This is a genomic window from Rhizobium sp. LjRoot30 (assembly GCF_964253915.1).
Classification (GTDB): domain Bacteria; phylum Pseudomonadota; class Alphaproteobacteria; order Rhizobiales; family Rhizobiaceae; genus Metarhizobium.
In genome coordinates this window covers 1-54,615 of the sequence record NZ_CAXUSG020000019.1, presented here as the reverse complement: position 1 = coordinate 54,615, position 54,615 = coordinate 1, and the positions used below count along the sequence as shown (strand labels likewise).

General features: G+C 57.9%; 61 protein-coding genes and 1 pseudogene (1 of these 62 only partly in view). 29 read left to right on the top strand and 33 right to left on the bottom strand.

Annotation, left to right across the window (positions count from 1 at the left end; genetic code table 11):
- The 4 genes and pseudogenes from ACSQ3I_RS25350 to ACSQ3I_RS25335 form a co-directional block, all read right to left on the bottom strand.
- Positions 1-142: the beginning of an acetate/propionate family kinase gene (locus ACSQ3I_RS25350; RefSeq protein ID WP_436003531.1), read on the bottom strand. The gene continues 1,088 nt to the left of window position 1, outside the view; the window shows 142 of its 1,230 coding nt (coding positions 1-142); its start codon is at positions 140-142; the stop codon falls past the left edge of the window.
- 118 nt (positions 143-260) lie between these two features.
- Positions 261-1,193: pseudogene (locus ACSQ3I_RS25345) on the bottom strand (bifunctional enoyl-CoA hydratase/phosphate acetyltransferase); the annotation flags it as partial.
- 84 nt (positions 1,194-1,277) lie between these two features.
- A complete protein-coding gene (locus ACSQ3I_RS25340) occupies positions 1,278-1,511 on the bottom strand; it encodes a DUF6894 family protein (protein WP_436003529.1) in 234 nt (77 codons plus the stop codon).
- Positions 1,512-1,561: 50 nt separating this feature from the next.
- Positions 1,562-2,515 (bottom strand): GGDEF domain-containing protein, encoded by a 954-nt coding sequence (locus tag ACSQ3I_RS25335; RefSeq protein ID WP_436003527.1) that lies wholly within the window; start codon positions 2,513-2,515, stop codon positions 1,562-1,564.
- 231 nt (positions 2,516-2,746) lie between these two features.
- Here ACSQ3I_RS25335 and ACSQ3I_RS25330 point away from each other — a divergent pair, with 231 nt between their 5' ends.
- Positions 2,747-2,983 carry a helix-turn-helix domain-containing protein gene (locus tag ACSQ3I_RS25330; protein ID WP_436003525.1) on the top strand — a complete coding sequence of 79 codons (237 nt, stop codon included), beginning with the start codon at positions 2,747-2,749 and terminating at the stop codon, positions 2,981-2,983.
- A 590-nt stretch (positions 2,984-3,573) separates the two neighbouring features.
- Entirely contained in the window at positions 3,574-3,957 is a 384-nt protein-coding gene (locus tag ACSQ3I_RS25325; RefSeq protein ID WP_436003523.1) for a VOC family protein, read from the top strand.
- A 379-nt stretch (positions 3,958-4,336) separates the two neighbouring features.
- Here ACSQ3I_RS25325 and ACSQ3I_RS25320 read toward each other — a convergent pair whose 3' ends face one another.
- The 8 genes from ACSQ3I_RS25320 to ACSQ3I_RS25285 all read right to left on the bottom strand — a co-directional run bounded on the left by ACSQ3I_RS25320 (position 4,337) and on the right by ACSQ3I_RS25285 (position 12,196).
- Positions 4,337-4,981, bottom strand: coding sequence for a helix-turn-helix domain-containing protein (locus tag ACSQ3I_RS25320; RefSeq protein ID WP_436003521.1), 645 nt, complete (start codon positions 4,979-4,981; stop codon positions 4,337-4,339).
- 86 nt (positions 4,982-5,067) lie between these two features.
- Positions 5,068-5,406 carry a transcriptional regulator gene (locus ACSQ3I_RS25315; protein ID WP_436003519.1) on the bottom strand — a complete coding sequence of 113 codons (339 nt, stop codon included), beginning with the start codon at positions 5,404-5,406 and terminating at the stop codon, positions 5,068-5,070.
- An 88-nt stretch (positions 5,407-5,494) separates the two neighbouring features.
- Positions 5,495-6,115 (bottom strand): response regulator FixJ, encoded by a 621-nt coding sequence (gene fixJ, locus ACSQ3I_RS25310; protein ID WP_436003517.1) that lies wholly within the window; start codon positions 6,113-6,115, stop codon positions 5,495-5,497.
- Positions 6,102-7,622 carry a PAS domain S-box protein gene (locus tag ACSQ3I_RS25305; RefSeq protein WP_436003515.1) on the bottom strand — a complete coding sequence of 507 codons (1,521 nt, stop codon included), beginning with the start codon at positions 7,620-7,622 and terminating at the stop codon, positions 6,102-6,104. Before ACSQ3I_RS25305 ends, fixJ begins: the two co-directional genes overlap by 14 nt.
- An 821-nt stretch (positions 7,623-8,443) precedes the next feature.
- The gene (locus ACSQ3I_RS25300) at positions 8,444-9,538 is read right to left on the bottom strand and encodes a GGDEF domain-containing protein (protein ID WP_436003513.1); all 1,095 of its coding nucleotides are present in this window, start codon (positions 9,536-9,538) and stop codon (positions 8,444-8,446) included.
- Between the two features lie 262 nt (positions 9,539-9,800).
- Positions 9,801-11,351, bottom strand: a complete 1,551-nt coding sequence (locus ACSQ3I_RS25295; RefSeq protein ID WP_436003511.1) for a methyl-accepting chemotaxis protein — start codon at positions 11,349-11,351, stop codon at positions 9,801-9,803.
- Between the two features lie 260 nt (positions 11,352-11,611).
- Positions 11,612-11,806 (bottom strand): hypothetical protein, encoded by a 195-nt coding sequence (locus tag ACSQ3I_RS25290; RefSeq protein WP_436003509.1) that lies wholly within the window; start codon positions 11,804-11,806, stop codon positions 11,612-11,614.
- A gap of 174 nt (positions 11,807-11,980) precedes the next feature.
- Positions 11,981-12,196, bottom strand: a complete 216-nt coding sequence (locus tag ACSQ3I_RS25285) for a helix-turn-helix domain-containing protein (protein WP_436003507.1) — start codon at positions 12,194-12,196, stop codon at positions 11,981-11,983.
- A gap of 373 nt (positions 12,197-12,569) precedes the next feature.
- Between ACSQ3I_RS25285 and ACSQ3I_RS25280 the strand changes: the two genes are divergently transcribed.
- Positions 12,570-13,304 (top strand): autoinducer binding domain-containing protein, encoded by a 735-nt coding sequence (locus ACSQ3I_RS25280; protein WP_436003505.1) that lies wholly within the window; start codon positions 12,570-12,572, stop codon positions 13,302-13,304.
- Positions 13,305-13,306: 2 nt separating this feature from the next.
- Here the strand turns inward: ACSQ3I_RS25280 and ACSQ3I_RS25275 are convergent, their stop codons facing one another.
- The 3 genes from ACSQ3I_RS25275 to ACSQ3I_RS25265 all read right to left on the bottom strand — a co-directional run bounded on the left by ACSQ3I_RS25275 (position 13,307) and on the right by ACSQ3I_RS25265 (position 14,575).
- The gene (locus tag ACSQ3I_RS25275) at positions 13,307-13,576 is read right to left on the bottom strand and encodes a hypothetical protein (protein WP_436003503.1); all 270 of its coding nucleotides are present in this window, start codon (positions 13,574-13,576) and stop codon (positions 13,307-13,309) included.
- Positions 13,560-13,775: a hypothetical protein gene (locus ACSQ3I_RS25270; RefSeq protein ID WP_436003501.1), complete on the bottom strand. Its 216-nt coding sequence runs from the start codon at positions 13,773-13,775 to the stop codon at positions 13,560-13,562. Before ACSQ3I_RS25270 ends, ACSQ3I_RS25275 begins: the two co-directional genes overlap by 17 nt.
- A gap of 206 nt (positions 13,776-13,981) precedes the next feature.
- Positions 13,982-14,575 carry a response regulator transcription factor gene (locus ACSQ3I_RS25265; protein ID WP_436003499.1) on the bottom strand — a complete coding sequence of 198 codons (594 nt, stop codon included), beginning with the start codon at positions 14,573-14,575 and terminating at the stop codon, positions 13,982-13,984.
- Positions 14,576-15,224: 649 nt separating this feature from the next.
- Between ACSQ3I_RS25265 and ACSQ3I_RS25260 the strand changes: the two genes are divergently transcribed.
- The 7 genes from ACSQ3I_RS25260 (at position 15,225) to ACSQ3I_RS25230 (ending at position 23,732) form a co-directional block, all read left to right on the top strand.
- Positions 15,225-15,740 carry a molybdopterin-dependent oxidoreductase gene (locus ACSQ3I_RS25260; protein ID WP_436003497.1) on the top strand — a complete coding sequence of 172 codons (516 nt, stop codon included), beginning with the start codon at positions 15,225-15,227 and terminating at the stop codon, positions 15,738-15,740.
- Positions 15,737-17,953, top strand: coding sequence for an ATP-binding protein (locus tag ACSQ3I_RS25255; RefSeq protein WP_436003495.1), 2,217 nt, complete (start codon positions 15,737-15,739; stop codon positions 17,951-17,953). The genes ACSQ3I_RS25260 and ACSQ3I_RS25255 overlap by 4 nt, the downstream gene beginning before the upstream one ends.
- 11 nt (positions 17,954-17,964) lie before the next feature.
- Positions 17,965-19,065: an HD-GYP domain-containing protein gene (locus tag ACSQ3I_RS25250; RefSeq protein ID WP_436003493.1), complete on the top strand. Its 1,101-nt coding sequence runs from the start codon at positions 17,965-17,967 to the stop codon at positions 19,063-19,065.
- Positions 19,066-19,067: 2 nt separating this feature from the next.
- Positions 19,068-19,364 (top strand): PilZ domain-containing protein, encoded by a 297-nt coding sequence (locus ACSQ3I_RS25245; RefSeq protein ID WP_436003491.1) that lies wholly within the window; start codon positions 19,068-19,070, stop codon positions 19,362-19,364.
- A 189-nt stretch (positions 19,365-19,553) separates the two neighbouring features.
- On the top strand, positions 19,554-21,128 hold the full coding sequence (locus ACSQ3I_RS25240) for a methyl-accepting chemotaxis protein (protein WP_436003489.1): 1,575 nt from the start codon (positions 19,554-19,556) through the stop codon (positions 21,126-21,128).
- A gap of 42 nt (positions 21,129-21,170) precedes the next feature.
- Positions 21,171-21,509, top strand: a complete 339-nt coding sequence (locus tag ACSQ3I_RS25235) for a hypothetical protein (protein ID WP_436003487.1) — start codon at positions 21,171-21,173, stop codon at positions 21,507-21,509.
- Between the two features lie 348 nt (positions 21,510-21,857).
- Complete coding sequence (locus tag ACSQ3I_RS25230) at positions 21,858-23,732, top strand: methyl-accepting chemotaxis protein (RefSeq protein WP_436003485.1); 1,875 nt, start codon at positions 21,858-21,860, stop codon at positions 23,730-23,732.
- A 46-nt stretch (positions 23,733-23,778) separates the two neighbouring features.
- Here ACSQ3I_RS25230 and ACSQ3I_RS25225 read toward each other — a convergent pair whose 3' ends face one another.
- Positions 23,779-24,081 carry a hypothetical protein gene (locus tag ACSQ3I_RS25225; protein WP_436003483.1) on the bottom strand — a complete coding sequence of 101 codons (303 nt, stop codon included), beginning with the start codon at positions 24,079-24,081 and terminating at the stop codon, positions 23,779-23,781.
- An 82-nt stretch (positions 24,082-24,163) separates the two neighbouring features.
- Between ACSQ3I_RS25225 and ACSQ3I_RS25220 the strand changes: the two genes are divergently transcribed.
- Entirely contained in the window at positions 24,164-25,138 is a 975-nt protein-coding gene (locus ACSQ3I_RS25220; protein ID WP_436003481.1) for a LysR family transcriptional regulator, read from the top strand.
- Here the strand turns inward: ACSQ3I_RS25220 and ACSQ3I_RS25215 are convergent.
- On the bottom strand, positions 25,135-26,331 hold the full coding sequence (locus tag ACSQ3I_RS25215; protein WP_436003479.1) for a diguanylate cyclase: 1,197 nt from the start codon (positions 26,329-26,331) through the stop codon (positions 25,135-25,137). The genes ACSQ3I_RS25220 and ACSQ3I_RS25215 overlap by 4 nt on opposite strands.
- 255 nt (positions 26,332-26,586) lie before the next feature.
- Between ACSQ3I_RS25215 and ACSQ3I_RS25210 the strand changes: the two genes are divergently transcribed.
- Together ACSQ3I_RS25210 and ACSQ3I_RS25205 are read left to right on the top strand one after the other, a co-directional pair.
- On the top strand, positions 26,587-26,961 hold the full coding sequence (locus ACSQ3I_RS25210; RefSeq protein WP_436003477.1) for a helix-turn-helix transcriptional regulator: 375 nt from the start codon (positions 26,587-26,589) through the stop codon (positions 26,959-26,961).
- On the top strand, positions 26,958-28,277 hold the full coding sequence (locus ACSQ3I_RS25205) for a type II toxin-antitoxin system HipA family toxin (protein ID WP_436003475.1): 1,320 nt from the start codon (positions 26,958-26,960) through the stop codon (positions 28,275-28,277). The genes ACSQ3I_RS25210 and ACSQ3I_RS25205 overlap by 4 nt, the downstream gene beginning before the upstream one ends.
- Before the next feature lie 471 nt (positions 28,278-28,748).
- Here ACSQ3I_RS25205 and ACSQ3I_RS25200 read toward each other — a convergent pair whose 3' ends face one another.
- The 3 genes from ACSQ3I_RS25200 to ACSQ3I_RS25190 all read right to left on the bottom strand — a co-directional run bounded on the left by ACSQ3I_RS25200 (position 28,749) and on the right by ACSQ3I_RS25190 (position 30,309).
- Positions 28,749-28,937 carry a hypothetical protein gene (locus ACSQ3I_RS25200; RefSeq protein ID WP_436003473.1) on the bottom strand — a complete coding sequence of 63 codons (189 nt, stop codon included), beginning with the start codon at positions 28,935-28,937 and terminating at the stop codon, positions 28,749-28,751.
- Positions 28,938-29,048: 111 nt separating this feature from the next.
- Complete coding sequence (locus ACSQ3I_RS25195) at positions 29,049-29,459, bottom strand: pseudoazurin (protein ID WP_436003557.1); 411 nt, start codon at positions 29,457-29,459, stop codon at positions 29,049-29,051.
- A gap of 154 nt (positions 29,460-29,613) precedes the next feature.
- Entirely contained in the window at positions 29,614-30,309 is a 696-nt protein-coding gene (locus ACSQ3I_RS25190) for a Crp/Fnr family transcriptional regulator (protein WP_436003471.1), read from the bottom strand.
- A gap of 308 nt (positions 30,310-30,617) precedes the next feature.
- Here ACSQ3I_RS25190 and ACSQ3I_RS25185 point away from each other — a divergent pair, with 308 nt between their 5' ends.
- Both ACSQ3I_RS25185 and ACSQ3I_RS25180 read left to right on the top strand, forming a co-directional pair.
- Positions 30,618-31,136, top strand: a complete 519-nt coding sequence (locus tag ACSQ3I_RS25185; protein WP_436003555.1) for a YcnI family copper-binding membrane protein — start codon at positions 30,618-30,620, stop codon at positions 31,134-31,136.
- A gap of 8 nt (positions 31,137-31,144) precedes the next feature.
- On the top strand, positions 31,145-32,791 hold the full coding sequence (locus ACSQ3I_RS25180; protein WP_436003469.1) for a copper resistance CopC/CopD family protein: 1,647 nt from the start codon (positions 31,145-31,147) through the stop codon (positions 32,789-32,791).
- 93 nt (positions 32,792-32,884) lie between these two features.
- Here the strand turns inward: ACSQ3I_RS25180 and ACSQ3I_RS25175 are convergent, their stop codons facing one another.
- Positions 32,885-33,574, bottom strand: coding sequence for an NnrU family protein (locus ACSQ3I_RS25175; protein ID WP_436003467.1), 690 nt, complete (start codon positions 33,572-33,574; stop codon positions 32,885-32,887).
- Positions 33,575-33,587: 13 nt separating this feature from the next.
- Complete coding sequence (locus ACSQ3I_RS25170; protein WP_436003465.1) at positions 33,588-33,743, bottom strand: hypothetical protein; 156 nt, start codon at positions 33,741-33,743, stop codon at positions 33,588-33,590.
- Between the two features lie 115 nt (positions 33,744-33,858).
- Between ACSQ3I_RS25170 and ACSQ3I_RS25165 the strand changes: the two genes are divergently transcribed.
- From ACSQ3I_RS25165 to ACSQ3I_RS25140, 6 genes are all read left to right on the top strand, one after another.
- The gene (locus ACSQ3I_RS25165) at positions 33,859-34,404 is read left to right on the top strand and encodes a cytochrome c oxidase subunit 3 (RefSeq protein WP_436003463.1); all 546 of its coding nucleotides are present in this window, start codon (positions 33,859-33,861) and stop codon (positions 34,402-34,404) included.
- Between the two features lie 3 nt (positions 34,405-34,407).
- Entirely contained in the window at positions 34,408-34,686 is a 279-nt protein-coding gene (locus ACSQ3I_RS25160) for a cytochrome C oxidase subunit IV family protein (protein ID WP_436003461.1), read from the top strand.
- Positions 34,687-34,985: 299 nt separating this feature from the next.
- Positions 34,986-35,438 (top strand): c-type cytochrome, encoded by a 453-nt coding sequence (locus tag ACSQ3I_RS25155; protein WP_436003459.1) that lies wholly within the window; start codon positions 34,986-34,988, stop codon positions 35,436-35,438.
- Positions 35,439-35,460: 22 nt separating this feature from the next.
- Positions 35,461-36,804 carry a cbb3-type cytochrome c oxidase subunit I gene (locus tag ACSQ3I_RS25150; protein ID WP_436003457.1) on the top strand — a complete coding sequence of 448 codons (1,344 nt, stop codon included), beginning with the start codon at positions 35,461-35,463 and terminating at the stop codon, positions 36,802-36,804.
- A 59-nt stretch (positions 36,805-36,863) separates the two neighbouring features.
- Positions 36,864-37,676, top strand: coding sequence for a CbbQ/NirQ/NorQ/GpvN family protein (locus tag ACSQ3I_RS25145; protein WP_436003455.1), 813 nt, complete (start codon positions 36,864-36,866; stop codon positions 37,674-37,676).
- 7 nt (positions 37,677-37,683) lie between these two features.
- A complete protein-coding gene (locus tag ACSQ3I_RS25140; protein WP_436003453.1) occupies positions 37,684-39,579 on the top strand; it encodes a nitric oxide reductase activation protein NorD in 1,896 nt (631 codons plus the stop codon).
- A 77-nt stretch (positions 39,580-39,656) separates the two neighbouring features.
- Here ACSQ3I_RS25140 and hemN read toward each other — a convergent pair whose 3' ends face one another.
- Positions 39,657-41,006: an oxygen-independent coproporphyrinogen III oxidase gene (gene hemN / locus ACSQ3I_RS25135; protein ID WP_436003451.1), complete on the bottom strand. Its 1,350-nt coding sequence runs from the start codon at positions 41,004-41,006 to the stop codon at positions 39,657-39,659.
- A gap of 237 nt (positions 41,007-41,243) precedes the next feature.
- Here hemN and ACSQ3I_RS25130 point away from each other — a divergent pair, with 237 nt between their 5' ends.
- The 4 genes from ACSQ3I_RS25130 to ACSQ3I_RS25115 are packed head-to-tail and all read left to right on the top strand — an operon-like array spanning position 41,244 to position 43,678.
- The gene (locus ACSQ3I_RS25130; protein WP_436003449.1) at positions 41,244-41,516 is read left to right on the top strand and encodes a DUF2249 domain-containing protein; all 273 of its coding nucleotides are present in this window, start codon (positions 41,244-41,246) and stop codon (positions 41,514-41,516) included.
- 13 nt (positions 41,517-41,529) lie between these two features.
- Positions 41,530-42,882: a hypothetical protein gene (locus ACSQ3I_RS25125; RefSeq protein WP_436003448.1), complete on the top strand. Its 1,353-nt coding sequence runs from the start codon at positions 41,530-41,532 to the stop codon at positions 42,880-42,882.
- Positions 42,883-42,885: 3 nt separating this feature from the next.
- Positions 42,886-43,401, top strand: coding sequence for a DUF2249 domain-containing protein (locus ACSQ3I_RS25120; protein WP_436003446.1), 516 nt, complete (start codon positions 42,886-42,888; stop codon positions 43,399-43,401).
- On the top strand, positions 43,391-43,678 hold the full coding sequence (locus tag ACSQ3I_RS25115) for a metal-sulfur cluster assembly factor (protein ID WP_436003444.1): 288 nt from the start codon (positions 43,391-43,393) through the stop codon (positions 43,676-43,678). Before ACSQ3I_RS25120 ends, ACSQ3I_RS25115 begins: the two co-directional genes overlap by 11 nt.
- Before the next feature lie 25 nt (positions 43,679-43,703).
- Here the strand turns inward: ACSQ3I_RS25115 and ACSQ3I_RS25110 are convergent, their stop codons facing one another.
- The 8 genes from ACSQ3I_RS25110 to ACSQ3I_RS25075 form a co-directional block, all read right to left on the bottom strand.
- Complete coding sequence (locus ACSQ3I_RS25110; protein ID WP_436003442.1) at positions 43,704-43,916, bottom strand: hypothetical protein; 213 nt, start codon at positions 43,914-43,916, stop codon at positions 43,704-43,706.
- Positions 43,917-44,085: 169 nt separating this feature from the next.
- Positions 44,086-44,787 carry a NapC/NirT family cytochrome c gene (locus ACSQ3I_RS25105; protein WP_436003440.1) on the bottom strand — a complete coding sequence of 234 codons (702 nt, stop codon included), beginning with the start codon at positions 44,785-44,787 and terminating at the stop codon, positions 44,086-44,088.
- The gene (locus ACSQ3I_RS25100) at positions 44,784-45,278 is read right to left on the bottom strand and encodes a nitrate reductase cytochrome c-type subunit (RefSeq protein ID WP_436003438.1); all 495 of its coding nucleotides are present in this window, start codon (positions 45,276-45,278) and stop codon (positions 44,784-44,786) included. The genes ACSQ3I_RS25105 and ACSQ3I_RS25100 overlap by 4 nt, the downstream gene beginning before the upstream one ends.
- A complete protein-coding gene (gene napA, locus ACSQ3I_RS25095) occupies positions 45,248-47,752 on the bottom strand; it encodes a periplasmic nitrate reductase subunit alpha (RefSeq protein ID WP_436003436.1) in 2,505 nt (834 codons plus the stop codon). Before napA ends, ACSQ3I_RS25100 begins: the two co-directional genes overlap by 31 nt.
- Entirely contained in the window at positions 47,727-48,008 is a 282-nt protein-coding gene (locus ACSQ3I_RS25090; RefSeq protein ID WP_436003434.1) for a chaperone NapD, read from the bottom strand. The genes napA and ACSQ3I_RS25090 overlap by 26 nt, the downstream gene beginning before the upstream one ends.
- Positions 48,001-48,501, bottom strand: a complete 501-nt coding sequence (gene napF / locus ACSQ3I_RS25085) for a ferredoxin-type protein NapF (RefSeq protein ID WP_436003432.1) — start codon at positions 48,499-48,501, stop codon at positions 48,001-48,003. Before napF ends, ACSQ3I_RS25090 begins: the two co-directional genes overlap by 8 nt.
- A gap of 4 nt (positions 48,502-48,505) precedes the next feature.
- The gene (gene napE, locus ACSQ3I_RS25080) at positions 48,506-48,718 is read right to left on the bottom strand and encodes a periplasmic nitrate reductase, NapE protein (RefSeq protein ID WP_436003430.1); all 213 of its coding nucleotides are present in this window, start codon (positions 48,716-48,718) and stop codon (positions 48,506-48,508) included.
- A gap of 79 nt (positions 48,719-48,797) precedes the next feature.
- Positions 48,798-50,027: an NnrS family protein gene (locus tag ACSQ3I_RS25075; protein WP_436003428.1), complete on the bottom strand. Its 1,230-nt coding sequence runs from the start codon at positions 50,025-50,027 to the stop codon at positions 48,798-48,800.
- A 183-nt stretch (positions 50,028-50,210) separates the two neighbouring features.
- Between ACSQ3I_RS25075 and nirK the strand changes: the two genes are divergently transcribed.
- The 3 genes from nirK (at position 50,211) to ACSQ3I_RS25060 (ending at position 53,082) form a co-directional block, all read left to right on the top strand.
- Complete coding sequence (gene nirK, locus ACSQ3I_RS25070) at positions 50,211-51,347, top strand: copper-containing nitrite reductase (protein WP_436003426.1); 1,137 nt, start codon at positions 50,211-50,213, stop codon at positions 51,345-51,347.
- A 73-nt stretch (positions 51,348-51,420) separates the two neighbouring features.
- Entirely contained in the window at positions 51,421-52,320 is a 900-nt protein-coding gene (locus ACSQ3I_RS25065) for an SUMF1/EgtB/PvdO family nonheme iron enzyme (protein ID WP_436003424.1), read from the top strand.
- Positions 52,321-52,386: 66 nt separating this feature from the next.
- Positions 52,387-53,082, top strand: coding sequence for a Crp/Fnr family transcriptional regulator (locus ACSQ3I_RS25060; RefSeq protein ID WP_436003422.1), 696 nt, complete (start codon positions 52,387-52,389; stop codon positions 53,080-53,082).
- Positions 53,083-53,364: 282 nt separating this feature from the next.
- On the opposite strand, the gene ACSQ3I_RS25055 is transcribed toward ACSQ3I_RS25060, so the two are convergent.
- A complete protein-coding gene (locus ACSQ3I_RS25055; RefSeq protein ID WP_436003420.1) occupies positions 53,365-53,568 on the bottom strand; it encodes a helix-turn-helix domain-containing protein in 204 nt (67 codons plus the stop codon).
- Positions 53,569-53,676: 108 nt separating this feature from the next.
- On the opposite strand from ACSQ3I_RS25055, the gene ACSQ3I_RS25050 reads away from it, so the two are divergent.
- On the top strand, positions 53,677-54,099 hold the full coding sequence (locus ACSQ3I_RS25050) for a helix-turn-helix domain-containing protein (protein ID WP_436003418.1): 423 nt from the start codon (positions 53,677-53,679) through the stop codon (positions 54,097-54,099).
- 55 nt (positions 54,100-54,154) lie between these two features.
- Here the strand turns inward: ACSQ3I_RS25050 and ACSQ3I_RS25045 are convergent.
- A partial coding sequence (locus ACSQ3I_RS25045; RefSeq protein ID WP_436003416.1) for a YoaK family protein occupies positions 54,155-54,615 on the bottom strand: 461 nt, incomplete at its 5' end.

Genomic DNA, 54,615 nt, shown 5'->3' with positions numbered 1-54,615 from the left:
GCAGGGCGAGCGTCAGGGCTTCTGCTCCAAGATCGATCACCGCTTTGCCGACATGAACCGCCCGCTGCTCCGTGACTTCGAAAATGCCGATTTTCACGGTGGAAGAACCTGCGTTAAAGGTCAGAAGTAGTCTTTCGTTCATTGAAGCCTCTCACTCCTTATCTTACAAACCGCAGCGATCTGCTCGTTCGCACGCCCTCATGTGCTGGCGCAGATTTAAGACCCAATGTTTTGCGGGACAATGCACACAATACGAAAGCTCAATCAGGCATATGGTGCGCCCGATATTCTTTGGCGAGGATTTTTGCGAGCGCGGAGGATGCCAATCGGACCTTTGGCAGATCAGACCGGCTCGTGAGAATGATAGGAACCCGCGCGCCGAGAACCAGTCCAGCAGCGTCGGCGCCGGCAAAATAGACAAGCTGTTTCGCGAGTATGTTTCCGGCCTCAAGGTCAGGCACCAACAGAATGTCGGCACGGCCGGCGACCGGCGAGGTAATCAGTTTCGCCTGGGCTGCCTCAATGTTAATCGCGTTGTCGAAGGCCAGAGGACCATCGACGACCGCGCCCGTGATCTGACCCCGGGAAGCCATCACTGTCAGCGCCGCAGCGTCGAGCGTCGCCGGCATGTTGCTGTTGACGGTTTCGACTGCCGCAAGAACGGCGACCAGCGGTGTTTCGACGCCGAGGAGCCGGAGAAGGTCGATTGCATTCTGGCAGATGTCGCGTTTCTGATCGAGATCCGGTTGAATGTTGATCGCGGCGTCGGTTACCACGAGCAGCTTCTCATAGGCAGGAACGTCCATCAGATAGGCGTGGCTCATTCGTCGTTCGGTTTTCAGGCCTGAGCCGGGAGCGATCACGGCGGAGAGAAGCTCGTCGGTATGCAGACTGCCTTTCATTAAAGCTTGGACATCCCTGCACGAGGCAAGTTCCACAGCACGAGCTGCGGCCGCGTGACTATGCTCGACAGGTTCGATTTCGACACCCGCCAGACTGCGGCCCGCCATTTCCGCAATCGTTCTGATCTTGCGTTCAGGCCCGACCAGCACGGGTTCGAGAATTCCTTGTTCTCGCGCGTCCAGGGAAAAGAGAAGGGCATCCGCTGAGCAGGGATGGACAATTGCTGTGCGCATCGGTGGATCGGCGGTTGCTTGACGGATGAAGGGCTCGTAGCGCCCGTGTTCTCGTAGCTCGGGGTTCACTTGATCGCTCCTCCAGACGTTTCAAGGTCCGATCAATGTCTCAACTGAGAGGCGCAATGCAAGCACCAACGGCTAGCGACTGGGTGTTCGCATGCGCCGAGGTTGGCTGCGATGTTCTATGTGAGCGACTAGCCGTCCGTCCGCATCCAGCATCTCGATGAAAACCGGCTTCTTGCTCTCCATCGCGATTTCACGGGCAACGGTTTTTGCGTAGGCGATAGCGTCCGGCCGGTTGGCGGCGAGATATCCCCTCTCATCTTGCATTGTCCTTGATCCGGACGAGATGTTGAAGAAATACCGATCCATCGCCTCTCCCAGGCCCGAAATCCGTGCAGCCCAAGCTAAGGTTTGCGCGCCTATCTGGTGGCAGTTTGAGCCTTCGCCTGTCCAATTCTATCCTCAGGAAATCCATGCTCCATATTTCCTTCGGCGGCGATGTCGAAGACGAAAGCGTTTTTGCCCTCCTTCTTCGATTGATACATCAGGTTGTCCGCGCGCCGCAATAAACTGTTAAGTTGATCGGCATTCTCGGGTGTAGCGACCAGCGCTCCGACGCTGCATGTTACGGGCATATCGGAAGCGTGCAGCGCTTGTGTGAATCTCTCATGGAGGGCGGCCGCAAGCTGGCGAGCCGCGGAGATCGAGCTCGTCGGAATAAGAGCTGCGAATTCGTCGCCTCCTATACGACCCAGGCAGTCACCGCGGCGCATCGCCGAGCCGGCAACTGAGCCAAATAGCTGAAGCACCCGATCACCTGCTTCGTGACCGTGGCGATCGTTTACAGATTTGAAGTCGTCAAGATCGATGAACAGCAACAACGCGCAATCGCGCTGACGCCGGGTCGCATCCAGCAAGGCTGGCGCATAATGGTGAAAGGCAGCTCTGTTCAAGGCGCCGGTCATTCGATCGCTCGCGGCGAGCATCAGCACGGCATCATATGACCGTCGGAAGGTTGCTGCGGAAATTGTTACGAAGGCGAATGCAGCAATTCGCGGCACGGCATTCTGCATCCAGATGGCCGCGTTGAAGCTCTCAGTCAGCGTGAACCCTTTTGACAGGGTCACGGTAGCGGCCGCCAGGGCGAAGGCGAGGCCGAGTTGCCGGCCAAGTGTGAACGAAGCGACGGCGATCGGGATGATGTATGCACTCGCATAACAAACCTGGAGACGGCTCCAGCCGGCGCTCCAGTAGTCAAGTGCAGCGACTGCCAGGAGCGCAGCCATTGAAAGCATCATGGCCGATCCACGCGACAATCGGGCTAGCCGGTCGATATAACTGTTCACCGTGGGGAAGTCAGGTACCACCGTCACGTACAATCCTCCGCCGTCCTGAGAATGGCCAGCGGCCCCGCTCCACGATAGGCTACAGCTACAACAGATGGTTTCGTCCGCCGCATCGTAGCGAAAACCGACTCTATCGAGCGCTGAAGGCTGAAAGATCCGATAAAAATATTAAATGGTGCTTAAAACCCGTCGCCTTAAAAGCGGCTTTCGCTTGATGTGTTACGGGTGAAAAGGACGCATCCAGGAGCCCTGCGCCAGGTGGTAGCAGACAATATCCGCAAATACCGCAGCGAGCGCGGTATCAGTCAGCAAGACTTTGCCTTGATGATCGACATGGATCGTTCGTATTTCGGGGCAGTGGAACGCGGCGAGCGGAATATCTCGATCGACAACCTGGAACGGATTGCCAATGGGCTGAATATCGCGCCGTCAATTCTGCTGATCGGCATTGAAGCGGGAAAGGCTCAGGAGTTGCCCGACAGGTCGCGGAGCTGACCTGCCGAGCCGTGAAATCGATCTCCTCCAATCGATCTCGTCCTCCCTGCCCATTAAGGACACAATCTTGAGCTGGAGCTCAAACCTCCCGACATTCAAGACGGTTTATCCAAGCTTATCGCGTGACGGAGGGCAAGTAAAAGATTCGGGAGCGCTGTTTAGCCGGTAGCTTTGAAGCATACTTTCAAAGAAATCTGGCATCGGGTTTCAGTGATATCGACTACTTGATCCGCAAAATTTAGTTGCAACCATCTTTTAGCCCCAATAATCTATCATGACGACGCTCGCGAAAGGCGGGCACTAGCCCGTGAAGCTTCGGGACCGGCCTTCCAGAGTACCGTCATTCGGTGAAAACCCCCTCTGGATCCGGTCCCGATTGCCGCCTGATCGGCGCCCGTGCATGGCATCGACATCCTCTCCCTCAAGAGGAAAACAATCCGCGGATGCGGAACCACTTGCATGACCTCAAAACTCCTACCAATCTTCCTTGGCGGCGAGGTTGTCAGCGACCGCAAACCAATTCCAGAGCTTGCGAGTGGCGTTTATTCGCTTAGAGTGTCGGTTTGTAAGCGATATTAGGCGGGGCAGCCATGGCAAATCTGGCACCGGTCGAAATCAAGGCGTTCGTTCCAGCCAAGGATTTCGAGCTTTCCAGACGTTTTTACCGCGACCTCGGTTTCGTGGAGGAACTGTTGTCCGATCAGCTGGCCTTTTTCTACACCGGTCGTGCGAGCTTTCTGCTTCAGCGTTTCTACAATCAGCAGCACGCCGAAAATTTCATGATGCACTTGCTTGTCGAGGACGTTGACGCTTGGTGGGAACATGTCGAAGCGCAACACCTCGCCCGTAAATATCTCGTTCGGGCCGCACCTCCAGAAGACCGGCCATGGGGCATCCGTGACTTCATCCTTGTTGATCCGTCTAGCGTTCTCTGGCGGATCGGCCAGAGCATTCAGGAACGGTCGGAGTCATAGTGCAATCGAGTCGAAGCCGCGTCTACTACGGTCGAAAAATTCCCATCGGAACAGCCATCTTCATCGCCAGCGCGCATCAGACAAACGGATTTCTGATATCAATTGCGGATCAGCCAGGCACAGTCACGGTCGCATCCCTCGCATGCCAACTGGCATTGAACGACGGAGATTAACTTCGCCGTCTCTGTGCAATAAATGTCATGCATGTCGGAGAGCGCAAAATTACGCCTTATGCCGTTGTGAACGCCGATCAGTCTGCCGTTCTCAACCAGGGTTGGTTCCACGACATGTATGACCGAGGCGCCTACCGGCATTTCTGCTTCGAACGTGATACGCACACTAGATCCTTGAATTAAGCATTTGTTGGGGAATTACATGGTCAGGAGGTGGCGAGCCGACGGAGGGTATCGACCTTGAGGAGTTCGACACTGCGGCTACTGAGTAACCGAATGACCCCTTGGGCGCGGAACCGCGAAAGCACGCGTGAGACGGTCTCGATCGTCAAGCCGAGATAGTCGGCCATGTCCTGACGACTCATCGGGAGTTCAACTTGGTTAAACTCGCCTTGCCGGTCGAGCATATCCATCAAGAAGGCGGCGATGCGTTCGCCGGCGTTCTGCCTGCCGATCACAAGAAGATGTTGCTGCGCCTTGATCATTGCCTGCAAGGCGGTTCTCATCATGTCTGCCGGGACCGCATCATGCCGCGGCTGCGAGAAGATTCTCAGTGCCGTGGGCACCAGGGTTTCGGCGAAAAAGTGGTGGTTGTCCTCGGCCTCGAAGCCGAATGTCTCACCTGCGAGATGAAACGCGACCACCTGCCGTCTGCCATCGGCCAGCAGACGGAAGATGCGAACTGCGCCGTATTCAATCTGGTAAAACGAGCCGGCTTTTTCTCCTTGCGCATACACTTCCGCTTCCGCGGCAAAGGTGGAAATCGGAGAGAGGCGGGCAACAGATATTCTGTCGGCAAAGCTCACGGCTCGTGTTGCGGGAGCGGGGCGAGTGTCGGAATAGGCCAGCATCGGTTGCCTCCAAGGTGATTTGATGGACCGAGAATGCAGCATGGTGGACCTCTGGAAAATTCGCTTGTTCCTCTAAGGGAAAACCCTTACGGGCCTGGCAAATGGTCGAGCAGCTCGATGAGCTCGTTGCCATTGAACGGAGTCGATAGCTCAGCCGCCGCGCCCCGGTCGGCATAAGACGTAATCCCAGTCGTCAGAAGGATGGCCTTTCGTCTCAATTTTCCGAGCGATAGCCAGACATCTTCCTCCGTTTTCAACACCCGCGCATCGACGACTGCACAATCGGCCGTTTGCATGGATGCTTTCGCTGCGACCAAGTCGACAAAAGACTCAACGACAAAACCCTCCGCTTCGAGCGCAAACGCGAGCGATCGCCTAAGACCCGTGTCCGGCGCAACGACAGTTATTGTGTTTCGATCATCCACGTTCGAACCCAAATCTCGCGCGATTGATGTCGCTGGAAGGTTCGAAAATAATGGATCGGATCAGGCCGCGCCTTGCGCAGGATCAAATCTAACTCGGACCGAAACCCGCCGCCATCGTCATCCGGACAAGTTGGGGAAGACTTTGCGCCTTCATCTTCGACATGACGTTGGCCCGGTGCACTTCGACGGTGCGCGGGCTAATATCGAGATCGTAGGCAATCGACTTGTTTGGCAAGCCGGCCACCACTGCGTTGAGCACCTGTCTTTCGCGTTCCGACAACAGCTCGAACCGTTGCCGCACGGAAGCCAGATCCTCGGAATCGACCGGTTTTTGCTTCAGTTGCAGGGCCGCGCGTTCGAGGGCGTCCAGCAAGACGGATTCCTCGAAAGGCTTTTCTATGAAATCGACGGCGCCTGCCTTCATCGCATCGACAGCCATCGGCACGTCGCCGTGTCCCGTGATAACGATCGACGGCAGCATCGTCTTGCCGGCCGCGAGACACCGCAACAGTTCGACACCACTCATATCCGGCATCCGAAGATCCGTGACCAGCACACCGCTCTTTATATTGGGCGCGAACTCGAGGAAGGCGGTTGCACTTTCATGAACGCGCACAGCATGCCCGTTCATGGTCAGCATGAAAGCGAGGGATTTGCGGACCGCCTCTTCATCGTCGACTATGTGGACGGTATAATCATCCGAAGGCATGTCCCTGTCCCTCCTTATATGCTGGTATGGTGAAACGGAAGGTCGATCCGCCGGCGGTATTGCCATGCGCGTGCATCGCGCCTCCATGAGATTCGACAATCCGCTTGGAAATCGACAAGCCAATGCCCATGCCGCCGGGTTTCGTCGTCACGAATGGTGTGAAAAGCTGAGAGGCTATCTCTTCGGGAATTCCGGTCCCGGTGTCCTCGACGACGACCTCGACCTGTCCATTTGCGGTTGCCGCGACACCGACCTTGAGCTCCTTGCGATCCGTGTCGCGCATTGCCTCGATGGCATTCCGGATCAGGTTGATGAGCACCTGTTGTATCTGGATCCGGTCGACCAATACGAGATCGACATTTTCAGCGAAATCAAAGACCGTGAACACGCCACGCTCCCTTGAACCCACCAATGCCAGAGCCCCGGCCTCCTCAACGAGGTTGAGAATGTTCTCCGGGGCCTTCTCGGTCTCCCCCTTGCTAACAAACTCTCGCAGATGCCGGATGATCTGCCCGGCTCGCATGGATTGCTTAGACGTCTCCTCGAGCGCCTCACGCATGCGTACGGCGGGCTCGCCGTCTAGATCACGTGCCAGCCGCGAACAGCCATGCACATAGTTTGCGATGGCAGAAAGCGGTTGGTTCAGTTCATGCGCAAGCGTGGAAGCCATCTCTCCCATTTCGTTGAGACGCGCCAACCGGGCCAGCTCGCCCTGGATCTCTTGCAGGCGGGCTGCCGACTCCTCCCGCTCTGTCAGGTCGCGGATAAAGCCGGTGAAGAAGGTTTGTCCAGCCGAATGCATCTCACCTACGGCAAGTTTCATCGGGAAGGTGGACCCGTCCTTGCGACGGCCCATGACAACCCGATCGACGCCGATGATCCGCTTCTCGCCCGTCTCGAGGTAACGGTCGATGTAACCATCATGTTCATGCCGGTAGGGTTCGGGCATCAGGATCCGCAGATTCTGTCCGATGACTTCGGATTCGCTATAGCCGAACTGTCTTACCGCGGCGGCATTGAAGGAAACGATCGTACCCTCTTTCGTGCTGACGACCGTGGCATCGAGAACGGTATCGAGGATCGAGCGGAGATGGGCCTCGCGAACCGACAGCATCTGAGCCGATTCCGAGATCGTTGAACGCGCGATCCTCAACACTTCGCCGATGAGAAGAAATGAACCCCCGACCAGCGCGAAGACCGCCATTTCGGGGACGCTGAAAGACCTCTCGGGGTGTGTTTGAAGAAGGATCGCGGCCCCCAGGAGAGACAGTGCGAGTGAAGTCAGGCCCGGTCCAAGCCCTCCCAGAACCGAGGCGATCAGGATGGCTGGAAGAAAGAGCGTGAAGACGACGCGGTCGTCGAGCAATCCCTGTAGACCCAACCTCACCAGAAGCGCCAGACAGGTCACCGCAACGGCCACAAGATAGCTTGTCCGTTGTGTATGAGACCGATTGAGAAGAAAATCGATAATGCTTTCTCTCGCTTTGGCGACCCTGCTGAAATTCATTTATGCTCCGGCACGGAATCGTGCTAAATTACGGAGCAGACTGCCATATACGGTAAGCCGAAAGAAGTAACTTTTGTCAAATTATCGAACGCGAATATAGGGGTAAGGCGAACGATATTCGATGTTTCGGCATGGGTCGCCGCCATCCCATAAGGTTTCTTGCCAGACGGATATCGTCGTTGCAAAAAGTGTCTCGGAAAGACGTAAGCTAACCGTGCAGATGTCCTGCTAGGCGAATTGGCTTTGGTCTTTGTCGCGCCTCGCTATCTCAATGTCGAGGGCTTCAACAACCTCTGCCAGCAGATTTGTGTAACTTTCCAAGATCTCGACGAGTTCGCTATCCCCCGCGGCTTTCACTTCGCCGCTCGCGAATAAACTCTAAGCACCGTCTCGCAGAAGGCTTCTCGTCGCGCCAAAAGTTGCCCCAAATCCATGCCGTAACCACCACTTCTCGACCTGACGACACCGTTTCGCGTCTCAAGACGCGGCAGCATCCTTTCTGCTGAGGCGAGACCTTTTGAAGTATAAGTCACGCCCGTTTGACAAATCCAGCCCGATCCAGGCGACGATCTTTGCTCCATCAGTGCAGATTGTTTGGGTCGCTTCGAGAATCTGGACAAACAACTTCATGTAACTCGCAGGAATTTCTAGCGGGCCACACAGTCAGGCCAGGCGCGAACCCTTTGACGAGCGCTGGTTACGAAGCCGCATAGCGGTCGCCTCGCCGATGACGCGACTTAATCTCGAGTTCATAATACGGCCGGTCAAGGCGTCCCACCGTCGCGCTCTTGCTGTTCAGGCTTCCCTGTCAATTCACCGCATCACGCGGCAACTGCCAGTTCCACTCGATTCCTGCCATTTCGCTTCGCCTCATAGAGCGCTTCATCCGCACTCTTTAAGGCTGCCTTGACCGTCATCTGTTCTCTATTCCCAGCCACGATTCCCAAGCTGATCGTAATGGATACGACCTTCGACCCGGCAGGCACGCTGGTTTGTTCTACCGCTTTGCGGATTTGTTCCGCTATTACCTTCGCACTGTCCATTCGTGCGCCAGGCAGGAGCACTACAAATTCTTCGCCGCCAAATCGTGCAACCACATCCGACTTTCGAATGCAGGTCGAGATCGCGTGGGCAATCGCTACGAGAACGTCGTCACCAACGTCATGGCCATGGGTGTCGTTGACAATCTTGAAATGGTCGATGTCGATCATCAGCACGGCGAAATCTGCCGGTGAACTCACGGCGCCTTCGAGTATCGACGAGGCCTGTGCAAAAAATGCGCGACGGTTCGCGAGGCGCGTCAACGGGTCGATCGCCGCATCGCGTTCCAAGGCCTGGAAAAGCGCCCAGCGTTTGCGCTCGTTAGAGAGCAGGTCATAAAGCAGTACAACGCCGATCGCATTGATGGCGACGAAGGGTAGGGCTGTTTCCAGGAACACCGACAACGGAACGGAACCACCTCGCCAGACCGAGATCACCATGGGCCAAGGTGCGGTAAGGGCAAGCATCACCGATCTTGAAAACCGCCATGAAAAGCTCCGATCAGGCATCCTCGCGATGGCATAGCCAATCATCACGGTCGCCACGATGGCGAGGACTTCCGCGACAGCAGACTGGCCCTCAGCCAGCAGGCGACAGCCGCCAGCGACGATAATAAGGATCGTGGAGCCGATCAGGCCGGAGAACGTGTAGGAAAGGGCCAGCACTGCAACACGTCCGTCGTAGGAGATGCCACCACCAAAATGGACCGGATCCGTCAGTGTTGCCACGGACACAACGCCAAACAGGCATCCCACAAGCAGATTGCAGCGAAACTGGGATCGGCTCATCCTGATGGCCACGGAATACGCCAGAATTACCAGCGAAGAATAGGCAATGCCTCTGAATAGTCCTACCGATAAGAGCGCCAGATCCATATTGTCCCGACGGTTGCAGCCGTCTCCTATCGTTCTTTGCAATCATGTGGCAGCTTACGATCTGCAACTGGCGTTTATGCCAGAACGCCAAATCAATGAGGATCTCCGGGCATACTCTCCAGCTCGCCAGTCAAGCGGGCCGGCAAAAAAATAAGATAAGAAAGTTAACGTCGTAATAACGTTCCAGGATGTGATCCAAATAAGCTTCCCATTACTCGAATGGGAAGCTAGGGGCATTGTAAAACTCGACCAGTTTTCCTGCTTACGCGGCGCGGTACTGTTGTTTTAGATTTGTCCCGTTGAATACCTTGAAGCCGGAAATCAGCTGCTCCAGATTCTGGGCTTCACCAGCAACGGAGTGCAACGCAGCAGCGGATTCTTCCACCATCGCGGCGTTTTGCTGGGTGTCGCGATCAATCTGCGACACGGCAGTTTCGATCTCATGGATCCCGGCCGACTGCTCCCGCGACTTCTGCACGATCTTCGACACATGCACCGACATTCCAGAGACCTCGCCCGATATGCGTTTGAGCGCATCACCGGCACGGCCGACCAGCGCGACACCATTGTTGACGTGATCGGCGGAGTTGCTGACGAGCACCTTGATTTCCTTGGCCGCCGAGGCAGAGCGTTGCGCCAGTTCCCTGACTTCCTGGGCGACCACGGCGAAACCCTTTCCGGCTTCCCCGGCGCGCGCCGCTTCGACGCCCGCATTGAGCGCCAGGAGGTTCGTCTGGAAAGCGATCTCGTCGATGACGCCGATAATCTGACCGATCTCGCGTGAGGAGGCCTCGATCGTTACCATGGCTTCGACCGCACTCGTGACGACCGCACCGGATTCTTCAGCACTGCGAGCGGCTTGATCAACCATCTCGCCTACAATGTCGGCCGTCGCGGAGGTTTCCCGCACCGTCGTCAAGACCTGCGCTAGGGCGACCGCGGTTTCGGTCACGCCGGCCGCCTGCCGTTCCGTGCGCTTCGACAATTCGTCATTCGCCTGGCTGATCTGGCGCGAGCCGCTACGAACCGAATTGGCTGCATGGCTTGCCCGTTCAAGGACGCGTTGGAGCTGCTCGATGGACGCATTGAGCGCCGTGCGAAGATCGTCCATATGGCCGGCGAGCGGTTCATGAATACGTACGGTGAGGTCTCCGGTCGCGAGCTTGGTAAGCGCTGGCCGCAGGCTTTCCACGGCATGTGTCACGGCGCGATGGGCTTCCGCAGCGACCTTTTCCTGTTCCAGGCGCTGGGCGAGGATCTGTGCATCAGCTGCGCGTGCCTTCTCGGACATGTCGAGCGCCTGCTTCTGGGACTTGGTCGCTTCCTCGATCGAGTGCTCGGCGGTCAGGAAGGCTTTGACCATGGCCGACGTCATCGTGACTAGTGCGCCCGCCTGGACCAACAGGACGACCGCGTGGAGCACGACGCGGTAGAAGTGCGATTCACCTGGAAAAACGGCCAGCGGCAACGCGACGTAAAGAGCCAGGTGATGGACGGCGACAAGTGCGGTGAAAGCGGCAATCGCACGCCAATCGACCCAGGCCGCGCAGATCGCAAGCGAGGCGAAGAAATACATGTGAATGTCGATCTGAAGCGGCGATCCCGAAAAGACGTAAACGAGCATTGCCACCGTACCGGCCTGTGCCAGCGAGGAGACGATCCGGGTCGTCGCACTGGCGCGACCATTTAACCAGCATGCCGTGGCCATCGCCACCATCATGAAGGTTGCAAAGGTCGCGGGCCAATCGAAGCTCTCCTCGCGAAACACCAGCCGCCCGACAAGCAGCAGCAAATTGATCCACAGCAGACCCATTATTCCATAGGAGGCCTGGACTCTCAGTCGTTCTAATGCGCGCATGGCGTTGCTTTCTATAGGGTAGGGCGAGACGATAGGCAGCCGGAAAGAAGCGGGCTTGCGATGACGAGTAATGCCCCGCCGTGTCGGGCGGTTTGACTAAATTGTGGGTTTTCGGAGTAGGCCACGGCAATCCAGCTGGCCGCGCTGGACGAGACAAATTGTCCACCGGCATCCGCGATAAGCGAAATTGTCTGGCTTTCGCTGGTCCCCGGTGGCTAGACGACAAGCAGAAATCCCGGCCTCGGATAAGCGATGACTGCCATCAAGAGGATTGCAAAAAATGCGAAGATCGTCGCGATCAAACCCGAGTTCAGGCGTTCGCTTTCGCCACCGGCGATGCGTGCAGGGCTGGCGGTCGAGGGCGTACCCAGCACGATTTCCGAGAACGACGATGCGTCGAGATCAGGCATCTGATGAACCTGGATGGGCCAATCTCCTGACAAGCGTCGCAACCGCTTTGCGCACAGACGGCTCCTTGATCGTTTCAAACTGTCTCCCCAGTTCATAGGTCTGGGAGGAGAGAGGCTCGATCGTGTCGGCTGGGTAGTATGCCAAACCCTCAAAAAACGCTGGGATCCCGACCTTCATATGTGTGGCCAGATGATGCAGATTGCTGGCCGACAACCGATTCTTGCCGTTTTATATTTCTGGATCTGCTGAAACGTGACACCTAGATATGCTCCAAGGGCCGATTGCGATATTCCTCGAGCCTGGCGCAATGCGCGAATGTGGGCGCCGACAGCGATGTCAACCGGATCAATGTCGCTTGCCCTTCCACGCTGTCTTGCCACTGTTTTCATTCCAGTTGAGTGTTTCTCGCGCTACGACGCTCGTTTAGAGACTAATTCACGCTGGAGACCGCCATTCGCAGGTAGCCCGGTCCTGATTCGTGGGAAGCAACAGCTTTGACCAGTCGCGTTCGCGGGTCATTGTCCTAGAAATAGAGTAGATGCGTTCAAGAACGGTTAACCGCAGCAGAATGGGAGTGTTTATGGTCGCGAGATCGACATTTTTTTGGCTGGAAGCGAGACTGTTCCTCCCGCCGGCGGCAGTTATGTTCGAGCGGCAGGATCCGGCGGGGTGAAGTTTTCAAATGACAATTGAGAGCGCCCGTTTAACCATTGAGAAATTTTTTCACCCCAAAAGTTGATCTAAGTCAATTCAGAGAAACAAATGCCGATAACACCCCTGTCGACAACCAGCCCCAATGCACTGGACGAATACCAGGACTTGCGATCGGTTCCCAGTCACCGGCACTTCGGCCGGAGCAACATTATCGATCGTTTTCGATTGGCTGTGCCATTCGACCACATTTACATCAGTGGTCTGGACGTTGATCACTATCGGTTTGGCCGCGGCGTATCGGTCGATACCGACATGCCTCCCGCCTATGTGGATGCCTACACCGCTGACAGGCTTGCCGCGGTCGATCCTTTCGCACTGGCAGCGCGCGACTGCAAGGGAGTCCTTATGGAAAGCGAGGTCTATGCGGTGACCCCTCCGCCACAACGCGTGGAATATCTGGCTCGATCCTTTGGAATTCGAAACCGGACGCTATTCCCGGTTATGCGCAACGATCTGGTATATGGGGCCGTCTGTTACACCCGGGAGACGCCCTTCGATGCAGAAGAGCTGCAATTTCTCTCTTTGGTGTCCAGCGGGATCCACACGGAAATTACCAGGCCGCTTATGGAGCGTTTCGCCGCGCAGCAGATGCGCTTGACGAAGGGCGAAATCGCTTGTCTCGCCAAGGCAAGCCTCGGACTGACCAGCGAGGAAATTGCCACACAGACGGGCTATCAGAGCGACACCGTCAATAGCTATATCAAGAACGCGGTAAAGAAGCTCGGAGCAGCCAATCGGTCGCAGGCGATTGCCGAGGCGATCCGCAGACGCCTGATCGACTAGGATCAGATTTCGATAAACAGCCCGCGAGCCCGAAGCTCGGCATTGAAATCCGCCACAAGATGCGTTCTAGGCCCGAAGTCCGCGAGTAGAACCATGACGGCCGACGCCCTCGGCTCATCTTGGGGCTCATTGATGCAATAGCCGCCACCGATAGCACACATATCGCAACCGACCGCAAGCAGGTCATCGATGAGTTTGCTGATCAGGTCGCGCGAAGATGTGTGCATTTTGGGGCAGGGCAAGGGCGTGCTGGTTTCATCGAGAACGGGCATTCTTGGGCGCGAGCTCGCTTTCCTGCGCGGCCATCTCATCAGCAGCTTCATTGGCCGCGATCAGCTTGCTGAGGACCCCGTCCATTTCAAGCTGCAATGCCTGTAGGCTGTTGCGCAAAAGACGCATGGAGGTGAGTGTCGCCTGGTCGGGGGGCAAGATCTGGCGCTCTGCGTCGTAGAAATTGATGACGTTGGACATGTTGCACCTTGATCTCCGCGTGAGGCTGAAGAGCCGGCTGCGGTCAGAAAACCCAATACGAATTTGAATGTCAGGCTGACGTCATGCAGCACCGATCGCGTTGATCACCGACGATCTTAAAAATAGGGTCGATAAGTTAATTGAGCATTAACAGGACATTTCGATTGCAAGCAACTGAGCAAATTTATTGAAGCGGAGCTTTTGCCCTACTCGATAAGATGGCGTCGAATGGCTTCCGCGATCGCTTGGGAGCGGTTTGTAGCGTCGAGCTTTTTCGAAGCAAGTTGGAAATAAGTATTAATCGTATTCTTCTGAAAGCCGGTCGCAGCGGAGATCTCTTCTGTCGTCATGCCCTTGCTGGCCATGCGCAGGCATTCCAGTTCGCCGGCAGTGAGCCGAAGATTTTCAGCGGCAAACCTGTCCATAACGGGCTTCGTAAAGGCTTGATACAGCGGCTGCGAAATCATGCCGAGATATTCGATTTCCTCGGGGTTGAACGCTTCGCGCCGAGTAAACCCGACCGCGCCATACACATGGTCGCTCCTGCGCTGCAAAAAGTAGGTTCTGTTACAGATATTGTGGCGCTCAAGCACTTGAGAAAGCCGGCGGCCGGGAGGACAGCTTTGGTAGAGGTCGTTTTCGGTGACCACCGCTTGCTCGGGCGGCAAGGCCGTGATGAAGGGATCCTCAAGGAAAAGCTCTTCCTCGAAATAGGTATAAACGAAGGCTGGTGGAAGATCGCTATCGATGGACCGACAGCTCGCGTAGTCGAAATCTGCAATATCCAGCCCGCTGATCATCACATTCTCGAATGGAACCGCCAAGCGCGTGCGGTCGACGAGTGGGTGACGTCGGAAGTTGCGATGTTTCGGCCTGGAACTGAGGTCGGGGTAGGCAAGGCAGGCCTCTGGCGATGGTGTAGAATGCGGCATTGATTGGCTCAAGCTCCTTTTCTTGTTCTGTCTGCTGCAACCATTGAGACTCGCTATTTGGGGCATTTCGATAGTACGCTCAAACGATCACGGGTTCTACGAAACTCGCCGCGTTAACACCTTAGTGGTGGCTAAAATGTGGATTGTCTCAAATTGGCTCCATTCACTTCATCTTTGCTCAAACAATCTGCCCTAAATTTGGGGCTGGGCGGCGGAAACGTTGCGAGATCGCACAGAACCAACAAATGCATGACAAGAGAAAAGTTCCTGTTTTTCAGGTCTCTACTCCCTCATGACCTGGATCGCGTGTGATGGTGCGACGGTCAGCTTAACACGCTCCCACTTTAAGCAAATATTCCCAGATTTGGGGTAGACTGCTTGCCAATTCGCAGGGTTTGCGGCGACCGCGCCGAAGCATGATGCTTCAAGCCCTCTCCGATCAGCCGGAATTTTCCTGAAGTCCTTTTGCGGATTCGCGACGCGAATCCGGTTTCCGTACCGCGTTTTCGAGGGAAAAATGAAAATTCGCCACGCCATCCTAGCCGCCGTAACTTTGGGGGCCGTCGTCGTTTCGACGTCCTACGCATATGCTCTCGACAAGCCCAAGGGTGATGTCGTGCTGACCATCAAGGGGGCGCACCTGAAGCATGCCAATGTGGATGACACCGCCCAGTTCGATCTTGAAATGCTGGAGGCGCTGGCAGGGCGTACGGGGAAAATGGAGACCCCTTGGACGTCCGGAAAAGTGGAGTTTTCCGGCCCGTTGCTGCGCGCCGTGCTTGATGCCGCCGGCGCGGAGGGTTCGAAGCTGAAGGTGATCGCTCTCAACGACTATTCCGCAGACGTCCCGATGGAGGACGCTACAAAGATTGACACCATGCTCGCCACCCGGATGGACGGAAAACAGATGTCGGTCCGCGACAAGGGGCCGCTGTTCTTGATCTATCCGTTCGACACAAATCCCAGCCTGTTCAACGAGAAATACTTTTCACGCTCGGTCTGGCAGATTTCCAAAATAGAGGTTGGCGAGTGAAAACGGCTGCCCAGCATAATGGCGATGTTATTCGCAGGGCGAGCAAGGCCACCATGGCCTTGCAAGGCTTTGCGATCGTCTTGATGCTGGGCCTGGCCTATGTGTTGGCCGACATATCCCATCGCTACGCGACGCTTCAGGATGGCATTCGTGAGAATGCCCTCTGGTCGGTCTATCAACTCGATCGCGAAGCGCGCCGGCTGCACGAGATGTTGCATCTCATGCATGTCGAAAACGACCTGAGCCCCACAAGGCTGAAGGCGCTGTCGACGCGGTACGACATCCTCTATTCGCGCATGGACATTATCGAGAAGGCAAATTTCGAGCAAAAGTTCGCTCTTGAAAACAGCGTTATCGAGAAGATTGCTCCTATCAAGGACGTCGTTTTCGGAATCGTCGGATATTTCGACAAGATCGCCGCCGGCAAGGCGCCGACGGTGGCGGAAATGGATCTGATCGACGCCAAGCTCGAAACGACAATCGGCAACACCGAAGAACTGCTTATCTATACCAACAACTGGGTGTCGGTAAATCGCGCGGAAAGCCGCAACGAACTTCTCAACCTGCAGATCAAATCCGCCGTTCTGGTGGTGATGCTGGTTTTCTCGGTCATTTTCCTGATCTTCTCGCTGCGCCGGCAGCTTCGATCCGTGAGGCGGGCCGGTCTGGATCTGGAGTCGATGGCCCAGGAACTCAATGCTTCTTATCTCGCCGCCGAGGCCGGCAATCAGGCCAAGTCCCAGTTCATGGCGACGATGGGGCATGAAATCCGCACGCCTCTCAATGCAATCCTCGGAACCGCCGAATTGCTCGAACTGTCCCCGCTTCCTGTTGAAGTGGCGCCGGGCGTGCAGACGATCCGTCGCTCGGGAAACGCGTTGCTCGAGATTATCAACGAGATCCTGGATTTCGCCAAGATCGAACACGGCAAGATCGAGGTCGATATTCGCAGCGTCGCATTGCTGCCTCTCGCCGAAGCGACGGTTGAAATGATCCGCGACCGCGCGCTTGAACATGGCAATCGTGTGGCCTTGCTTCTGCCGGAGAAGCTCACGGCAACCAGCATAAAGACCGATCCGACGCGCCTGCGACAGGTGATGCTCAACCTGTTGAGCAATGCTGTCAAATTTACCCGCGACGGCGTCGTCACGATGACAATCACCGAAACCGCCCGCAAGAACTCACCCTTGCTGCGTATCGAGGTCGCCGACACGGGGATCGGCATCGATCCTTGCAATATGGACAAGCTGTTTCGGCCGTTCTCTCAAGTGGATGCTTCCATCAGCCGCAAATATGGTGGCACTGGCCTTGGGCTGACGATCTGCAAGCAGATCGTCGAGGCCCTCGGCGGAGACATCGGTGTTTCGAGCACGAAGGGAGAGGGTAGCACCTTCTGGTTTGAAATCCCGATGGTGGCTGCCGATGAGCAGCCGGAAACGAGTCTGGCCTCGGCGCCGTCCTCCGGGGCTTCTGATACACTCCCGGTTCTCAACATCCTTTTGGTCGAGGACAATCTGGTCAATCAACAGGTCGCTGCCGGCTTCCTCAGACATCTCGGTCAACATGTCCTGATCGCCAATGATGGTTTCGAGGCGATCGCCGCCGTCGGACAGCACAGTTTCGACCTGGTGCTGATGGATATGCAGATGCCGAATCTCGATGGGATCGAGGCGACGCGGCGAATTCGCGCCATGGCCGAGATCTCTGCCGATTTGGCTATTATCGCCATGACTGCAAATGCCTCCGACGACGACCGTCTGATGTGCACGCAAGCGGGAATGAATGCTTTTCAGAGCAAGCCGGTAACAATGCCGCAGTTGCGCAGCATCGTGGCCGGCGCGCGAAAGATTACCGCCGCCGCCGAACCGCTGCCTGAACGAGGCAGGGAAGATCGTCGCAGCTTTGACGACGGTTTTGCGGCGCGCCGCAGCGAAATTGTGGATGCTTTGGGCGATGAGGCCTTCGAGGAACTGCTTTCCAGTTTCTTCGACGACGCCGCAAAGGTTCTCGACGACCTCGCAGTTGCTCTCAAGACCAACGACTACGGGCGTATCGATCCGCTTTTGCACACGCTGAAGGGAGCGGCATCGAGCATAGGCTTGTTGGAAATAGCAGAGACGTCCCAGCGCCTGCGCGGCTCGGACTTTTCTGAGAAACAATTGAGCGCGCTGGAAAAGCTCATGACGAGCAACAAGCAACGCTGCGCGAACTGACAGGGAAAAGAATGCGAATCTTACTCGTCGACGACAACAAGACCAATCTTATCTTTCTCACCAAACTGGTGGAAAAGCTTCCTGGATGCATCGCAGTGCCGTTCGGGCACCCTGTCGACGTCCTGACGGCTATGCCGGCGCTTGATTTCGATATCGCGATCGTCGATTTCCAGATGCCAGACTATAACGGTGTCGAGCTGCTCACCGAGATCATGCATTTCGACAAGTACAAGATGAAGCCTGTGGTGTTTGTCACCGCAGACGGCGACACGGCTGTGCGCATGGCCGCACTGAATGCGGGCGCGATAGATTTTCTGACCAAACCGGTGCAGCCCTTGGAATTCCAAGCCCGGATCCGCAACCTGGTGGCTTTGGTCGACGCGCAGAACAAGCTCGCAGACAAGGCAGCCTGGTTGCGCGAGGAAGTGGATAAGGCGGTCCTCGAGCTGCGCGCCCGCGAAGAGGAGATCATCGATCGACTGGCGATCGCTGCAAGCTATAAGGACGCAGAAACCGCAAAGCACACGAAACGCGTCGGATGTTACTCGGAGGCGATCGCGATCTCCTACGGTCTCAAGCCCGAATATTGCTCCGATATCCGTCTCGCTTCGCCGATGCACGACATCGGAAAGGTGGCAATTCCCGATGCGGTGCTGTTGAAAAAGGGTAAGCTGACTGAACAGGAGTTCGCGGCCATGCAACGGCACACGATTGCCGGCTGCGACATCCTGCGAGAATCCAATTCCAGCCTGTTGCAGCTCGCGGCCGAAATTGCCGGAAGCCATCATGAGAGGTGGGACGGGCAAGGATATCCTTTCCGTCTCTCTGGTGACGCTATTCCGTTATCCGGTCGCATCGTGGCGCTGGCGGACAATTTCGACGCGCTGACAACAGCGAGGCCTTACAAGGAGGCATGGAGCGTCGAACGAACGGTAGAGCACATCCGGGAGCGGTCCGGTAGCCAGTTCGATCCGCGGTGCGTTGAAGCGTTCCTCGAGGCAATGCCGTCAATCCTTAAGATTATGCTGGAAAATCTCGAACAGCCGGCTCTAGACAGCCAGGGCGACGAGACTTCAGTTCCCGAGACCATCTACTATAGAGAAGCGATCTAATCATGACGACTGCAGAGGCCGTGCAAGAAGAACGGCGTGCCTTTCCCCGATGGAAGACCTTGAAGACGGTGCGCATCCTTTTCAATGCGGGCGCAAGTTCGTTCAACGGGATTGTGCGCAATATGTCCGAGGGTGGGGCAAAAGTCATACTCGAATCCTCGATAGGTCTGCCGGACGACGTCGAACTCGTCTTCGAAGACGGGACCGCCAAGCCCGGCAAAGTTGTTCGTCGCACATTGACCGAAATCGGTGTCGCCTTCGAGCTTGTTCCAAGTAAATCGGCAGCGGCGTTAGACTAATAGCTCACTCAACTCAAAAGAGAGTGGCGAGGTATATTAGCGGCTCGTTAACCTTTAAGCCCTAATATTAGTATCTACGGAAATCCTTTCCACCGATGCGTTCGTAGCCTTCCTGAAAGGCTGAAGCGCCAATCTAACGCCTTGATCAAGGCTACCGCGGGACGTGTGTTTCCGCTTTAAGGCAACTCGATGTCGGACCATAGCGCACAGCGACAACTGAATGAACGCCTCAATTTTGTTGGTCTCGACACCGAACAGCGACGTTCCCTGGCAGCCCTTTCACCAACGATAGGTGGCTCCCTCGATGGCGCACTCGACACATTTTACAAGAAGGCCCGTGTTCATCCCGATACGGCGCATTTCTTTGCAAACGAGGCGCATATCCAGCACGCAAAAGCCCGCCAGGTCGATCATTGGAAAAGAATTGCTTCGGCCAGCTTTGACGATAGTTATGTCGAGGCTGTTTCCACAGTCGGCCGCACCCATGCGCGGCTTGGGCTGGAGCCGCGTTGGTATATCGGCGGCTATGCGCTCATTCTCGAATCCATCGTGCGATCGGTGGTCGATCAGGAACTTTCAGGGGTTCTGCATCGGCGAAAGGCCAAGAAGCTTGGCGATGACATTTCCTCCGTCGTCAAGGCGGCGCTGGTGGATATGGATTATGCGATCTCCGTTTATCTTGATGTTCTCGACACCCAGCGAAAAAAGGCCGAAGAGACCCAGCTGCAGCTGAAGGAAGAACAGGACAAGGTGATCGCCGCGCTCGACAGCGCCCTGAATTCCCTGGCCGCCGGCGACCTTACCGCCTCACTTCGCCAGGAAATGGCGGCGGACTTCCAGAGCCTCAAGGACAACTATAATGCCTCGATCGGCAGCCTCGGTGCTGCCTTGTCCCAAATCAGCGATTCCGTCGATACCGTGTCGATGCAATCGAACGAGATCTCGTCGGCGACGGACGATATGGCCAAGCGTACCGAGACCCAGGCGTCTGCGCTTGAGCAGACGGCGGCGGCCCTCGAGCAGATCGCCACAATCTCCCGGCAGGCTCAGACACGCACGGACGACATTCAGAAGGTCGTATTGCAATCGGCAACCGAAGCGGCGCAGTCCGGCGTGATCGTCGAGGAAGCGGTCAAAGCGATGAGCGAAATCGAAGGATCGTCGCAGCGCATGACGCAGATCATCGGAACGATCGACGAAATCGCCTTCCAGACCAATCTTCTGGCGCTCAACGCGGGGGTTGAAGCGGCGCGCGCCGGCGATCAGGGCAAGGGTTTTGCAGTTGTCGCGCAGGAGGTCCGGGAACTGGCGCAACGCTCGGCGAAGGCGGCGAAGGAAATACGCGAGCTGATCGGCAAATCATCCGCTGACGTGTCGCGCGGCGTGGCACTGGTCAATGACACCGGCAAAATCCTTCGAACCATCGGGGGCCAGGTTCAGACAATTCACGAGCATATGAGCACGATCGTCCAATCGGCGAAAGAGCAGGCATCCGGCATTGCCGAGATCAACACGGCAGTCAGCAACATGGATCTGATTACCCAGCAGAACGCTGCCATGGTCGAGGAAACGTCTGCCGCAACCATGAAAATGTCGGCCGAAGCGGTCCGTCTTGCGCAGCTTGTTTCCGGCTTCAAGGTGGACAATGTCCGCCGGGTTGAAAAGCCGACTGAGGTCCAGCGCTCACCGGCGCGCCGGTTGATCGCCACTGTCTCCAATCAGTTCGGAGCGGCCCGCGCGGCCGGCAGCTGGCAGGAGTTCTGACCTCCTGCATGAAATGATTCAATGGTTTGCCGGGGAACGTACATGGATGAAAACCTAGTCGCAATCGTCGATCAATTGATCGTACGCAACCATGTCATGGGCAACCAGATCCTCGCATTGCAGGCAGTTTGCGCTGCGGCTTTCGCCGAGATTTGCCTTCTGCATCAAGATCCCCGCCGAGCAGCAATGCGCACAAGCGCCATGCTAGGCGGAACCGCCCAAGCGATCGCTGACGGTTTCTCTGCGATGCCGCCTCCAGGCGATTTCGACACGTCGGACATAAGCGTGATGATCGAGAAGATCGCCGAAATGTCGGAAGACAGCGTGATGCGTCGCCTTAGTCAGCGGGAGGCTAAGGCCTCCGCTCCAGAAAGGATCTGACTATCCACTCGGCATTTAGGATCTGTTGCCGCTAGGTCGTGCTCGTTGAACGCCCGCTGTCGGTCCATTCACGAGGATGCTCTGGCTCGGATTAAGAGACCCGATTTGCTCCTTACGTTCGCGTAAGATTTCGGCATGTGCCTGAAATATAGACTACTTTCCTTCGGGAGCTTCTGAAATTTATCAGATGTTAAGTCTTCTATCCTAATTTTCAGGTCGTGACTGGCGCGTCGATATCCGGCTCGTTTGTCTCCCCCGCCCGAATTCCAAAGCGCCGGCACCCAGCCCGCGCCGCGTGCGTTCGCCTATTCCCATCCGCTGCATTTCCGCAGGGCCTTGGAGCTTTCAATGTCGCTTTTCGGTATCGCTACCCGCCTTTATCTTCTCATCGGTTTGTCGCTCCTGCTTGTCGCAGGGGTCATGATTTTCACATTGAGGGACACGGCATCCGGCCTTGAAGACGAACGAAAGTCGCTCCTGATGACTGTCGATGAGGTTGCCCTGTCGATCATTGAGCAAAAGTATTCCCTCGAGACCTCGGGGGCGCTGTCGCGCGTCGATGCGCAGCGCAGCGCGCTCAGCGAACTTGAGAAGGTCAAATACGGTGAGAGCGGCTATCTCTGGGTGAACGATCTCAACCAGATCGTCTTGATGCATCCGATCAAGCCGGAGCTCAACGGTCAGGACGTTACTGGAATGAAGGATCCGAACGGCAAGGCGCTCTTCGTCGAGTTTGTGAAGGTTGCCAAGGCCCAGAAGTCCGGATTCGTCGACTATATCTGGCCAAAGCCCGGCATCAAGGAACCGGTGCGTAAGCTTTCGCATGTCGCCTTGTTCGAACCCTGGGGCTGGGTTGTGGGTAATGGCGTCTATATCGATGACCTCGATGCCAAGTTCTGGAAAACGGCGCGCAGTGCATTGTGGATCGCGATCGTCGGGGCGATCGTGATGCTCGCAGGCGCCTTTTCGATCATTCGTTCGGTAACCCGCCCCTTGGCGAGGTTGCGTGAAGCCATGAACCGTATCGCCGCAGAGGATTTTGCCGCCAAGGTCCCGGATATCGACCGACGCGATGAGGTTGGCGAAATGGCCAGGACGTTGGGTGCGTTGCGCGATTCCGTCAACGATCGGGTGCAGTCGCGGCTGGCGGACAGCGAAGCGCAGCGCGCGCTTCTGGATGATGAACGCGCGGAGGCAGAGCGTATTCGCGCACTTCACGCCGGCAATCTCGACTTGGTCGTCACCGAGCTTGGCGCGGGGTTGGCCAGACTTGCCGAATGCAATATCCGCATGACCCTTGATGAACCTTTCCCCGGCGACTTCGAGAGGCTGAGGCAGGACTTCAACAATTCCATCGCCACCTTCCAGGCGACCCTCGAGCAGGTGCTGGTGCAGACCGGCGCGCTGCAGACTAACGGCCAGGAAATGCATACTGCTGCCGACAATCTCGCCAAAAGGACCGAGCAGCAGGCGGCCGCGCTTGAGCAGACGTCGGCTGCACTGGAACAGGTGGCGGCCACGGTCAAGGCGTCTTCGGAGCGGACCCAGGAAACGCGGCGTCTGGTCGTCGATGCGAAAAAATGTGCCGTCGCATCAGGCGAAATCGTTCGCGATACGGTCGATGCTATGCGTCGCATCGAGACGGCGTCGGATGAGATCAATCAGATTATCGGCGTGATAGACGAGATCGCCTTCCAGACAAATCTCCTCGCTTTGAACGCGGGTGTCGAGGCAGCGCGTGCTGGAGAAGCGGGCAAGGGCTTTGCGGTTGTTGCCCAGGAGGTTCGCGAGTTGGCGCAACGCTCAGCCCGTGCAGCCAAGGAGATCAAGTCGCTGATTTCGAACTCCGCCGTCGCGGTTTCTGCCGGCGTGCGGCTCGTTGGCGAGACTGGCGCATCGCTGGACCAGATCGAAGGTTTCGTGGCGGCGATCGACAGCAACGTCGATGCGATCGCCACCGCAGCTGCGGAGCAATCGGTCGGCTTGCAGCAGATCAGCTCTGCCGTCAACGATATCGATCAGATGACACAACAGAATGCGTCGATGGTTCAGGAGACGACGGCGATCAGTTTCACATTGTCGGAAGGCGCCAATCTTCTGGCTTCTCTTGTCGGCCGCTTCAAGCTCAATCGCCGCGCCGCTCGACGCGAGCCTGGTTCGGACGCGGAGCGTGCCGGCAGTTCTGGGCGCGCGGTCGGACACTATCCCGCCCGTGCGGCGTGATCGCGTGACACGGAGCAGTCTCTATCGGCAGGCGATGGTCTCTTGATTATTCGCCTGCCGTCACAGCGCTGCGATGATCTGCTGGGATCGGGATCCCTGCAAAAAGCATTGAACAATCGGGGGCCGGAATGTCGATGGCACGTCCACGCAATTGCAAATATTGAACGATCTCCATCAGCAAGTGGCTGCGTTCGCCGTAGCGTTGAACGATTGCGTTGACGTTTTGCCTGACCTCATCGGAAGTTTCTTCGTCGTCGCCCAGGCAATAATGCGCCGGGCCGATCGCACAGATATTGCTTCCCGCCGCAATGATCGCCGCAACAAACTCCGGTATTTCGTGTCGTTCCATCCTGATATGGTCCCGAATATGCTCCTTCGGTGATTTTGCCGATTCGAATTACTCGATGAAATGAAATGATTTTCGAAGGCTTATGCAGAAAATGAATAATCGAAACGAATTGGGTCTGCTGGCTGTCTTCGAGGCGGTCGCCGAAACGCGTTCGATTACCCGCGCCGCGGAGCGTCTGGCGCTCAGCCAGCCGGCAGTCAGCCATGCTCTGAATCGCTTGAGAGATCGTATCGGCGATCCGCTTTTCCTTCGCGGCAAAGGAAAGGACGGTCTGGTGCCGACGCCGCGGGCGGTGGCGATGATCGGGCCGGTTCGCGAGATTCTGCGATCCGCCGACGCGATCTTTGCCGACGGCAGCTACAATCCCCTTGTGGATCCCCGAACATTCCGGCTCGCTGCAAGCGAGTATTCGATTGCCACGCTCGTTCCGCGCCTCATCCCGATGCTCCGCAACTATGCGCCCAAAGCAGTCCTCGAGGTCATGCCGTTCGGCGGAACGACGTTGGGTGATCTCGAGACCGGATCGGTCGACTGCAGCTTCTGGGGAAGTGTCGCGCCGCCGCCCCCCTGGCAGACGCAATCGCTCTTTCGCGAACAGTTGATCGGGGTCGTCGCAGAAACGCATCCGCTGGCAGACAAGGCGCGGCGCGGCGCGGTGTCACTCGACGATTACCTCGCTTATCCACATATCGTCGTCTCGATGAAGGAGCCCGGCCGCAGCCAGATCGATGTGGCACTTGAAGAGATCGGCAGGACACGCAATGTCACGGTGTCGACCCACAGCTTTTCTGCCAACATTGCCTCGTTGCTCGCAAGCGATCTGATCAGTTCATTGCCATCGCGTCTTGTCAGCAACGCGCATGACCGGGGTCTGGTCAGATTTGAACTGCCGTTGGCGGTACCGTGTTTCGCCTATTGCCTGGTCTGGCACAAGCGGACCGACGTGGATCCGGCCATGATCTGGTTTCGAAGCCTGATAGGCGAGCTGGCAAAGGAAACAGCGGTCGATCCGGTCGCTCTATTGTTCGAACAGAGCCAGAAACCGCCCGCTGTTTAACCGGCCTTTTCCGCCGCGCATTGATCGTGAAGCGCCTGCTCTGCAATCGGAGCGAACTTATAGCAGTCTCGTCCGGCCATCTTGGCCTCGTAAAGCGCGAGATCTGCACGTCGCATCGTCTCTTCAAGCTCTTCGCGTTGCCTTGTTTGAGCGATGCCGAAACTGGCGCTGATGGATACGCCGGGGGGAACAAGACGATAGGTTCGCTGACCAAGGGCCGCCCGGAGTGCCGTGACCAACAACGTCGCCTGCATCTGGTCGCAAGGGCTCAGTAGCATGGCGAACTCCTCGCCACCAATCCGCCCGCAAACACCCCTGCCATCGCACAACTGCCTTGACAAGGAACCGAATGCAGCGATGACTTCGTCGCCGGCAGCATGTCCATAGCGGTCATTGATCGTCTTGAAATGATCCAGGTCGACCATGATCACACATTGCGGAATACCCGACCCAGCCGAAGCGAGCATGGTGCGGGCCTGACTGAGAAAGCCTTTGCGATTGAGCGTATCCGATAACGGGTCCTGCTGCGCATCGACGGCGGCGTCGGCCATCAATTCCGTCACGATAACTGCGAAGATCGTCAATCCAAGCAAGAGCGACAGGATAGCGCCGGCCGTCTGGGAAAAATAGGCGTACGTGCTGATGATATAGGATCGCACGCCTTGACCGGTGCTGATCCAATAGGCCAAGGCCGCTTTCATCGCGAATTGCACGCTCGACAGTCCGAGCACCGATGCAAGCACGAGGTCGGCCGGCCGCCGGCGACGGCTTGTCACAATCGCGAACGCCGCAAAGGCCGTCATTATCACCGATGGCCCCTGATAGCCGGCGGCATGCATAAGAGAATCACGCGGCAGATCATAGAGAATTGTCGGTTGCAGCGCGATGAATCCGATGACCGGCAGTGCCAGCAATTCGAAGCGGGCTTTGGGTTGGTAATGACGGAGCGTGCCGATGGCAATCGCGGTCAAGGCAGCCTGGAAGAAAGAAAAGGACAGAAACGCCGTAAGGCGCTCCCAGGGAATGAGCCAGGCAAGTGCTTCGACGGTGACGGTGATCGACGCGCACACGAAACCCGCCGCGCACCAACAGGCCAGCGTTTTGGACGACCGGGCACTCATCGTTAGGAAGGCGATCGCAAAAGCTATGCCGATCGCGAAATTGACCATGAGAAGAAAGGATGCGCCGGTCATGGATATCTGTAGCTTTCTGTTATCAATCCATTTCACCCTGCCGGTAGCTCCTTGGAGCAGCATCGATTCCCAATTTTAGGGCCGAAAGGTTGCTAAACCGTTGTACGCCATCATCCAGACATTATGATAATAAAAAGTATCATTGTTGCCGCGATGCGCCTTAAAGATCATAATTGCGATCATTAAAAATTAATGGACTTTAAGATATGAAATGTCATCTTTAAGGCTGAGATCGAGCTTAAGGATAACATTTCAATGCGTAATGATGACGCGCTGCTGAAGCCCCTCAAGGTCGTCGTCGATGTTCTGGGTACCAGGCTTGAGCAATACCGCATATCCCGAAATCTCAAGCAAGAAGATGTCGCCAGGCTGGCGGGCGTCTCGCGTATGACCGTGAGCAAGCTGGAAAGCGGCAAGGGCGCCACGCTGGACACGCTGGTGCGTGTCCTGCGCGCATACGGCTTGGAAGAGCGCATCTTCAATGTCGTCCCAGATGCAAGCTTGAGCCCGCTCGACGCGCGGGCCGGCGAAGGAAAACCACGCCAAAGGGTCCGAAGTACCGAAGAGGAAGAAGAAACCGACGAGCCCTGGTCCTGGGGTGACGATGCTTCGCGAGGCAATGAACGATGAAACGGGCGCAGGTGAAATTGTGGGGCAGTACCATTGGGGCCGTCGTCTGGGATGAAGCCCGCAGCACTGGTGTCTTCGAATATGTGCGGAACTTCCTTCGCTCCGGAATCGAGGTAGCTCCTCTTACTATGCCTTTGCGTGCGGGCGTTTTCGATTTTCCCGAACTCGCCTGGCGCACGTTTAAAGGTCTGCCCGGCCTGTTGTCGGACAGTCTGCCTGACAAGTTCGGCAATCTTCTGATCAACCGCTGGCTTGCCCAGCAGGGACGCCCGGCCGACAGCATGAATCCTGTCGAAAGGCTCTGCTATACCGGGACACGCGGCATGGGCGCCCTGGAATTCGAACCATCGGCTGCCGGTCTTGGCCTGGCCGGCGCGGAACTCGATATTGCCGCAATGGTCGATCTTGCTTCGGCGGTTGTCGGCGATCGACTGAAACTGACCGGGGTCTTGGAGGGGGAAGACGATGCCGAGGCACTGCGCGAAATCCTGCGCATCGGTACCTCAGCCGGTGGCGCGCGCGCGAAAGCTGTGCTGGCCTGGAACCCGCACAGCGGGGAATTCCGATCCGGCCAAACGATGCCCGGATCGGGGTTTGAACATTGGCTCATGAAATTTGATGGCGTTGCGGGCAATTCCGACAAGGAACTCGCCGATCCCAAAGGTTTCGGCCGCCTTGAATACGCGTGTTATCTGCTGGCGCGAGATGCTGGCGTTACCATGGCGCCCTGCAGGCTGCATGAAGAAGGCGGCCGGGCGCATTTCATGACCAAGAGATTCGATCGAAACGATCGAAACGAAAAGCTTCACATGTTGTCGCTCGGCGCCATGCGTCACTTCGACTTCAATATTCCACGCGCCTATTCCTACGAGCAGGCAATCGAAACGATGAGGCTCTTGGGTCTCGACCAATCGGCTCTCGAACAACAGGTTCGACGGGCGTTGCTCAACGTCGTGATCCGCAACCAGGACGACCACGTCAAGAATATTGCCTTCCTGATGGACCGGTCAGGGCGCTGGTCACTTTCGCCAGCCTTTGACGTGGCGTATGCCTATAATCCTGACGGAGAATGGACGAGCCAGCACCAGATGTCGCTGAACGGCAAGACGACCGGTTTCGACAAGGCAGACCTCATCGCTTTCGGTCAATATGCCGACCTCAAGAAAAGCCGCATCAACTCCATGCTCGACGATGTAATAGACGCTACCAAGAACTGGCGGACCTACGCCGAAACCGCGCGTGTTCCCGAAACCTTGGCGCAGGGCGCGATGCGTGGGTTCCGGATGGACTTTCCGGCCGCCACGACTGCCAGATGAGAATTTGGCAAAGCAATCGCCGCTAAAGCCGGGGAGGGCGGCGTCCGCCCACGCCGTTCTCGTCTCAACCCAAATTCTCCACAATGGCTGCGACCGTTGCTTCAGGCGAGGCCGCCGCAATCAAGTTTTCGCCAGGCGCTCTCGGCGTGTGTGCGGCAAAGCTGGGCATACAGAACGGACGCCGTCACGTCTGATGAACTGCCTTTAAAGGCAATCAGCCGCTGATGCACCAGGGCAGATAATCTAGGCGGCTCTCTGGATCATGGCGCGCTGCGATCGAACTCAGGTCCACGCACACGCGTCGCCGCCGGCATGATCATTGTTTGCCGCTCTGTGTGATCGCGGCCCGACTGAGGCTATAGCATATCGAGCCAGCAGGCCGCTTCGCCGATGTTTGATCCTGCCATCAGGATTTCGAGCAGAAGCTCTCGTCGACAAGGGCGACCTTGCGGTTCCATCGCACTCGACCGATCAGTGTTTCACTTTGGGATAGTTCGGCATGTAGCCCCAGTTCTTCCGGGCATAGCGTTCGGCAGCGTCTTCAGCGGCTTCCCTGTTGTCGAAGCGGTCTGGCAGCACGAAACTGCGACCTCCCAGTTCGATCAGCGCCGTGCGGCTGCGGAAGTCAAAAAGGATAATCAGATTGTTTGCGTTGTCCATGATCTCACTCCTTGAAGCTGGCTCACTCCGCTCGACAGATTATATTGACATTGGCGTCTGTGGCGGCAACCCCGGCTTAAGCCGGGGCGCCCTCCTCGCATCGCAAATTCGTTACGCGCCGGCGGCAGAAATTTCTGCGTCGAGCCTTTCACGGGCCTTCTTGGGCAGCTTTGCGGCTTTCACCGCCTCGAGATTTGCGGGCGTATCACCCACGACGACCAGGCCGATCATTCCCATGCCCACATGGGGGGCGCATTTGATCGCGTAGGCGCCGGGCACGTCGAACGTGACCTTGACCGCTTCGTTCATCTTGCCCTTGAAGGGCGCTGCGCCATCCGGGATCAGTCCGTCGATCGTTTCTGCATTGTGGGACTTGTCGGTGGGAATGAAGGTCACGGTGTCGCCCTTGGCGATCTTGATCGAACCCGGCTCGAACACCATAACCCCGTCCGCGCCTTTGTTGAGCATGTGCACTTCGAAGTCGGCGGCCATTGCCAGGGAACCCGCCGCCATGCTGACCATTGCAGCGCCGACCAGGGTTTTAAGGATCTTGCTCATTTCTCTTGCTCCTACATCAGAAGCCCTTTGGCTTCGTTGAGAGCAGAATAAGCCGTTTCGCCCAGAGCTATTTGACGAGGCGCAAACATGAAACGCTTTCGGCGGGAATTTCGCCTTCTCAATCCTTTCCGTGGGCCGCAAGCAAGGCAAGGCCGTTCGGATCGCGCACCAGCAGCTTCTGTCTCCCGCCCTCCACCAAGCCCTTTGCCTCCCAGGCGCTGAGGATACGTGACACGGTATGGAGCGTGGTACCCGTCATTTCGGCTATGTCCTGCCGCGAGATGGGAAAATCAATTCTGATCCCCGCGCCCTCCTTCTTCCCGGCTTGGCCAACCAGACGCAGTACGGTGTGGGCGACCCGGCGCTCCACCTCCTGTGTTGACATCTCTCTGATGCGGGCATGGGCCTCCTCAAGCCTCTGGCCGATCGTCTGCATCGCGGTGACGGCCAGTCGAGGATTGGTGTCGATGAATTGCGGCCATAGCTCGGTCGGCCAGCACAGCGCGATGCTTTCGGCAACCGCAAGTGCCGTTCCCGGATAGTCAGAACGTTGTAGTGCCTTGGCAAAGCCGAACAAGTCGCCCGGATGGACCACGCGCACAATGATCTGCTGACCGTCTTCCGTGACTTGGGTCACCTTGAGGCGACCGTGCAACAAAAGGAAGAAATGCGAGGCCGGTGCACCCTGATCGAAGACCGAATCGCCTGCAAGAACGCGACGCGATGTCGAATGCGCCATCAGGTTTTCAAGATCAGCCGCACTCATCTTCTCGAAGAGAGGCAGGGATCGAACAACACTCACGTCAATCTTCATCGATGTCTTCTCCGTTTGCCGCCTTATTATCACGTCGGATCAACGAAATGAAACGGAAGAGCAGAACACACCTTTCCCGGCAATCAAATCCGCACGCGCCGTTGCGCAATGCAGCCTACGGCCTGCTGCCTGACCTTGAACCGAAATTTGCCGCAAATCAGCAAAGCATTTCCAGTTTGACGCAGAACAAAGTTGCCTGGGCCGGCCTGGGATTATCTCGCAACAACGCCTCGCGAGAGGATCATCGCTTCACCGGGCCACCCGCCTCGAAGGCCGACGGCCATTTTAAGAAAGAGCAAAGCATGACTATGTTTAAGCAATCAATCGCAGCGATCGCGCTGATGGCGGCAGCAACCTTGCCGGCGATGGCGCATGTCTCGCTGGAGACCGCTTCCGCGAAAGCCGGATCCAACTTCAAGGCCGTGCTGCGGGTGCCGCATGGCTGCGACGGTGCGGCCACCATCGGCATCAAGGTCCGTGTTCCAGAAGGCGTGATTTCCGTCAAGCCGATGCCCAAGGCTGGCTGGAAGCTCGACAAGACGGTGGGTGAGTACGCCAAGGCGTATGAACTTCATGGAGAGCCGCAATCGAACGGCGTCCGGGAAGTGACTTGGTCGGGCGGACATCTCGGCGACGACGAATATGACGAATTCGTTTTCCGTGCATTTATCACCGACACGTTCAAACTCGGCCAGACCCTGGCTTTCCCGGTTGTCCAGCTTTGCGACGGTGGCGCCACAACCCGCTGGATCGAAGTACCGGCAGAAGGAAAATCGGCAGACGATTACGAACATCCCGCACCGGCTTTGACAATCATCGGAAAGTAAAGCGGCGGGTGAGCGTAGCGGGCAAAATCATCATCGGCATGGCCGGACCTCGTCGCTTCCGGTTTATTCCGGTCCTGATCTTTGTTCTGGCACTCCTGGCGGGAAGCGGTCTGTCGCCCCGCCTTGCCGCCGCGCATGCCGTGCTTGTGGCGTCGTCGCCCAGCCAGGGCGAACATCTGCAAGCCAGTCCAAAAACACTGACCTTGCATTTTTCCGAGACTGTGACCCGTGTCTCCATTTCTCTCGTGGGCGCCGATGAGCCGAGGGCCGATTTGCCGGCGGCTATCAATGGAGCGGATGTGTCGGTGGAACTTCCCGCGCCGCTCGCCGATGGACCCTATGCGCTGAACTGGAGAGTTCTGTCGGAGGACGGGCATCCAGTCGCCGCGTCGATTGTCTTCGCCGTCGGAAAAACCAGCGATACTGGCCGTTTGCATCTCGATGCGTCGCCACATGCACCAGCGATCGCAATCGCCACATATATTGCAAAAACCCTGTTTTACGCTTCGTGCATGTTCTCAGTAGGTGGCGTCTTCTTCGCCTTCTGGATCGCACAAGCCCGGCCTGGTCTTTGGATACGTGTCCTGCTGTTCCTCGGCTCGGCTTCCGCAATCGTACTGGTCGGGCTCCTCGGTCTCGATGCAAACGGACTGCCGCTCACGGCCATAGCGGATCCGATCGTTTGGATAACTGCCCTCGAGAGCAGTCTGGCGTCCTCGATGGGCGTGGCGTTCGGATCGCTTCTCCTGGGACTGGCCTCGCTGCGGGTGGCAAGGTCGTCGGCACGCGTCTTTTCCCTGCTCTCCATCGTCACACTTGGTCCGGCCTTCGCTCTAACCGGCCATGCATCGGGCGCGGGGCTCGCATGGTTATCCTTCGCCGCAGTCTCGATACATGTCATTGCTGCCACCTTTTGGGCCGGGGCGCTGCCTGGTCTTTGGCGCCTGCTCGTTTCCGATGATCCCGGCGCGCTTGCTGGACTTGCCAGGTTCTCCACATTGATCCCGGTTTCGATTGCCGCCTTGCTCGCCGCCGGCGCCTATATGGCGTGGCTGCAAGTCGTCAACGCGTCATCGCTCTGGAACACACCCTATGGCAACGTTCTCCTGGCAAAACTCGCTCTTGTCGCAATTACCCTTGCGATCGCTGCCTTCAACCGGGTGCTGTTGACGGCACCTGCCGTGGAGGGCAGCCGATCCGCGGCGCTGTCGATGCGAAGGTTAGTGGTGGCGGAAATCCTTCTCATCGTGCTTGTGCTTGCGGTGACGGCGCTGTGGCGCTTCACCCCACCTCCGCGCGAACTGGCGCAAGTGCCTCCGACGACAACCACCATGCATATCCATACCGAACAGGCCATGGCGACGGTTTCGTTTCGGACATCCCCAACGCTTCGGTTCGGAGCAGACATATCCCTGCAAACAGCGGGATTTGATCTGCTGGATCCCATGGACGTCACCATGCGCATGGCTTCAACAGATGGGCGAGTTGAGGCGTTTGACGTCCCCCTCCATCGCGTGTCCGCCGGTCTCTGGCGCGCCGATGACGTCCAAGCACCTTGCGAATGCACGTGGGATGTTCGTCTCGGCGTGCTTATATCTGACTTCGATCAGGTCGCTCTGGAAGGCGAGATCAGCCTTACCGCAAAAGGCCAGTAGTCCGAGCGCCTTCATGGGATGGTCGACATCACAGACAGGCTTCATCGGCCGTACGAGGTGGCCTGGCGAGGATTGCGCTGGCGGGGCGCGCTGCTAGAGTGCGCTCAGCGTGGCAAGGGGATCTGCGCCAACCAGCCAGGCATGTCCGCCATGCAGTAGCCAGATCGTCGCGGCGACGGTCGCAGCCGCACTGATGAGCATGATTGCGTCAATCCTGAAGGATCGCGGTCTGGTCGCGATCGCCAGCATTGGTAACACGGAGGTGTTGGCAATCATCTCTTTCCAAGCGGCGCCAAATTTACGCCGGCTCCTGCGCTCTGCCATCAGCACGCCGCCCAAGGAAAAACAGCCGAAACCCCCGAACAGGATCAAGGATCGCAGATCGCCGTTCGGAGGAATATGGCCGGCCGCCCAGAAGAAGAACCCCCAGAGTACCGGATGTCTCGTGACGCCGACGATGGCGCCTTTGCCTGATCCATCGCGTCTCAAAGTCACGGAGAACGGGTTGGCGCTGAACAGGCCGGCGATCACCAGGAACAGTCCGAGCGGCGCCGCGACAAATGTTAGATGAACCTGCCAGGCGGCAATGCTCCAAAGCTCGACGTAGTCGGTTTTGAGCGCCTCGTAGAACAGCCAGATTAAAACCCCGGTGGAGACGATCGAATAGGCGATCAAGTATGGCGATCGGCCGATCGTTGCGATGATTCTGGCTTTTAGCGACGGGATTGCCGGGATGGAATGCAGCGCGATAAAAAGCGCAAGGGCGGCGGCCATGCCTGACATTAGAAGATCCAGCTCACTGCTGCAGGAAAAGAACCGCGGCGATCACGCATGACGCCGCAACGGCGATCGTTGCACTATAGCGTTGCAGCACCCCCATTCTGTAGAGAGCGATCGAAAAGCCGACGATAATGGGGGTGGCCACCACAAGGCCGAGTTGCGCATCTGACATTGACTGTCTCCTTTCCGGCCTTGTCCCATAGAGCAAGCGCAAACTCTTTGCGCTCGAGCAAAGAAGATGCGCCGCCAAACCATTAACTCTGGGCCGAAACGGAGACGCGGGACAGATGGCGGTAATCGGCGATACGGTCGAAGACGAAGCAGACGGCGGCGAGCTTATTCTCTGGTTACTGGTGTGGAGCGAGCTTGCAGCCTTCGGCGTCCTGCTTGGCGGCTTTCTCGTCATGTCCTACCTGCATCACGAGAGCTTCAGTCTCGCGAAAATCCACCTCGACAGCCGGCTCGCCAGCATTAATACCCTCGTCTTGATCGCGAGCGGCTGGCTGGCCGCCGAAGCCGCGCGAGCCGATGCTGAACGAACCCGCACAATCGCGCTGCTGGGTGCTGCAACACTCGGCTTCCTGTTTACGGCGATCAAGCTCCTCGAATATCGAGAGGAGCTGCGCTTCGTCGGTGACGCGACGTTCAACGCCTTTTTCGAACTCTACTTCATGATCACCGGTTTTCATCTTGCCCATGTCGTCTTCCTCGGCTTGGTCATGCTTCTGGTGGCGCGCAAGCCGAGCCGATCCAACGTCGTCCTCGTCACGACCATCTGGCATGTGATCGATATCGTCTGGCTGGTTATCTTTCCCGTGATCTATCTGGGTTAAAACATGGAACGCGATAAATCCAAATGGTTGATGGGCAGTGCCGCCGGCCTGTTGTTGATCGCGGTCGTCGCCGCGTTGATTTCGGCGCAATGGAAACATGAGGCCATTCCGTTCGCCGCGCTCTGCGTCGTGCTTGTCTTGACAGTGGTGAAGTCGAGGATCGTCGTCCTCGATTTCATGGGGCTGCGCGGCATGCGGCGAGGTCTTTCCGCCGCATTGATCGCCTGGCCCATCCTGTTCGTGGTCGCAGCCGTCGCCAAGGCCGCGCTCGCATCTCTTTGAGCCCGTCCAATTTCCTCTGACCGCGTTTTGTGTTGCTAGTCTCAAGTGATGGTCGAAGCTGCCGCCGAAGACCCCAGGGTGGCGCAGTGCCGCCACCACACTGGTGATACGCGCGTCCGTCTGGCCGAGGCTCTCAACAGCGCTTCATCCATATCGATCTCAAATCTGTTTGCATTTCAGCAAAGAAGCGCCTCCGGCGTTCGGGCATCCCTTTCCAAGAGGTCAAATCGGGTCAACCGCATTTGCTTCCGGAACATACGATCCCGCGCCTTGACCGCGGGAAGTGAGAGGGACATCGAATGTCAGAACACCTGACCAAAACAGGAGCTCGAAACGTCTTTTATGGCGGATCGGCCTTCTTCTTCGCGATCTTCGTGGGCCTGACCGCCCACAGCCACTATTACATGCGCACGACCTCGACCGACGAGACGACGCTCACCGACTCGGTGGCACGCGGAAAGCATGTCTGGGAAAAAAACTCCTGCATCAATTGTCATACCTTGCTGGGTGAGGGCGCCTATTTCGCGCCGGAACTTGGCAATGTCTGGACCCGCCTCGGCGGTGACGACGATGTCGAAAGCACCCGCGAGACATTCAAGGCATGGATGCAGGCTCAGCCCACGGGTATCGAAGGCCGCCGCCAGATGCCGCAGTTCAACCTGACCGATCAGGAACTCAACGACCTCGCGGATTTCCTGCGGTGGACCAACACCATCAAGACCCAGAAATGGCCGCCAAACGACGCGGGCTGAAGCGCATCAGGGAAACGACATCATGAAATATCAAACGCAAAAAGTCGCGATGCTGTATTTCTATGGCGCGCTCGGCCTGTTCATCGCTCAGGTCCTGTTCGGCGTGCTTGCCGGCACGATCTACGTGCTGCCCAACACGCTGTCCGAATTGCTGCCGTTCAATATCGTGCGGATGATCCATACGAACGCGCTGATTGTCTGGCTGTTGATGGGCTTCATGGGCACCACATACTATCTGCTTCCCGAAGAGGCGGAGACGGAGCTTTACAGCACAAGGATCGCCATCGCGCAGTTCTGGATCTTCCTGATTGCCGCCGCGATCGCCGTCGTTGGCTATATATTCCATATCCACGAAGGACGCGAGTTCCTCGAGCAACCATTCGTCATCAAAGTCGGCATCGTCGTCGTTGCGCTGATGTTCCTCTACAACATCACCCTGACAGTGCTGAAGGGTCGCAAGACCGTCGTCACCAATATCCTGATCTTCGGGCTATGGGGTGTGGCGATCTTCTTCCTCTTCGCCTTCTACAATCCCGCCAATCTGGCGCTCGACAAGATGTACTGGTGGTATGTCGTGCATCTGTGGGTCGAGGGCGTTTGGGAACTGATCATGGCGTCGATCCTGGCGTTCCTGATGATCAAGCTCAACGGCATCGATCGCGAAGTCGTAGAGAAGTGGCTCTATGTCATCGTCGGCCTGGCGCTGTTTTCGGGCATCCTCGGAACCGGCCACCACTTCTACTGGATAGGTGCGCCCGGCTACTGGCAGTGGATCGGTTCGATCTTCTCGACGCTTGAAGTTGCGCCGTTCTTCACCATGGTGATTTTCACCTTCGTCATGACCTGGAAGGCCGGGCGCAAACACCCCAACAAGGCCGCAATCCTTTGGTCGATCGGCTGCTCGGTGATGGCCTTCTTCGGCGCCGGTGTCTGGGGCTTCCTACACACCCTTTCGTCGGTGAACTACTACACCCACGGCACGCAGGTCACCGCCGCCCATGGGCATCTGGCCTTCTTCGGCGCCTATGTGATGATCAATCTCGCGGCCATGGCCTATGCGATCCCGGAGATCCGCGGTCGCGCGCCTTATAACCAGATGCTTTCGATCGTCAGTTTCTGGATCATGTGCACCGCCATGTCGGTCATGACCTTCGCGCTCACCTTCGCCGGCGTCCTGCAGGTCCATCTGCAGAGGGTATTGGGCGAGGGCTACATGGATGTCCAGGACCAGTTGGCGATCTTCTACTGGATCAGGCTCGGTTCGGGCGTCTTCGTGCTGATCTCGGCGCTGATGTTCCTGTGGGCAATCTTCGTTCCGGGCAAGGAACCCCAGACCGCGATCGGCTCGCTTCATCCGGCCGAGTAAACCAACCGGCCCCGCCGCAGGGCGGGGCAATCTTTTCAAAGGAAACACGGAGCCTGGCAATGACCTTGCACACAATTCCCAGCGCTGGAGCGCGCCTCGACATCCCCTCCTACATCCCGAGCGGCAACGAGTGCCGGCTGTTCGAGACAGCATGGACACGGCAGCTTCCGCTCTTGCTAAAAGGGCCGACCGGCTGTGGCAAGACACGTTTTGTCAGCCATATGGCGGCGCGGCTTGGCCTGCCGCTTGCGACGGTGTCCTGCCATGACGATCTTGCCGCCGCCGATCTCACGGGCCGCTATCTGCTCAAGGGCGGCGATACGGTTTGGGTCGACGGGCCGCTCACCCGGGCGGTGCGAGACGGCGGCATATGCTATCTCGACGAGATCGTCGAGGCCCGCAAGGACGTCGCCGTTGTTTTGCATCCACTGACCGACGACCGGCGCATCTTGCCGCTAGAGCGCACCGGGGAATGCCTTGAAGCAACTCCCGGCTTCATGCTGGTCGTCTCGTATAACCCCGGATACCAGAACATTCTCAAGGCGCTCAAACCCTCGACCAAACAGCGCTTCGTTTCGATCGAATTTGATTTCCTGCCTAAGGCTCAGGAAGTCGCGGTCGTTTCAGTCGAAAGCGGTCTTGACGAGGCGCGCGTCGCACCACTGGTGGAACTGGCCAGACGCCTTCGATCGCTCAAGGGCCACGATATCGAAGAAGGTGTCTCGACACGCCTCCTGGTCTATTGCGCCTGCCTGATCGACAGCGGCATGGATCGCAAGGATGCCGTTCGCGCCGCGATCATTGAACCGCTGACGGATGATCCCGATGTCCGCACCGCCTTGATCGAAGTCGCGAACGGTATAACCGGATAGACGCATCATGTTCGAATTTTTGGAACTTGAGGAAAGCGTCGGTAAGTTCTGGCATCGTCTCGTCGGCTCGACCGCCAGCATGCCCCGTTATCCCGGCGACGCGGTGTCCTTCGACGAAGTAAAGCCGTATCTCGCCATCTGCTTTCGCGGCTTCGGCGGCGAGGTTGCAGCACAACTGGGACCTGCGCACGCAAAGACGGCGCGCCATCGGCTGAGATTGCGGCAGCTGATCGGCCTTGGGGAGGAGAAGATGGCGGGTGCCTGCAGGGACGGAGGATCTGTCATGCTGCCACCGATCGCTGATTTCTTTCCCGACCGGAGCCTCAATCGCGATCTTTATGTCTGGCTTGCCGCCTATCTGGCGACGATGCCGGCGATTGTGCCGACGACCAACGACCCGATGCTGGCCGATAGCGAAGCACTCGATATCGCCAACCTCACGGTTGCCAGGGTGATCGGTCAATTCCCGGGTCTTGCTTCAAGATACCGCGCGCTTTGCGGCGCGTTGCTCATGGAGCGTCGCCGCGGTGTTCTGCCGCCCGTCGAACGGCTGATGGAAAACCGGATCATCAACATCCTATCGGTGGGCGCTGGCCGTCCCGAAGCCGTTCCACCCTCGATCTTCCCCATAAGGGCGCCAGCCGGCTATCAAAGCATGCTCGCCGTGCCGCTTTGGCCAGGATACATCGCGCGTGCAGAAGTTCGCTCCGACACCGGCGACGACGATGCCGCGGCGGGGATGATCGACGCCCTTGAGGGAAGCGGGCGCTTCAACGCCGAACGCGACACGACGCGGTCGACTACCGATCGAAGCCCTTTCATCCTTAACCGCTTCGAGAAGATCCTCGCGATGGCGGAGATGGTCAATGTCGACCGCCCGACGGACGACAAGGAAGATGGCGACAAGGATGCGGCGAGCAATCTGGACGAGGTCAGACTCGGCCGTCGCAAGGAAAGACCGTCGGCCAAATTCCGGTTCGATCTTGACCTGCCGCCTGAGGCCGTCGATCCGGCCTCGATCGAGGGGGAGACCACCTATCCAGAATGGAACTATCGCAAGGGCGAATACATGCCCTCCTATTGCCGGGTGATCTGCTCGACGGCCCAGATAAGCAGCGAGGCCCCAAGCCCGTCGGCCGACGGCAAGACGCTGGTGCGGCGTGTCCGCAAACAGTTCGAAATCCTCAGGCCGAGGAACGAAACCCTCCGCAACCAGCTGGACGGCAACGAACTCGATCTCGATGCGGTCGTCAGGATGCGCGCCGACCTTGCCGCCGGTGGCGAGGGGTCGGAAAAAATCCACCTCCTGTCGAGGCCGCAAGGACACGACCTTGCGGTGACAATCCTCGTCGACGTTTCCTTGTCGACGGATGCCTGGTTCGACGATCACCGCGTCCTCGATGTCGAAAAAGATGCACTGAATGTGCTTGCCAACGGTCTTTCGGCCTGCGGAACCAATCATTCGATCCTGACCTTCACCTCGCGACGTCGATCCTGGGTGCGCATCGAAACGGTCAAAGCGTTTGGCGAAGAGATGAGTGGCGATGTCGAACGCCGTATCGCATCGCTGAAGCCCGGCTACTATACCCGCATCGGCGCGGCCATCAGGCACGCGTCCGCCGATCTCAGCAAACAGCCGAACCGGACGAAGCTGCTCCTCGTTCTGACGGACGGCAAACCCAACGACATCGATCACTATGAAGGCCGTTTTGCCCTTGAGGATTCGCGCAAGGCAGTGGCCGAGGCTCGAAGGGCTGGACAATCCGTTTTTGCCGTCACGATCGACAAGGATGCCAGATCTTATCTGCCTGCCATGTTCGGTCGCAACGGTTTTGCCATCGTCGGCAATATTGCCAAACTTCCGTCCGCTTTGCCGGCCATCTACCGCGGTCTGACACGCTGACGGGGAAGCGTGTCGCAGAAATGCCCGGTGGAGGCGGCCACCGGGCGTTTCGTCATTTCCCCAATTTTGCGGCCGCGTTACGCGGCCTTGCTGAAAGTCCGTGCCGTGTCGTTCAGATAGGCGTCGAAAGCCGATGCGACCGTTCGCACAAGGAAACGCTCTTCGAGCCTGACCCTGACGACACCTTCCTCCATCACGATAACTCCGTCGTCTGCCAGCGCGCGCAAGCGTTCGTTCCCTGTTAGCAGGACGTCCGGCTCAAAGCCGTGGTGCGCAGACATTGCCGCGATGTCCACGACGAAGTCGCACATCAATCGCTCGATCACATCGGCCCGCAACCGGTCCTCGGCAGTCAGCCGATAGCCCCTGGCGCTCGACAGGGATCCTTCCGAAATGCGTCTGGCATACTGGCCCGGGGGAACTTCGTTCTGAACGTAACCCTGACGAAAACGACCGATTGCCGACGCGCCGAACCCGATGAGGGTTTCGCACTGATCGGTGGTGTAGCCCTGAAAGTTGCGACGCAGCGTGCCATGTTTGGCAGAAAGCGCCAGCTCGTCTTGCGGAAGTGCGAAATGGTCGAGACCGATGCGCACATAGCCGGCCGAAACGAGCGCGGCGGCGATGGCTTCCGCCTGTTCGTTACGCGCCTGCGGACCAGGCAATGCCGTCTCATCGATCAGACGCTGGTGCTTTTTGAACGAAGGTATATGGGCATATCCGAATACCGAAAACCGGTCGGGCATCATCGCCAGCGAGGCCCCAACCGTCGCGACGCAGGATTCGACCGTCTGATGGGGCAAGCCGTAGATGAGGTCGAAATTGATCCGACCAATGCCGTTGTCACGCAGCCGGTTTACCGTAAGCAGCGTGGTTTCTTCCGACTGAATACGGTTGATCGCCTTCTGCACAACAGGATCGAAGCTCTGCACACCGAGGCTTGCGCGCGTTACGCCCGAGCGCCCAAGGGCTTCCGCCATGGCCTGGGTGAGGGTTCGCGGATCGATCTCGACAGAGACGTTTGCGCCCGCGTCGAGCCGGAAGCGCTGTCCGAGCAGTTGCATCAGGGACACAAATTCCTGCGGCTCGATGATTGTCGGCGTTCCGCCGCCAAAGTGAACTTCCCGGACATCGAGGGGCGACCTGGCGGCCTGCGAAACCAATTCTATCTCGCGGCGCAGCACGTCGAGATAGTCGAGGATAGGCTGGTCGCGTTCGGTGATCGTCGTGTGGCAACCGCAATACCAGCACATGGATCGACAGAACGGGATGTGAAGATAGAGGGAGACGGTCTGCGCGCCGACGTTGCGGATCCAGTCAAGCGTGTCTTGCGCTCCGACCTGATCTGAGAACTTCGGGGCTGTCGGGTAGCTGGTATAGCGTGGCAGGCGGGCATCGCCATATTTGACGACAAGATCGCTGGACATTGAGGTGATCCTTCAGGTTATGCCGTAATCTAGCGGCGGCGCTCACGTCTCTCTTTGCCTTTGCGCAAACCCGGGTTCGGATATCTTCGCCGAGGGGCATCTCTTCTTTCCCATGTGGCCGTTGACGACAATCAAGACAATGTTTGTTCTCCGACAAAGTACCGGCCAAGCTGCCTTCCTATGCTGAGAACCGTTGGCGCGAGGCGCCAGATCAGTCGATGGTTACAAGGAAGCGACATGTTGAACTCTGCGAACATCCCCGAAATAGACGTGCGGCAGATACCGCCAAGCCACCGCCACCCGACGATATTCGGGGTGCTTACCAGTCTGGCGCCCGGTGGTGCTATGCATGTCACGAGCGACCACGATCCGCGTCCCCTTCATCACCAGATCGACACCCGCTATCCCGATGAATTCGGCTGGCTGTATCTCGAGCAGGGCCCTGAGGTCTGGCGCGTTCAGATCACGCGGGCCGAGAGCGAGGGATGCAACTGCTGCTGCGGACACTGAAGGAGATACGGCAATGCATGGAGCGTCGATCTCACGCTGGACGATGGCCTATTTTGCGGCCTCGATCGCTTTCCTGCTCGCAGGACTGGCGTCGGTCGGTTGCGGGTACGGCACACCAGCCTCAATCGACGCTCCTGACACCCTTGCGATCGTACACCTCATCGTGATCGGCTGGCTCGGCCTGCTGTTTTGCGGCGCCCTTCTGCAATTCGTGCCGGTGCTGGCCGCAACGCATCTCAGATTGCCCTGGCTAGCGGCGCCCGCGCTTCTGGCGCTCGTTCTCGGGCTTGGTCTGCTGACTGCCGGGTTTTTGGCCTTGGCTGGTCATGTTTCCGTCGAGCCTGTCGTCATGTCCGCTGGCGGGTTTCTGCTGGCCTTCGGCTTCGGTTGCCTGATTGCCGCACTAACGACCACCATCGTCGCGCAACAAGCCTTCGGGATTTCTGGACTGCTGGTGCTCGTCGGGCTCATCGCCCTCGCCGTGACGATCGCGCTGGGCAATGTTTTTGCCGCCCTGCTCGTCGGCATCATCGATCTGCCATCGCTTGCCTCTCGTCTGACGGAGCTTGCACCCTATCATGCCGGCTCGGGCGTTCTGGGCTGGATGACCATTACCGCGGTCGGGGTCAGCTATCGCCTCTTCGCCATGTTCATGCTGGCGCCGGAGCGGCCATCTGCGAAAAACCCGATCGCGATTACGGCTGTTTGCGCGCTGGTCGCTCTTTACTCAGCCGTCGTCTTGCGCATGATGGAAATGGCAGGCGCTCAGACAGTGAGCATCCTTGCTGTGACGCTCTTGGTCCTGTTCGTCGGCCTCTATGGTTATGACATCGCGCGCATGTTCAAGGCACGTCGGCGCAAGGCACTTGAATTGAATTCGTTGACCGGCCTGGCGGCCCTCGGATTTCTTGCTCTGGGAGCAATCCTGTTGCTATGCGCCATATCGCTGGACACCCGCCTCGCATTCGCAGCCGCCGCATTCTATCTCCTGATCATGGGCTGGCTGACCGGCCTTGGTCTTGGGCAGCTTTATAAGATTATCCCGTTCCTGACCTGGCTCGAAACCTACGGTCCTGTGATGGGTAGACAGCAGGTACCCCGAGTGCAGGATCTCGTTGACGAGCGTCACGCGCGACTTTGGTTTGCAGTGTTCTATCTGTCCGTTCTTGCCGGAGCAGCCGGCCTCCTATTCGGCTTGGACTTGCTGTTCAGGGCGGCGAGCTTGTTTCAGTGCGCTGCGGTCGCCGCTCTGGCTGTGGAATATCTGCGAGCCAGATGCCTGACCTATGCACCTTATCAATTGCGGCTTCCGCCCGGCGTCGTGCGGCCGCATATTATCTACGCCATGACACAGACAAAGGAGTGACCCATGGGACTCGAATTCAAGGAACTCGACGTGAGACCAATCCTTGCCGCAGGTGGGGAACCGTTTCAGGCCATCATGGCAGCCGTGGAAGGGCTTGGCCCCGGTCAGGGACTGACACTGCTTGCACCGTTTCAGCCACAACCGCTCTACTCTGTGATGCAGCGCAAGGGTTTTCTCCATCAGGTCAACGAACTGGAGGGCGGTGATTTTGAAGTTCGCTTCTCGCCGCGCGCGACGGAGGTGCTGACGTCCGAAGACGTTCAGGATGCCAATAATTGGCCCGAACCTAGCCAGTCCTTCGATTTTTCCGATCTGGATCCGCCGCAGCCGATGGTCCGCATCCTCTCCGAGCTGGAGACGATGGCGCCGGGCGAAGTCCTGTTTGCCGTGCTTGCCAGGGAGCCGCTGTTCCTGTTCCCGGAACTGACCAAGCGAGGTCACCAATGGGCAGGCAATTTCGACAGTACCGGGAGCGCTTTCCGCATCATGATCAAGCGCGGAGCGCAAGATGCAAGATGACGCGCTTCGACAACAGGTGGAGTTGGCCTTGGAAGAGGTTCTCGATCCGGAGCTCGGCAAGAGCATAGTCGATCTCGGGCTGATCTACGGCGTCGAAAAAAGACAGGAGACGATCCATGTCACGATGACGACCACCAGTCGGGGCTGTCCTGCGGCAGATTTTCTGGTCGATGCGGTTCGCGAGCGCGTTGCCACGACGATCGGTGACGACAGGGTGGAAGTCGAGTTGATCTACGATCCACCCTGGTCTCCGGACATGATGCGGATAGAAGCTTGATCGGCGCGCCGGCAGTGCATCGGCTCTATCGTTTGCGGCGTGAAAACCTTTCCCGAGCCTGCTCGACACAGGAGGACAGAATCTGTGGCTCGGCTTCTTTTGATACGCGAACCGTCTCGATGACGAGCTTGAGAAGTTCGCGTTCGGTCACAGCATTTCGGTTGAACCATGGCTCTTCGGTAATTTGAGCATAGACCCGGCCTGCACGTTCCGCCTCGACGGGAGAGAGTTTGATCATGTTGGTCTGAAGCCGTATTAGAGTGCGATCGGGCTGCCGGTACCGAGCAAGGATCCACCCCTTTCCTAAGCCGTCGAAACTCCAAGATACAATAGATTCCAACCGTTCGATATCTCCGCACGATTTTGTGCGGGGTTCGACGGGCAAGCGATACTCATCTTAAGCGCTTCTAGTCAACGAACGGCTCGCCGAGATAGGCCTGAAGGCGGACCGTATCGGCATCCCAACCGTGATAGGCGGCGGTTTTGCCCCGCAACTCTGCCGGAACCTTCCAGCCAGGATCCACGCCGTCCATGTTGGGTAGGTCGTGGGCAATCCCTTTGTGACAATCGATACAGGTCGCCTTGCCGGGCAACAGATATCGGGTGTGGATTTCCGCAGCCCGCTCCGTCTGCTTCGAAAGATCCATCGCCATGGACGAATGGCAGTTGCGGCACTCTAGGCTGTCATTTGCCTTCAATCGTGCCCATTCGTGCTGGGCGAGTTCGAGGCGCATATCCAGGAATTTCTGCCTGGTGTCGATCGTGCCGAATATCTTGCCCCAGACTTCCTTCGAGGCTTGCATCTTGCGGGCGATCTTATCCGTCCACTGATGCGGAACATGGCAGTCGGGACAAGACGCCCGGACCCCAGACCGGTTGGAGAAGTGTATGGTTCTCGTCAATTCCTCATAGACGTTGGTCTTCATCTCGTGGCAGCCGGTACAGAAAGCTTCCGTATTGGTTACCTCGAGCGCCGTGTTGAACGCACCCCAGAACATGACGCCGCCGACAAACCCGCCGAGAGTCAGGAAGCCGAGGCTGAGCGTCGCTGCCGGCGTGCTCAATATGCGCCAGGCCCAAAGGATGACCGCCTTGAGTTTGCTGATCATGGTTCCGATCCCGCAGGTTTGAAACCGAGTTCGCTCATATCCTTGAATGTCGAATCGACGAGCGGCTTCACATCCGCCTGAGGAACATGGCACGCCGTACAGAAGTACCGGCGGGGCGACACGTCGGCGAGCATCTGACCCTCACGGGTCATATAGTGCGTGACGCTGATCATCGGTGCGCCAGAGCCTTCCGTCAGCTCGCGCTTGTGGCATGACAGACAGCGATTGGTATTGACGGAGAGCTGGTAGCCCTCGATCGAATGGGGAATGAGCGGCGGCTGGTCAGGATAGTTTCGCATTTTGCGAATGTCGTCCACCACCCATTTTGGAAGCACTTTCGTCTGCGCGCTCTCCATCGGGTCCTTGTTTCCGGACAGCTGCGGAACCATTTGCGCGAGCGCAACTGTACCGGTTATGAGCAGAAGGGCGATCCCGATGAGCGCCCAGGCACGCCTGACGATCAGGCGACGGGAAGGATCTTGACTGCGCATTTTTTGAAATCCGTCTGCTTCGAGATGGGATCGGTTGCGTCGAGGGTCACTTTGTTGATGAGCTGGCTCGCATCGAACCAGGGCACGAAAATCACACCATGCGGCATGCGATTGCGGCCGCGCGTATCGACGCGGCTGATGATCTCGCCGCGACGGGACTGGATGCGAACTTCCGCGCCCTGGTTGATCCCCATGCGCCGCGCATCATCGCCGTTCATGAAACATCGTGCGCCGGGAAACGCCTTGTAGAGTTCGGGGACCCGCATTGTCATCGATCCCGAATGCCAATGCTCCAGCACGCGACCGGTCACCAGCCAGAAGCTGAATTCGTCATCTGGGGATTCCGCCGGAGGCTCGTATGGGACGGCGAGAATGACGGCGCGTCCGTCCTTCTGCCCATAGAACTTGAGGCCCTCGCCTGGTTTGACGTAAGGGTCGTAGCCTTCGCGATATCGCCAGAGTGTCTCCTTGCCATCTACCACCGGCCAACGCAGCCCTCGGACCTCGTGATACCGGTCATAGGGCGCCAAATCATGCCCATGGCCGCGGCCGAAGCTCGCATATTCCTCGAAAAGGCCTTTCTGGAGATAGAAGCCGAATGCCTTTGCCTCGCGGTTCTCGTAGTCCGGGGAGATCTCGCTGATCGGGAACTTGTCGACCTGCCCGTTTTGATAGAGGATCTGGTAGAGCGTCTTGCCCTTGTAGGCAGGATTCTTGTCGAGAATCTCCTGGGGCCAGACTTCGTCGGTCGTGAAACGCTTGGAGAACTCTACCAGCTGCCAAAGATCGGACCGCGCCTGGCCGGGGGCGTTCACCAACTGATGCCAGACATGGGTGCGGCGCTCAGCATTGCCATATGCGCCTTCCTTCTCGACCCACATGGCGGCCGGAAGGATGAGATCGGCGCTCATCGCGGTCACGGTCGGATAGGCATCCGACACGACGATGAAGTTGTCTGGGTTGCGATATCCCTTGTAGGTCTCATTGCTGTTGTTCGGTGCGGCCTGGACATTGTTGTTAACCTGCACCCAGTAGAAATTCAGCTTGCCATCGTGCAGCATGCGGTCCTGTTGGACTGCATGGTAGCCGACCTTGTCCGGCAGGAGGCCGTGCGGCAGCTTCCACAACTCCTCTGCATGAGTCCGGTGCTCCTCGTTGGTCACGACCATGTCTGCCGGGAGACGGTGTGCGAACGTGCCGACCTCGCGCGCCGTGCCGCAGGCGGAAGGTTGCCCGGTCAGCGAGAAGGGGCTGTTGCCGGGCTCGGAGATTTTTCCGGTCAGAAGGTGAATGTTGTAGACCATCTGGTTGGCCCAAACACCGCGAACGTGCTGATTGAAGCCCATCGTCCAGAGCGACATGACCTTCGTCTTCGGATCGGCATAAAGTTCGGCGAGCTGCTCCAAGAACGCGCTGTCGACGCCCGAGAGCTCTACCACCTTTTCGAGTGTGTATTCCGACACCATCGCCTTGAACGCTTCGAAGTCGATCGGCTCCATTTTGGCAGCGTCCGCCACACCCTTGGCTTTCACCTCCAGGGGATTGTCCGGGCGAAGGCCATAGCCGATGTCCGTGGTCCCCTTCATGAACTTGGTGTGCTTGTCGACGAAGGCCTGGTTGACCCGGCCGGTCTGAATGATGTGGTTGGCTATATAGTTCAGGATTGCCAGATCCGTGCCCGGTTTGAAGATCAGCGGGATATCGGCCAGATCCATGCTGCGATGAGTGAAGGTCGACAGCACCGCGACCTTGACATGCTGATGCCCGAGACGCCGGTCGGCGACCCGCGTCCAAAGGATGGGGTGCATCTCGGCCATGTTCGAGCCCCAGAGCACGAAGGCATCGGCGTGTTCGAAATCGTCGTAGCAGCCCATCGGCTCGTCCATGCCGAAGGTGCGCATGAAGGCGACGGCGGCAGACGCCATGCAGTGGCGGGCGTTGGGATCGAGATTGTTGGAACGGAAGCCGGCGCGCATCAGTTTGGTCGCGGCATATCCCTCGAAGATCGTCCACTGTCCGGAGCCGAACATGCCGACGGCGGTCGGTCCCTTCTCCTTAAGGACACGTTTCGCCTGGGCTGCCATGACATCGAAGGCCTCTTCCCAGGTTACCGGTTCGAATTCGCCGTCCTTGGCATAGACGCCGTCGCGTTTTCGCAGGAGCGGCGTCGTCAGCCTGTCTTTGCCGTACATGATTTTCGAGAGGAAGTAGCCCTTGACACAGTTGAGACCGCGGTTGACCTCGGCTTCCATGTCGCCATGGGTTGCGACCACCTGGTTTTCCTTGACCCCGACCATGACGCCGCAACCCGTGCCGCAGAAGCGGCACGGTGCCTTGGACCACTTGATCTGCAGCGCCTCGACGCCGCCCGGAACGGATTGGGCAGCCGCGGGGATGGAGATTCCCGCCGTCGACGCAGCGACGGCCGCGGCCTGAGCTTTCAAGAGATTACGCCGCGTGAGTTCGACCGTCATCCGACACCTCCTCGTCCGAAATTGCTTGCTCAAAAACCATATGCGCGCCGAGGACCTCGTCCATCGCGGAGATCGCCAGCAGTGTTTCCCCGAGATATCCAGCGGTCGGGCCTTCGATCACGACAACGATCTTGCCGGCACCCGATCCATGAACTTCGACACCCCCGATGCCGCTGAGCCGGTTACAAACCATCTCGACCATCTCCGGCCGGGTCATGACGATCGCGCTCGATATGTGATGACGGGTATCAGGCATCTGTGACCTCACGGGTCCGATCTTGCATGGAGATGCAGCCGCTCGGACAGATGCTGACGCATGCCCCGCATCCAGTGCAGGCCTCAGTATCGAGATGGGGAAGGAATGGGCCGCCAATCCGGGGGCGAAACCGGATGGCGGTGGTGGGACAGACGTCCCGACAGGCCTGACAGTCGACGAAATTCATCGCAAGGCAGTTATCGCCGATGGCTGCATGATGATGAAACTGTCTTGGATTGTCAGGCGGGAAAACCCGCTCGGGACATCGGTCGGCACAGAGTCCGCAGAACGTGCACTCTCCCTGCTGGAAATCGGCACGCGGAAGGCCCGACTGAAAGATGATTATTTTCTCGGGACAGGCATCAAGACAGGCGCCGCAGCCTGTGCAATCCTTCATCGTCGCATCGGTTGCGCCGGGTGGAAATGGAAGGTGGCTTGTTTTCAGGTGCCGACCGGTCAGGAAGCCGCGTCTCGTCGTGGAATGTATGCCCATAGCATCATTCCGCCGAATTCGGCCGGGCCGGCACGACATCGTGAGGACCGGGCGGACCATAGACGATCTGGTACATCCAAACCAGAAATCCATAGCCTCCCACGGCCCCGACTGCCACAATTGGCCAGATTCCGAACGCAAGCACCGCAAACGTCAAGAGCTCCCTTCGACGTTTTGCGCGGAATCCGCCGCGATCATCAGAGATAACGTCTGACACGGCTCACCTCCTCAGGTTGTCGAATCCTAGCTCACCCGGGTGCGCCGGTAAAGTGAAGATTGTCTTTTGTTGTGGTCCCTCATGATGGAGCGCGGGCCGATGGCTTACGGCGTGCGATCAGCATCGGGCCGTATTCCGCTAGATAAAGGGCAAAAGCCGCGATCCACAGCAATCCGGCGCTCGCATAGATAATTCCCAGCCACTCCGGGAAAAATCCAGCCATGGGTCTGACGAGCGCACATAGGAAGATCGCCGCATAACCTGCACTCGTTAGTCCCGAAGCCGTCAGCTCACGGCCGGTATGGCCGCGCGTTGCGCGTGTCATCACCGCAAGCATCATTGCGGCGACCGTGCCGACCGTTAGAACGTGGATCGCGGATGTTGTCTCCATCGCCCCAATCGCCGAAACTGCAATGACGAGGAAGCCCAAGGGCACAAACGCATAGGCGAGATGCAGGACCAGAACCAGGGGTTCCTTTACAGTTGTCCAGCCGCGCCATCTCCACAAGCGCACTGCATGCAGCGCCGCAGTCAACAGCGCCAGAAGAGCCGTCGAAACGCCTGTCGGCGCGATGATCCAGGCCGCGAACATCGGAATGGCGCAGACGATCGCCACCACGTCGAAGCGGTTGTAGGGAACCGGAAAATCTGTTCGCCCCGCCTTGCTGAGCCAGTTGCGCGTAAAGCTCGGAAGCATTCTTCCACCGACGACGAGGATCATCATGGTCAGCCCGGCCAGGGCCAGGCGCTCGGAGTAGTCAGGATCGCCAAGAGCGATCGCCTCGTAGTGGAAGCATATGTTGGCGAGTGTCAGGATGCCCAGCCCGGCGATTACCTTTAGGTCGGCCCATTTGCGGCCCGCAACGATCTCGCGTACGCAGACAACCAACATTGTGGGCAAGAACGCCGCCTCGATAATGGTCGAGCTCGTCAGGCCGAGGACATCTGGCCACACCAGAACAAGGCGACCGGCGCACCACAATGCAAAAAGCCCGACAAGAGGGCGGCCGGAAACAGGAAGGCGGCCGGTCCAGTTGGGTACAGCCGTCAACAGGAAGCCCGCCACGATCGCCGAGCCGAAGCCGAACAGCATCTCGTGCGCGTGCCAGGCGACGGCACCATAGCTGCCGCCAATCTCGGTCATGCCGGAGACCGCGGCCACCCACGCGATCATCGCGATACATGCCCAAGCTGCGCCGCCGAGAAAGAACGGCCTAAATCCATAAGAGAAGAGGACTGGGCCTGTTGCGGATAGGCCTCTCGGAATTCCTCCCGGACGTCGTTGCGGGAGAGTTCTGCCTTGTATCATCGGTCGCTCCTATCGTTGCGACGAAGACTAAAGGAGCGAACATCCCGGCTCTTTGCTGAAAGGCAAATGGCAGGATCGAATTGTGGCGACAGATTGCTCCAGCACAAAGAGTGTTGCCCGACACGGACGTAATTTCTGCATCGAGAGAACGGAAACGCTCCGTTCCGAACCAGGAGAAGTCCGATGAGCAATACATTCCCACTCACAAGACGCTCGATTCTCGCTGGAGCTGCTTTCGCCGGAGCACTGGCTCCGTTGGTGGCTGCCTCGGCGGCAGGCGCCAGCGCCGAGGTCGTCAACGTGAAGGCCACCCCCGCCGATCTGGCCCAACTCAAGCGCGTAAAGCTTGAACTCGTCAATCCGCCCTTCGTGCATCCCCACACCCAGAAGGCGGAGGGCGGCCCCAAGATCTATGAAGTGACACTGACCATACAGGAGAAGAAGATCGTCATCGACGATGCCGGCACCGAGGTGCATGCCATGACCTTCAACGGCTCGGTACCAGGTCCGATGATCGTCGTGCATCAGGATGACTACGTCGAGGTCACCTTGGTCAATCCCGAAACCAACGAGCTGCAGCACAATATCGATTTCCATTCGGCGACAGGCGCGCTGGGCGGCGGTGCACTGACGGTCGTCAATCCCGGCGAAAAAGCGGTGATGCGCTTCAAGGCCACCAAGGCCGGCGTCTTCGTTTATCATTGCGCACCTCCCGGAATGGTTCCTTGGCATGTCACCTCGGGCATGAATGGCGCAATCATGGTCTTGCCGCGAGATGGCTTGAAGGATCACAAGGGCAACGACCTTGTTTACGACAAGGCCTATTATGTCGGCGAGCAGGACTTCTATGTGCCGAAGGATGCGGACGGCCAGTACAAGAAATATGAAAGTGCCGGCGAAGCCTATGGCGATGTCCTGGAAGTCATGAACACGCTGACCCCAAGCCACATTGTCTTCAATGGCGCGGTGGGTGCATTGACGGGCAAGAATGCCCTTCAGGCCAAGGTCGGCGAAAAGGTGTTGATCCTGCATTCGCAGGCCAATCGCGACACTCGCCCGCACCTGATCGGTGGACATGGCGACTACGTCTGGGCAACCGGCAAGTTTGCCAATCCGCCGGAACTCGACCAGGAAACCTGGTTCATTCCAGGCGGTGCGGCTGGGGCGGCTTTCTACACGTTCCAGCAGCCCGGCATCTATGCCTATGTCAATCATAACCTGATCGAGGCCTTCGAGAAGGGCGCTGCTGCCCATTTCAAGGTCGAGGGCGAATGGAACAACGACCTGATGACCGGCATCGTCTCGCCTAACAACCACTGAACCAGAGTACTGTCCGCGCGGCATCCGGCCGCGCGGACCGACCGTCCAGATCCTGCGCCACGCGAGGATTGCCATGACCACCGCCCGCAAAAGCAACCGAACTTCGCTCCTGTCGATTACACTGCCTGCAACCGTGCTGGTTGTCTGCGCAACCGGTATAGCCGGCCAATTGGGGTACTTCGAGCCGAGCGCGCCGGTCACCGTTGAAGGTCCGAGCGTTGTGACAATCGTCGGGCGGGAATTCGAATACCGGGACTACGGTGAATTTTATCGCAACGGCTTTGCCGTCGACGGGCCGATAGTCAAGGCGCGTTACAGCCAGCCTTTGGCGATCATGAAATATCAGGTAAGCGAGAAAGAATATGCGCGCTGCGTCCATGCAAAGAAGTGCCCCGCGGTGGAAGCCGCCCATGTCCATGGAGCCGATTTCCCGGTTACGGGTGTCAGCTACGACGATGCGCAGGCTTACGCGCGCTGGCTGACGGCGGAGACTGGCGAAGTCTGGACGCTGCCAAGTCACGACCAGATTGCGTTTGCCGCCGGCAGCAAGTTTACCGATGACGGGCTCGGCGTGGATCCGGACAGCCGCAATCCCGCGCTGCGCTGGCTTGCCGACTACGAGCGCGAAACTCGCAGGAAGGAAGAACGCGATCCTTCGCCGAAGAAAAGCGGAAACTATGGCGAAAACGAATACGGTCTCGCCGATTTCGCCGGCAACGTCTGGGAATGGACCACCACTTGCCAGCGGCGCATCGACCTCGCCGGCACAGACCGCGCCGCGCTTCAGACCTGTGGCATCTACGTGACGGTCGGTCAGCATCGTGCGCCAATGAGCTCGTTCGTTCGCGATCCAAAGACCGGCGGATGCTCGGTCGGCGCGCCGCCGGCGAACCTCGGCTTCCGGCTGGTTCGGGACGATCGCTGGCATGCCGACATCCTGCGGCGCCTGCGCGACCGTGGAATAATTTCGTGAATTGACGCCCGAATGCTCGCCTGTGCGACATCCGGGCGTTTGGCTGAACAACGGCAGGAGAGTTCGTTGAAGATTGATAAGAGCGTCGTGAAGGGCTTTTCAATGTTCGAAAAGATGCCCGATGCCGATGTTGAAGCGCTTCTCGTTCAAGCCGTTTCCAGGAGGATCGGTCCGGGCGAGGCGTTTTTCGAGCAGGGCGCTCCAGCGACGCATTTCTTTCTACTCGTCAATGGACGTCTCAAGGTCACGCAGGTTACGCAGGACGGACAGCAGATCATCGTGCGGGTGGTGCATCCCGGTGACCTGTTCGGCTTTGCGCGGGCCCTGCGTCGTTCCGATTATCCCGGGACGGCACTTGGGGTCATCGAAAGTCTCGCGGTCTGCTGGCCGACGGACCTTTGGCCGCAGTTCATTGATCGCAGCCCTCATCTTGCTGTCAGCGCGCTCAATACGATCGGTCAGAGACTTGAGGAGGCGCATACCCGCATCCGCGAAATGTCGACGGAGGAGGTCGAGCGTCGCGTCGCCCATACCGTGCTGCGGCTGAGCAAGCAGGCGGGCCGCAAGGAGGAGGGTGGTGTGCGGATCGATTTTCCGATCTCGCGCCAGGACATCGCGGAGATGACCGGGACCACACTGCACACCGTGTCGCGCATATTGAGCGCCTGGGAAGCCAACGGACTGGTTGAAGGCGGCCGGCAGAAGTTGCTAGTGCGTGATCTCGCCGGGTTGCAGGTCCTCGCCGACACCTTGGGCTCATAGCTTGGAAGCGCCTGCGGCATTCGGGTGCTGCCTCGATCGATAACCTTCCATTTTGACTGGACGATACAGTGGCCGCCGCGTCACAGCCAAGGACCACCTTTGCCGCTCCGCGCTCCTTGCAGCCCGGTTAACGAGGCATCGTCAGGGCGACCAAGGCGTGAAGACGGCAAAATCCACCCATGCGTACGGTTGTCCTGACGATTTTTCCTGCTCTTTTGTCCCGATTGTATATACTGTTTTGGTGCGGGTAGCTCCTCCTCCTACAAAGGGCGCCCTGCAATGTTAGGTGAGCATTTCCGGCACTGTGGTGCCGAGTACATGGGCAATCTGGTCGACGACATCGATGGTCGGGCTATAGATGCATCGTTCGAGCGAGCTGATATAGGTCCGATCAAGCTTCGCCAGATGAGCCAGTTCTTCCTGCGACAGCCCTTTGGCATTTCGCATTGTTTTAAGGTTTCGAGCGAATGTCTCTCTTATCGTCATACACGAGTAAGAGCGGCTTGTAGAGTATACTTCCACGGAGTATTCTCTACAAAGAATAGTCAATTTGAGATTGTATTCGAGATGGACAAGGCGGTGACGGAGGAGACTTTGAGCAAGACGGAAAAAAGGGTCAGCCCCATCGATGTTCAGGTCGGGGAAAGGATCAAGGCGCGTCGCCGCGCCATTGGAATGAGCCAGGAGAGATTGGGGCAAGCCCTGGGCATCACATTTCAACAGGTGCAGAAATATGAAAAAGGCACCAATCGTGTTGGTGCCAGCCGGATTATGAACATCGCAACCACACTCGGAATGCCCGTATCGCATTTCTTTCCGGAACATCCGGGCGTATCGAATGCCCCGCTATCGGGTCCGGCGGGAAGTGACGAGCTCGTCAGCTTTCTGACTACGGTGGAGGGGCGCATGTTGAATACCGCCTTTGCAAGGGTCGATGGCGCTCTAAAGCGAATGATCGTATCCTTGGTTGTAGCAATAGCGCGCGCCGAGGAAGAGGGCGCGTCACAAGACGTCTAGCGTTGATTGGCGGACTGATTCCGGACCTTGGATGCCGGTGAGGAAACGGTCCTGATTACCCTCGGAGCAGACGTCTTAGTCCTTCGGCAGAGATCATCAGCAATAGAAGCGTGACGACTAAGAATAGCATCGCACCCACCTGCCGATAGACAACCACGCCGAGGATGCCGCCAGCAAGGAAAGCAAACATGGTGCTTCCGTGCAGTATGATCTTGTGGCGGTTCCTCAGATCGTCGTGACCGCACGCATCATTCCTGAGGCGATCGAGGGCAATCGCGACCTCCATGCCAAGATCCGTTGCCATGCCGGATACATGCGTGGTGCGCACCCTCGCTTCGGAAATGTGGGTAACGATCGCATTCTGTAGTCCCATGATGAATGCGAGGCCGCCAACCAGAAGCGGAACGCGGACCTGGGGAGTGGGCATGGTGTCAAACCACGCCAGAGGTAGCACCAGCATGGCCTCAAACATCACGAGATAAGCGTGCGATCCGTCGATCTTGCGACGTTCGCAAA

Excerpts from the sequence above, each read along its gene's own strand:
- ACSQ3I_RS25195 (WP_436003557.1), bottom strand. The coding sequence starts at position 29,459 with ATGGTCAGCATGGCGGCGGGTTCCCTGGCAATGGCCGCCGACTTCGAA.
- ACSQ3I_RS25140 (WP_436003453.1), top strand. The coding sequence starts at position 37,684 with ATGTTCGAATTTTTGGAACTTGAGGAAAGCGTCGGTAAGTTCTGGCAT.
- fixJ (WP_436003517.1), bottom strand. The coding sequence starts at position 6,115 with ATGCCTTCGGATGATTATACCGTCCACATAGTCGACGATGAAGAGGCG.
- ACSQ3I_RS25145 (WP_436003455.1), top strand. The coding sequence starts at position 36,864 with ATGACCTTGCACACAATTCCCAGCGCTGGAGCGCGCCTCGACATCCCC.
- ACSQ3I_RS25340 (WP_436003529.1), bottom strand. The coding sequence starts at position 1,511 with ATGGATCGGTATTTCTTCAACATCTCGTCCGGATCAAGGACAATGCAA.
- ACSQ3I_RS25100 (WP_436003438.1), bottom strand. The coding sequence starts at position 45,278 with ATGCGCAGTCAAGATCCTTCCCGTCGCCTGATCGTCAGGCGTGCCTGG.
- ACSQ3I_RS25295 (WP_436003511.1), bottom strand. The coding sequence starts at position 11,351 with ATGGGTCTGCTGTGGATCAATTTGCTGCTGCTTGTCGGGCGGCTGGTG.
- ACSQ3I_RS25275 (WP_436003503.1), bottom strand. The coding sequence starts at position 13,576 with ATGCCCGTTCTCGATGAAACCAGCACGCCCTTGCCCTGCCCCAAAATG.
- ACSQ3I_RS25225 (WP_436003483.1), bottom strand. The coding sequence starts at position 24,081 with ATGGAACGACACGAAATACCGGAGTTTGTTGCGGCGATCATTGCGGCG.
- ACSQ3I_RS25325 (WP_436003523.1), top strand. The coding sequence starts at position 3,574 with ATGGCAAATCTGGCACCGGTCGAAATCAAGGCGTTCGTTCCAGCCAAG.
- ACSQ3I_RS25165 (WP_436003463.1), top strand. The coding sequence starts at position 33,859 with ATGGCGGTAATCGGCGATACGGTCGAAGACGAAGCAGACGGCGGCGAG.
- nirK (WP_436003426.1), top strand. The coding sequence starts at position 50,211 with ATGAGCAATACATTCCCACTCACAAGACGCTCGATTCTCGCTGGAGCT.
- ACSQ3I_RS25210 (WP_436003477.1), top strand. The coding sequence starts at position 26,587 with ATGCGTAATGATGACGCGCTGCTGAAGCCCCTCAAGGTCGTCGTCGAT.
- ACSQ3I_RS25250 (WP_436003493.1), top strand. The coding sequence starts at position 17,965 with ATGCGAATCTTACTCGTCGACGACAACAAGACCAATCTTATCTTTCTC.
- ACSQ3I_RS25245 (WP_436003491.1), top strand. The coding sequence starts at position 19,068 with ATGACGACTGCAGAGGCCGTGCAAGAAGAACGGCGTGCCTTTCCCCGA.
- ACSQ3I_RS25280 (WP_436003505.1), top strand. The coding sequence starts at position 12,570 with ATGCCGATAACACCCCTGTCGACAACCAGCCCCAATGCACTGGACGAA.
- ACSQ3I_RS25205 (WP_436003475.1), top strand. The coding sequence starts at position 26,958 with ATGAAACGGGCGCAGGTGAAATTGTGGGGCAGTACCATTGGGGCCGTC.
- napF (WP_436003432.1), bottom strand. The coding sequence starts at position 48,501 with ATGGGCATACATTCCACGACGAGACGCGGCTTCCTGACCGGTCGGCAC.
- ACSQ3I_RS25240 (WP_436003489.1), top strand. The coding sequence starts at position 19,554 with ATGTCGGACCATAGCGCACAGCGACAACTGAATGAACGCCTCAATTTT.
- ACSQ3I_RS25270 (WP_436003501.1), bottom strand. The coding sequence starts at position 13,775 with ATGTCCAACGTCATCAATTTCTACGACGCAGAGCGCCAGATCTTGCCC.
- ACSQ3I_RS25065 (WP_436003424.1), top strand. The coding sequence starts at position 51,421 with ATGACCACCGCCCGCAAAAGCAACCGAACTTCGCTCCTGTCGATTACA.
- ACSQ3I_RS25160 (WP_436003461.1), top strand. The coding sequence starts at position 34,408 with ATGGAACGCGATAAATCCAAATGGTTGATGGGCAGTGCCGCCGGCCTG.
- ACSQ3I_RS25260 (WP_436003497.1), top strand. The coding sequence starts at position 15,225 with ATGAAAATTCGCCACGCCATCCTAGCCGCCGTAACTTTGGGGGCCGTC.
- napA (WP_436003436.1), bottom strand. The coding sequence starts at position 47,752 with ATGACGGTCGAACTCACGCGGCGTAATCTCTTGAAAGCTCAGGCCGCG.
- ACSQ3I_RS25090 (WP_436003434.1), bottom strand. The coding sequence starts at position 48,008 with ATGCCTGATACCCGTCATCACATATCGAGCGCGATCGTCATGACCCGG.
- ACSQ3I_RS25300 (WP_436003513.1), bottom strand. The coding sequence starts at position 9,538 with ATGGATCTGGCGCTCTTATCGGTAGGACTATTCAGAGGCATTGCCTAT.
- ACSQ3I_RS25130 (WP_436003449.1), top strand. The coding sequence starts at position 41,244 with ATGTTGAACTCTGCGAACATCCCCGAAATAGACGTGCGGCAGATACCG.
- ACSQ3I_RS25185 (WP_436003555.1), top strand. The coding sequence starts at position 30,618 with ATGTTTAAGCAATCAATCGCAGCGATCGCGCTGATGGCGGCAGCAACC.
- ACSQ3I_RS25170 (WP_436003465.1), bottom strand. The coding sequence starts at position 33,743 with ATGTCAGATGCGCAACTCGGCCTTGTGGTGGCCACCCCCATTATCGTC.
- ACSQ3I_RS25150 (WP_436003457.1), top strand. The coding sequence starts at position 35,461 with ATGAAATATCAAACGCAAAAAGTCGCGATGCTGTATTTCTATGGCGCG.
- ACSQ3I_RS25230 (WP_436003485.1), top strand. The coding sequence starts at position 21,858 with ATGTCGCTTTTCGGTATCGCTACCCGCCTTTATCTTCTCATCGGTTTG.
- ACSQ3I_RS25125 (WP_436003448.1), top strand. The coding sequence starts at position 41,530 with ATGCATGGAGCGTCGATCTCACGCTGGACGATGGCCTATTTTGCGGCC.
- ACSQ3I_RS25290 (WP_436003509.1), bottom strand. The coding sequence starts at position 11,806 with ATGCCTGATCTCGACGCATCGTCGTTCTCGGAAATCGTGCTGGGTACG.
- ACSQ3I_RS25075 (WP_436003428.1), bottom strand. The coding sequence starts at position 50,027 with ATGATACAAGGCAGAACTCTCCCGCAACGACGTCCGGGAGGAATTCCG.
- ACSQ3I_RS25235 (WP_436003487.1), top strand. The coding sequence starts at position 21,171 with ATGGATGAAAACCTAGTCGCAATCGTCGATCAATTGATCGTACGCAAC.
- ACSQ3I_RS25320 (WP_436003521.1), bottom strand. The coding sequence starts at position 4,981 with ATGCTGGCCTATTCCGACACTCGCCCCGCTCCCGCAACACGAGCCGTG.
- ACSQ3I_RS25285 (WP_436003507.1), bottom strand. The coding sequence starts at position 12,196 with ATGAAAACAGTGGCAAGACAGCGTGGAAGGGCAAGCGACATTGATCCG.
- ACSQ3I_RS25155 (WP_436003459.1), top strand. The coding sequence starts at position 34,986 with ATGTCAGAACACCTGACCAAAACAGGAGCTCGAAACGTCTTTTATGGC.
- ACSQ3I_RS25105 (WP_436003440.1), bottom strand. The coding sequence starts at position 44,787 with ATGATCAGCAAACTCAAGGCGGTCATCCTTTGGGCCTGGCGCATATTG.
- ACSQ3I_RS25175 (WP_436003467.1), bottom strand. The coding sequence starts at position 33,574 with ATGTCAGGCATGGCCGCCGCCCTTGCGCTTTTTATCGCGCTGCATTCC.
- ACSQ3I_RS25190 (WP_436003471.1), bottom strand. The coding sequence starts at position 30,309 with ATGAAGATTGACGTGAGTGTTGTTCGATCCCTGCCTCTCTTCGAGAAG.
- ACSQ3I_RS25305 (WP_436003515.1), bottom strand. The coding sequence starts at position 7,622 with ATGAATTTCAGCAGGGTCGCCAAAGCGAGAGAAAGCATTATCGATTTT.
- ACSQ3I_RS25265 (WP_436003499.1), bottom strand. The coding sequence starts at position 14,575 with ATGATCAGCGGGCTGGATATTGCAGATTTCGACTACGCGAGCTGTCGG.
- ACSQ3I_RS25055 (WP_436003420.1), bottom strand. The coding sequence starts at position 53,568 with ATGACGATAAGAGAGACATTCGCTCGAAACCTTAAAACAATGCGAAAT.
- ACSQ3I_RS25215 (WP_436003479.1), bottom strand. The coding sequence starts at position 26,331 with ATGACCGGCGCATCCTTTCTTCTCATGGTCAATTTCGCGATCGGCATA.
- ACSQ3I_RS25120 (WP_436003446.1), top strand. The coding sequence starts at position 42,886 with ATGGGACTCGAATTCAAGGAACTCGACGTGAGACCAATCCTTGCCGCA.
- ACSQ3I_RS25200 (WP_436003473.1), bottom strand. The coding sequence starts at position 28,937 with ATGGACAACGCAAACAATCTGATTATCCTTTTTGACTTCCGCAGCCGC.
- ACSQ3I_RS25110 (WP_436003442.1), bottom strand. The coding sequence starts at position 43,916 with ATGATCAAACTCTCTCCCGTCGAGGCGGAACGTGCAGGCCGGGTCTAT.
- ACSQ3I_RS25115 (WP_436003444.1), top strand. The coding sequence starts at position 43,391 with ATGCAAGATGACGCGCTTCGACAACAGGTGGAGTTGGCCTTGGAAGAG.
- ACSQ3I_RS25220 (WP_436003481.1), top strand. The coding sequence starts at position 24,164 with ATGCAGAAAATGAATAATCGAAACGAATTGGGTCTGCTGGCTGTCTTC.
- hemN (WP_436003451.1), bottom strand. The coding sequence starts at position 41,006 with ATGTCCAGCGATCTTGTCGTCAAATATGGCGATGCCCGCCTGCCACGC.